The sequence below is a fragment of the Terribacillus saccharophilus genome, from assembly GCF_002272075.1.
GTDB lineage: Bacteria > Bacillota > Bacilli > Bacillales > Amphibacillaceae > Terribacillus > Terribacillus saccharophilus_A.
This window is the reverse complement of the sequence record NZ_NPBJ01000032.1, coordinates 1-57,671: the sequence shown is the minus strand read 5'-3', so window position 1 is coordinate 57,671 and position 57,671 is coordinate 1. Positions and strand designations below refer to the sequence as shown.

The following is a 57,671-nucleotide window of genomic DNA, read 5'->3' as shown; positions in this document are numbered from 1 at the left end:
GAAGTATTATTTGATATGCGGAAATTGCAAAGACAAGCGACGTACCTGACAATTGGATTGATGTTTGTAGCGAGTTTTATTTATTTGATTATTCATGGGTTTGAAATCTCCATAAGCTTATCTGCCCTTGCAATATTCTTTCTGCTCACCATTATTGGCATTATTTCGCATGAGCTTCTTCATGGAATCGGCTTTATCATATTTGGGAAAGTAAAGTCCAGCCAGATTAAGTATGGCTTTTCATGGAAGGACGGCGCCGCCTATGCGCATTGCATGGTCCCCATTAAAGTAAGTGCATATCGTGTTGCTTTGCTTTTACCTGTTTTCCTTACAGGACTGCTTCCGCTGCTGATTTCGTACATCATCGGAAATGGTGTGCTACTTACCGTTTCTGTGATTCTTACAGCTGGAGGAATTGGGGATTGGCTTATCTTCCGTAGTCTGATGAAGTATGAAGCGAGCCAGTTCGTGAAGGATCATCCGACAAAGGTTGGCTACTTCATTTATACAGATAGCGCTAAAGAGAGCGAGAAAACAACATGACTGCATCTTTACGTATTTATAAGGTTTCTGAGCCTGATGGCGTGTTGAATCACGTTTATCAGTATCGTTGGAATACACATGTGGATTAGAGAAAGATGAAGAGTAAATGGTAAAAATTGAGATGCTACTTAGGCATAAATTCTTTTGATTCGGGGTATTGAGTAGTATGGATAAAGAAGCTTTGCTTAGGAGGCACTTAATATGACGATACAACCAATTGACACAAATAATATTGCAAAAGGCATCGGGCCGAATGTTTCACCTGAAGCTTTTACTAATGATAAACGTAAGGTATTCCTATTCGGTTCGCCGAGCTATACAAATATCGGTGATCAGGCAATAGCCTATAGCATCGAAAAATTCATCCAAAGCCGTTTCCCTTATTACGAGTATATAGAAATTATGGATTATGCAACAGATGAGGGAATTGAGTTTGTAAAAGGTATCATCGGTGAAGATGATATTGTTATGTTCACTGGTGGCGGAAATCTAGGCAGCCTGTACTTGGATATTGAAGAAGATCGCCGGAAGGTCTTCGCTGCTTTCAAGGATTATAAATCTATTTCCATGCCGCAGTCTGTGTTCTTCGAAGATAATGAACATGGCGAGCAGGAAAAAATGAAAACCCAGGAAGCATACCATCAGAACAAAAATCTAGTCATTGCTGCCAGAGAATCGCAAACATTGGATGTTGTAAGGAATACATTTGATTCTGAGGTAATGTACACACCAGATATGGTAATGTCTCTTGATGTTGTTCCTCGTGAGCAGGAGCGGGAAGGGGTTATGTTCTTCCTGAGAGCCGATAAAGAAAAAGTAATGGAGGAGAACTTCGTTTCTGAACTGATGGAATGGACGAAGAAATTTGGATCTGTTGACCGTACAGATACGGTTTTAGACGAAAACATCGTCCCTAACATTGATTATGCAGATCGCGAAAAGCATTTCATTGAAATGCTTGATCTAATCAGTTCTAAAAAATTGATCATCACGGACCGCTTGCATGCTATGATTTTCTCTATTATTACGAAAACACCATGTCTTGTGTTCGGCAACAGCTACGGTAAAGCGAAGCACTCCTACCGCGATTGGCTCGACTCCATCAATTTCGTTGAATATACCGATACCAAAGATGTAGAGCTGCTGGAACAAATGGTAGAGAAGCTGATGAAGGCAGAACCAAATGAAATCGATCTTCGTAAGGACTTCAAGCCGCTAGTAGACTTCTTCCGCAGCTAAAAAAGGAAAGCTAGAATCTTAGGATTCTAGCTTTTTTCATTATTTTTGTATATTCAATCTATAAAATTTATTAATATACGGTTGTATTATTATATAAATAGTTGTATATTTATTACATAATATACAACGAAGGATCTTCCTTGAAGGAGTACAACTAGATGAACAGCTTACAAGATTCGCAGCAGCAAGCTGCTAACAAAAAGAAACCAAAACATTTTAACGTTTACGTGATGATTTTTGCATTCATTATCGTGGCAGCAATTTTAACATATATTATTCCAGGTGGAGCATATGACCGCGTGGATCAGGATGGCCGCAGTGTAATCCTGCCAGAAACATTCCACTATATCGATGGAGAGAATGTCGGCTTGCTTGGCATATTCAATAGTATTCATACCGGTATGGTGAATGGTGCGAATATCATTTTCTTCGTCTTGATTGTTGGTGGAGCATTTGGGATTTTCACTGCCACTGGAGCACTGGATGCCTTTATTTATACGCTGTCCAGAAAGATGGCTAATAAAGAGAAGCTGCTTATCCCTGTATTGATGCTGTTCTTTGCAGCAGCAGGTGCTTTAATGGGAATGTCAGATGAAACAATCGTGTATGTCGCGATTTTGGCGCCAATGGCTATAGCACTTGGATTTGATGCATTAACCGGTTTTGCAATTGTTGTACTCGGCGCAGGAGTTGGATTTACGGCGGCAGTCATGAACCCGTTCACAGTAGGTATTGCGCAAGGCATTTCCGAACTGCCAACCTTCTCCGGAATCGGTTTCCGGATTATTCTTTTCGTTATCCTTTATCTTGCAGCTGTCTTCTATGTGATGCGGTATGCGAGTAAAGTGAAGAAGAACCCTGAACTCGGGGAATACGGAAAATTCGGCAGAAAAGCTGATACTTCCGCTCTTAATAAGACACAGAAAATGACTTCTCGTCACAAGCTTGTCCTATCAGCTTTCTTGATCAATTACATCATCTTGATTATTGGTGTATTGAAATACGGCTGGTACATTACGGAGATTGCTGGATTATTCCTGCTGTTCGGTGTGGTGATGGGTATCCTAGGAGGAATTTCTTTCTCTGGGATTGCCGATAACTTCATCCTCGGAGCAAAAGACCTTCTTGGCGGAGCATTGATCATCGGATTTGCTCAAGCCATCTTAGTAATCTTCAATACTTCAGGAATGATGGACACGCTGCTGTATCATGCTTCCAATGCACTTGGAATGATTCCTGCTGCACTATCTGCAGTTGGTATGCTATTCCTGCAGATGGGCATCAATTTCTTCGTTCCGTCCGGAAGCGGACAAGCTGCTTTGACAATGCCGCTTATGGCGCCATTGTCTGATATGATAGGTGTAACAAGACAGACTGCTGTACTTGCCTATCAGTTTGGAGACGGTATCTCCAACACGATCTTGCCTACAGGCAATATCATCGCATTGCTTGCAATCGCAGGAATCGGTTATGGGAAATGGGTGAAGTGGTTCCTGCCATTCTTCCTTATCCAAATCGGCATTGCCATTATCGCTCTTATCATAGCTCAATTGATTCAATACGGACCGTTTTAATAGAAGGAGTAATGTAACATGGAATTAGAGAGATTAGTAGAACAGGCGATTAAAGATCGTCGGCATATTCACCAATACCCGGAGCTATCGGGGGAAGAATACGAAACAGGTAAATACGTACGTAATAGACTGGAAAAGCTAGGCATTGAGATTCTTGATTTTCAGCCGCCTAGTGTTGTCGGTTATGTGAAAGGCACCAAAGGGGATAAGACAATTGCACTTCGGGCGGATATGGATGCACTGCCGATGGTAGAAGAAGGGGATAAACCTTACATCTCCAAGCATCATGGGGTAGCTCATACGTGCGGACATGATGGCCATACAGCTATCCTGCTTGCGGTAGCAGAGTGGATCACATTGCATAAAGAGGAAGTGGAGCCGAATATCGTGCTATTATTCCAATCCTCTGAAGAAGCTTCTCCGAGCGGTGCAGATAAGCTGATCAAAGAAGGTGCATTAGAAGGCGTCAACAGCATCTACGGCATCCATGTCGATGCTGGTCTGGAAAAGGGCCAATTCGGTACTCGTCCTGGCGCCATGATGGCATCTGTCGATGATTTCAAAATTAAGATTCAAGGCTCTGGCGGCCATGCATCTACACCGCATCTGACTGTAGATCCGATCTATATCGCAACACATGTCATTCAAGCGCTGCAAAGCATTGTCAGCCGTAAACTGAATCCAATGGACGCTAGTGTCATTTCCGTTGGGAAGATTGAAGCAGGCAACACATACAATGTCATTCCAGATTCAGCTAAAATCATCGGGACGATGCGCTCCTTCTCTACAGAAGCAGTACAGACGATCCAAGAACAGATTGCGAAGCTGACAAAAGGCATTTGTGAATCATTTGGTGCTACAGCGGAAGTTGACTTCATCATTGGCACACCACCGCTTATCAATGATGAAAAAGAAGCGGCTTTTGCAGAAGAGCTGCTGCAAAAAACATTCGGTGCAGAACGCTATGAAGAATTGGAGCCAGTTATGGGCTCTGAAGATTTCTCCTATTACTTGCAGGAAATCCCGGGGGTATTCGTCAAGGTCGGTATGCAAGGAGAGAAAAGCCAATATCCACACCACCATCCGAAGTTTGATATTGATGAAGATGTGTTTGGGGATGCAATCAAGGTGTTCCAGCAGTTTATTTTAAATCAATAAGTAAGAGGAGCATATGGGATAGCCCATATGCTCCTTTTTTATGCGAGTATTTCAGCCTGTTTCCAGGATGTCGCTGTTTGTTTTAATACTTCATTTAACGCTTCTACATTTTTTCTGCCTTCTAGTTGCAACCACTGTTTTCCTGCATCTTCTCCGTCACGGCCGAAGATGGCTACGCTATCTTTCCAGGTTGCCCGGCCACATAATACACCGTTAAAGCTGGAACCTGCTTCTTTTGCAAAACGTAGCGTCTCTTGGAAAAGGGAAGCACTAACACCTGCGCTCAAGAAGATGAATGGCAAATCAGTTGCCTCGCTTTGCTCTTTGAAATAGCGCTGTGCTTCCTCAGTTGAGTACACAGGCGTTTCTTCAGAGAAACCTTCTACATAGGAGATGTTTACTGGAACTTCAACTTTTAACACATCTACCTTGTATTGAGATTTTGAGAATTCCTTCATCATATCATTTACTTTATGTGGTTTTACTTTAGCGTACTCGCGACCTTTTACATCATCATTGTGTGCGTCATAAGAGACGAGTTCCAAGAAGAAAAGAATATCCTCTGCCTGACATTCAGATCCGAGACGTTCCACGAAAATATGCTTCTTTTCGTTAATGCTTGTATCTTCATCCACATCATAATACAAAAGGAATTTCACTGCATCTGCACCCTGTGCCTTGATTCGTTGAACAGACCAGTCATCGAGAATATCTGGCATGCGTCCTGGCTGAGTCGCATCGTAGCCAGTTTTTTCATAAGCAAGTAGCAAACCGGCACTTTTATCACGTTTCTGTGCAGCTGGCAAACCATACTCAGGATCCAGCAAGATGGAAGTCGCATATGGTGTGAGTTCCTCAGAAATCAGTTCTTTAAAAGATACAATTGTATCGTCTCCCTGGTTGTTTGTGTTTTCCTGCTGCAGCATCTTTTTCAAGGAGCCTCGCTGGTCAATGGCGAGGGCTCCGATAATTCCATTTTCGTCCGAAAGTCTCTCAAGTGCTTCTCGTTTTGCGGGTGTTAAATTTAACATGTTAGCAGCTCCTTTAAGCAGATAGTTTAGTAGAAAAAAGGGCAAGAATATCTTCTGAGTTAGTCGCATGATGCAACTGATCGATCGTTTCCTGATGTACGAGCATTTTAGAAACCTCTGATAAGTAATACAGATGATTGGAGGCAGTTCCTGCTGGGATGAGCATGCTAATCACGATTCGGATTGGCTGCCCATCTAATGCTTTCCATTCGACTCCGTCAGCCAGCTTAAAGATGATGATTGCTGGTTTCAGAACTTCACTGCGCTCGGTATGGGGGATAGCGATACCTTGTTCCATGCCGGTTGTACTTGCTTTTTCTCTCTGGAGAAAGCCATCTACAATAGCGCCTGGATCTGTGATGATACCGTGCTGCTTCGCTGTTTCAGCGATTTGCTGAAATACTTCTATTTGAGTAGCTGCTTTCACATCTACCTTGATTGTGTCGAGAGACATAATCTGACTGATATCTTGTACTGGTAAAGCTGTTTTTTCTGTAACAGCTGCTGTCTCAGCAATAGTTGTTTCCTTCACTTTGTTTTTAGCGGCTGTACGCTTTTGATCCATTCCAATCAAGAAGCCGCTTACAACTGCACCAGCGAGGATGGCCAGTATCCAAAGGAAAGGATGTGTAACGATTGGGAGCACGATAAATCCGCCGTGTGGAGCTGGTACCTGTACTTTAAATACGTAAGTCAAAATTGCTGCGATAGAGGAACCGATCATTAGAAACGGAATGACCTTTAGCGGCTTTTTCGCTGCAAATGGAATGGCTCCTTCTGTGATATGAGTAGAGCCCAGCAGGAAGTTGACCAGTCCTGCACTGCGCTCACTTGTGCTGTAAGCTTTACCGGCAAATAGCGTTGCGAAGCCAGTAGCGATCGGCGGAACGATACAAGCAGCTGATACACCTGCCATGAAGAAGTAGTTTCCATCAGACAGCAGTGCAGTTCCTGTTACGTAAGCTGCTTTATTAACTGGACCACCCATATCGAATGCGCACATAATTCCTACAATAAGTCCTAATACAATTGGATTGGAGTTTTGGAAGCTTGCTAGAAAATCCATCATTGCTTGGTTGATCCAACCCATCGGAGCTGAAATGAACCACATGGCAAAGCCGGCAATGAAAATACCGAAGACTGGGAATAGGAAAATCGATTTCAAGCCATCAAGCTGTTTTGGCAGAGCTTTGAACAAGTAACCTAGTCCGAGAATGATATAACCGGTCATAAAACCGCCGATAATACCGCCCAAGAAACCAGTACCATTCGTGAAAGCTATCATCCCGACGATGAAACCGATAATCAGACCAGGCCGTTTGGCTATCGATTCAGCAATATATGCACATAGCACCGGTACCATCAGGTTCATGGCAATGCCGCCAATTGTGTTCATATAATAAGCGAACTCGTTGTACTGCGAGCTTTCTGGGTCAGCAGAGTGGATACCGAACATGAGAGAGATGGCAATCATGACACCGCCTGCTACGACAATCGGAAGCATATGAGAGACACCGTTCATGAGGGATACGTAGATACTGCGTATAACAGATTCTTTTTGCTGCGGTTCGGAGCTGCCTGCAGAAGCAGCACGCTGGCCATCTTTATAGATAGGTGCTGTTTGGTTGATGATCGCATCAAGCAGCTTATCTGGCTCTTTGATTCCTTTGCTGACTGCCACATTGACAACCCGCTTACCGATAAAACGATCGCGATTGACATCTTTGTCAGCAGCGATGATGACGCCATCGGCTGCATCAATTTCAGCCTGTGTCAGTGTATCTTGGACACCATCCTGTCCGTGTGTTTCTACCTTTATTGAGATGCCGCGTTTTCGTGCTGCTTCTTCCAAGGCTTCTTTTGCCATAAAGGTATGGGCAATACCGGTAGGACATCCGGTTGCAGCAATAATTCTATACGTCATTCTTTACACCCCATTTTCTCTTTATTTGGATTTGACCTGCCAAGTAAGGAATATCACTAAGGTCAGATAAACCTGATGTGAAAGCTGTAGAAGAGCCAGCAGCTGTTGCATAAACCAAGGCTTCTTCTTCGGAATCCCCGAGCATTAATCTGCCAGCAAATGCAGCGAGCATCGTGTCACCAGCACAGGCAGTGTTCACTATCTTGCCTGAAGGAGCGTTTACAGCTAACTCCTGTGTGCTGTCACAGTACAAGGCACCTTGGGCGCCGCATGATAAGAGGACACGCTGAGCGCCACGCTCCAGCAACTGTTCTGCAGCTTTTTGCAGTTCTGCACGATCTGTATGATCCGGGATATTGAACCAATTGGCTATTTCTTCATCATTCGGCTTAATGAGATAAGGCTCGTAAGCGAGACAATCCAGTAAAACGGGAGAACTGATATCAAGCACCAGTTTAACTCCTAGCTGATGAGCAATCTTAGCAATCTCGATATGGATTTGGTCATCAATGCCTTGGGGAAGACTGCCTGAGACAAAGAGCCAATCACCACTTTTAAGGTTCCTTATTTGTTCGATCAGCAGCTCTTGTGCCTGCTGCGAGATGACTGGTCCTCTGTTTACCGCCTTGTATTCCATGCTGTTCTCGCGGATGAAAGTGTTAATACGCGTTATGCCATCCACTTTTATGAATGCGGTTTCAATTCCGGAGGCTTCAAGCTCTTGTTCAATGAAATCTCCGGTAAAACCGCCTAGGAATCCGGTTGCCATATTGGAAATGCCAAGCTTCTTCAACATAAATGATATATTGATAGCTTTTCCATTCGGCTGATACTCTTCAAATATGCTTCTGTTTACGACGAAAGGATCAAAAGAGGTAAACTCTGAGAAAAGATCGATCGCTGGATTCATCGTGCATGTATAAATCATCCGCATCACTGCCTATCTGTGTTTTTCTTACAAATTAATTATGGCATGCCTTTCGATGTAAATGTTTTCAACATTCACTGATTTCGCTACAATATTAGTAAACGTTTACACGGGGGAATCGTCATGAATGAGACCTTTTTGACGCGGGTCAGCCAGCATACAGAGAAGATGAGTGAGGCGGAGCTATATTTAATCCGTTATATAAGGGAAAATCTCAATACAATTCCTAAGATATCCATCGTACGGTTAAGTGAAGATGCAAATGTTTCCACGGCTACCATTGTCCGTACAATGAAAAAACTTGGTTATAACGGGTTTACCGATTTTAAGATTCGGCTGAAGGATGAGAATGATCAGAATCCAAACTTTTCAATCATTGAACAAGTGGATGAAGAAATAAAAGATGCCATCTTAAAGAATGAACAAGAGGTGATGCGAACAATCGAAATGCTGAATAGCGGTTTAATAGAAGATACCGTACAAAAAATCCGTCATAGCAAGCGAGTCATATTATTTGCACGAGGTTTTTCGGAGCTGATCGCAAAGGAAATGGAAGTGAAACTGCAGCTGCTGAATAAATATGCGGAACTGCATGATGATCCAAATATCATCCGCACGAAAAGTAAGAGGCTGGAAGAAGGAGATCTAGTCATTTTTGTTTCTCTAAATGGGTATACCGAAGAACTAGTGGATGCGGCAAAAAGCTGCCAGCAAAATGATACAAGTATGATTGCTTTGACTTGTAACAAAAACAGTCCACTCGCGTCGTTAGCTGAATTAACGCTAACTGGCTACAAGTCAGAAACATCTTATTTCCCGGATTATGAGGTTAGGTCGAGACTTCCGCTTCAGGTGATTTCCAGAATACTGTTAGATGCTTATGCCATTCGCGCAGGAAAGTCCTAATATACGGAAGGGAAGATAAGTATGCCAACTTACAACAAGCTTGTGCGTGATCATATTCCAGCCATTATTCAGCAAGCAGGGAAAGTACCTAAGACTAAAGTTCTTGATAAAGATAGATATGTAGAAGAATTGAGGCTTAAACTGTTAGAGGAAGCTAACGAAATTTTGAAAGCAGAGGAACATAATGAAGTTGTAGAAGAAGCGGCTGATTTATTGGAGGTGCTGCACGCTCTCCTTGATGCAAAGGATATATCATTAGAAGATATCGAATACGCGCGTAAGCAAAAGAAAGAAGAGCGCGGCGAATTTGAAGAGAAAATCTTTTTGATAGAAGTTAGTAAATAGTCCTTTCACAGCAACCAAGTAAGTAAAAGCCCTCGAACTGGAGGGCTTAAGATTATTGAAATGCTTCCATGGTTAAATCACTATTTACGCCGGCAGCTGCTCGGCTTCCGTGTGCTGCTGCAATAATTAGTTGAGATGGACCGTTGTTAGATGCTTCTCCAGCTGCATACACGCCTTCAACAGTAGTCCTGCCAAAATCGTCGACAAGGATGCCGCCATTTTGCGTGCTATCGCAACCAAGAGAAGAGATGAAGGAGTGGGATTGTTCCAGTTCAGTTGTAACGATTCCACCTGATCGTTCTATTTTGGTTCCATCTGCAAAAGTAACTTGTTCCAATTGGCCATCATTACCATGCAACTGTTTGATCCTTTCTTCTATGATGCGTATTCCATGCTTTTTAAGCAGCTGTGCTTCTGCTTCTTCGATTACAGAATGTCCATTGGTGCAGACAATCAAATCCTTGCTCCACTGAGAAAGTGTTTTCGCCATATGGACGGCGTATTTATTTTCGGAAAGCACAATTAAAGGCTTGTCTCTTAATTCCCAGCCATCGCAATAAGGGCAGCTGAAGAGACTTTTGCCGTAATAGCCATGGATATCGGGGACATCTGGTAAGGTTTCCTTCAGACCTGTTGCGAGGATGACTTTTTTAGTCGTATGAATATCGCCATTCCTAGCCATTAATTGAAAGGTAGTATCGCTTAGTCTTTTGATTTCCGCGATTTCTGCATCCTCTATTGCAATGGATGGATACTTTTTCAAATCTTCGTGCGCAAATTCTCGAAACTTAGAAGGAGATATCCCATCTCTCGTAATAAAACCATGCGATTCCTGTGTTACTGCATTTCTTGGTTTTCCATTGTCAAAGAGTACGATATTTCTCCGGGCTCTTCCTAATACAAGTGCTGCATTCAAGCCAGCAGGTCCACCGCCGATAATAGCGCAATCCAACATAATTAATTCCTCCTTTTTATTTTAAAGATATTAAAGACTATTTATATCTACAATTGGTGTAAAAAAAATCAACCTGCTTCAGATTTAAGATAATCCGAAACGCGTTGGTCGATTTTTTTAAGTACTTGTGCAATCGTTTGGGAATGCAAGTGGTCTTCCATCTTTTTCTCAGCTTCGTTCATGGTTTGCTGAATGAAGCAATTTTCATTGTCGTGTACATGGTTATCCAAGCTGCAGTGGAATAACGGATTCAATCCTTCCACTGCTTGCACAACATCCAGAAAAGTAATGTCCTCAACGCCCTTTATCAATCTATAGCCGCCTTTTACACCGGGGGCAGAAACAATCAGCCCAGCTTTGACGAGAGTCGTTAAAACTTTTGAAAGGTAGGTAGGAGACACCTTCTGTATTTCGGCCAAAGGTTTAACACCGATTGCTTTTCCCGAAGGCAGTAAACCTAGATATGCAATTGTATGGAGGGCATAGTTAGTTGCTTTGGAATATTTCAATGTCTCACCCTCTTTATTGTAGATTCGATGAGTCTATAATATCTTTAAATGAACAGGTAGTCAACAATAAGACAGCTATTTCGTTTGTGCTGCTTGGTTTTTTAATGCTTTTTTAATAGAAATAATTGCCTGTAGATGCATCCCTTCATGGAATATCGTCCTGATTAGAACCTGCTCGATTGTCTGCATTCCCATATCGATTGCGGGATATTCTTCATCAAGACGGTCGCGATACATCTCACTAATCTGATCGGGCTGTGCTTCCAGGAAGGTTATTAGATCAGTATATGCGGGAGTCTTCTCAGTAAAATCAGCAGGGGTAGTACCAAATCCAAACCATTCCTTAAATCCATCTGGAATTGGTGGTTCTTCTTTAGATAATGCTTGGATCCATAAATATTGATCCAGAAAAACATGCCCCAAATTCCATCTGACATTATTCCGAAAACCATGCGGAATAATGTCTGTCTCTTCTTGGGTGAAGCTTTTAGCTACTTGCAAAAGTTCTGTACGATAAGTTTTCAGTTGTCCGAGCAATATCTCCTGACGTTTCTTCACAGTCAGTCATCCCTCCTTTTTTCTACAGTTCTGCGTTAATCTCCTAAAAACCTCTTCCTTATGTTTCGCTGCTTCGGAGAGCTGCTGTTTTGCGCAATTCTTCTTCTAAGACTGTAAAGTAATCAGACAAGAAATCCTGGAATTTCTCTGCTATTGGGCTAAGATATCTTCTGGTGGACCAAGCCAAGCCGATTGTACGTTCACTGATAGGATCCTGCAGTCGAATAACAGGTAAGTGGGCGGTTTTATTTCCAATTAATGAAACGGACGGGATGAAAGCTATACCTAGGCCCTTGTTTACCAGTTCTCCAATGACACCGGGTTCGTCTCCTTCAAAGGCAATATGAGGCTGGAAACCGGCTAGCTTACAATAATTGTCCGTTAAATTTCGGATGCCATAGCCTTCATTCATGCTGACAAAGGCTTCATCACGAAGCTCATGTAGGGAGATATAGCTTTTTGTTTCAAGCCAGTGACCGGGAGGAGCAATCAACAGTATCTCTTCAGTCATGAGCGGCTGCCACTTGATATCCTCAGCTTGAATCGGAACGGAGGAGATGCAGAAATCGAGCTCACCGCTGCGCAGCTTCTCTGTCATTAAAGGCACGGACTGTACGTATTGCTTGAAGTGGACCTGAGACTCTTCCTTTAGGAACCCGCTGATTAGATCAGGTAATACACGTGGGATCGTAACGGAAAGCCGAATTGTATGATCAGCTTTCTGATTTGTTTCATTCAGTTCCCGTCGTGCTTCTTGCAGCTCATGAAGGGCAGCATCAACGCGTCGGAGAAATATCTTGCCGTTCTCATTCAATTTAATTTGTCGGTTGTATCGCTCGAATAGCTTTACTCCTAAGTCTTCCTCCAAGCGGCTGATTGCTTTACTGAGTGAGGGCTGTGCGATGTTCAATGCTTCTGCAGCATGTGTCATGTGCTCTAGTTCGGCAACTTTTATAAAATAGTGCAGCTGTAGTAATTCCACGTTCATCCTTCTTTCGGATAGTCTAAAAGCTATTATTTATAATGATATATATATTATACATTATGCATCAGAGCCGTTATGCTATTTAGATGCTCAATATTTCACAAAGTAAAGGTGAGGGAAATTATGAAAGGATTAAAATTAGGCTTTTTTGATATAAAGCGGATGTTTCAGCATAAGCATGGGCGAATCGCACTTATTTTCTTGTTGATTATTCCAGTCATTTACGCTTCGCTGTTCCTCGGCGGTTACTGGGATCCATATGGTCATATCGAAGATTTACCAGTGGCAGTGGTTAACCAGGATGATGGAGCCAGCATGGATGGGGAAGAGATGCATGCAGGTGATGATTTTATTAAAGAATTGAAGAAAAGCAAGGCGCTGGACTTCGATTTCGTTTCAGACCAGAAGGCAGAAGATGGACTGGATGATGGCAAGTATTATATGAAAGTGACCATCCCGAAAGACTTTTCTAAAAAAGTGACAACCTTGATGGATGACAAACCCGAACAAGCGGAGCTTACGTATGAAGTCAACCCAGGGAAAAACTTTGTAGCTGCACAGATCAGTTCTTCTGCGATGGAAGAAATGAAAACAAAATTGGCTAGCAGCATTACGAAATCGTATGCTGACAGTGTGTTCACAAGCTTCCATGAAGTAGCAGACGGATTACAGGATGCCGGTGATGGAGCAGGTGATCTCAATAAAGGGATTACAGATGAGCAGAGCGGTATGAAAGATCTGCAAAATGGTATCGGTGATGTGAAAACTGGTGCGTCCGACTTAGCAGACGGCGCTGACCAGTTGGCAGGTGCTGAAGGCAAACTTTCTGATGGCATCGGCAGTCTGCATACAGGTGCATCTGATTTGGCGAGCGGTTTAGGTCAATTGGATGAAGGAGCATCCTCCTTACAGACGAATACAGATAAGGTAGCAGATGGCTTGGCTGATTGGAAAGCTCAAAGTGATAAACTTTCGGATAGCCAGGACTCGTTCACGTCTGGATCTGAAGACTTGAGCAAACTGGTTGCATCATATATGAAAGAACATCCAGAGCTTAAAGACGATAAGACATTCCAGCAAATAGCAGCTGCATCTGATCAGCTGGCGGACGCATCTGCTAAATTAGCAGACGGTCAGCAGCAGCTCGGTGAAGGTGCGGATAAGCTGGCTGGAAGCGAGCAGAAGTTAGCAGATGGTATGGACACTTTCAACGAGAAACTAGGTTCAGCTGTCAGCGGAGCAGATAAATTAGCCAGCGGCGCAACAGATTTGAATAATGGCTTTAATGATTATACGGAAGGCTTCGGATCCTTGCAGAGTGGTGCAACGCAGCTGGCTTCTGGTACAAATGAACTGTCAGATGGAGCAGCACAGCTTGACGACGGTATGAGTAAGCTGTCCGATGGCTCAAGTGAGCTTGCGACCAGCCTGCAGGATGCGGCTGACAAAACAAGTAACATTCAGTCTAGTGATGCACTGACTACTATGTTCGCTGATCCGGTTAAGCTGACTGAAAAACAACTGTCAGATGTACCGAACTATGGCGTCGGCATTGCGCCGTACTTCTTGTCACTTGCTTTGTTTGTTGGTGGTTTGATGGCAGCCAACATCCTACCGCTTGGCAGAAGACAGGATATGCAAGTATCCGGTACGGTACAGTTCTTCAGTAAATTAACATTGGTATACGTTGTGGCAATTGTGCAAGCAGTTATACTCGATCTAATCTTCTTGTTCGGATTCCAAGTTGATGTGAAGAGTATTCCATTGTTCTTCTTGTCCAGTATCATCGTGTCTATGACGGTCATGACGATCATTCTTACGCTCGTGACGTTATTCGGAAACCTAGGGAAACTGCTGGCCATTGTGCTGTTAGTCGTTCAGCTGGCAACCTGTGGCGGAACCTTCCCGAGTGAGTTGTCTGTGTCTGCATTGGCATCTGTTGGGCAATACTTGCCGATGGCACATTCCTTGCATAGCTTGCAGGAAGCGATCACGCTCGGTAATTGGTCGGTGCTAGGTAATCAGCTTGTGGATCTGTTGATTTATCTAGTTGTTGTCGGTGTTATCGGATGGATTGTATCTAATCTGCAGCACAGACCGAAAAAAGAGAATGAGCTGGAAGCAGCTTGATGGAGAGCTCGCCTTTAAGGCGGGCTCTTTTCTATTGACACCGTATGATAGACTGTAAACAGCAAATGGAAAGAATCCAAAGTAAAGGATAGAGATCATGCAGATTGATAAACCGAAATTAGCGATGGAATTGCCTGAGAAAAGGATGCACGATATCTTCTTTGAGGAAGAACCTGAATTGGAAATGTGTCAGGTACAGCAAGCGGATTTTGCGAATGAGTCAGTCGACCGTCTGCGATTGTCGAAAGTAATAATTCGCAATAGTCGTTTCAATAACACAGACTTCACCGGAATGGATTTGCTGGATGTACGGTTCGAGAATTGTGATTTTTCGAATGTGAAGATGAGCAAGTCTTCGATTCATCGAGTGGAATTCCAAGGCTGTAAGATGCTTGGAGCTGATATGACCGAGTCTAGTCTTGGTAATGTCTCATTCCGTGATTCATTAGTGAATCTTGTATCATTCGGCCAATCAAAGATGGAGAAAGTAATATTTTCCTCCTGTGGACTGCAAGGGGCGGACTTCTATGCTAATCGGATGAAAAAAGTAGAATTCACTGATTGTGATTTGAATGAAGCGAACTTTGAACAGACAGCTCTCAAAGGAATCGATCTGAGTACAAGTAGTTTTCAGCAGTTGACTGTATCTATTGAAAATCTGAAAGGCTGCATCGTTTCTCCTAATCAGGCAATCCAATTAGCGTCATTGATAGGACTTGTAGTTAAGTGAAAAGCTTCCCGGCTGGGAAGCTTTTTTAATTTGCGGGCTGCAGCGCACTTTTAGCGGTGATCAAACGCAGTATATAAAGCATTACGATGACTGCGTACAGGAAAAGCCAGATGTTCAGAATGCCATGGATAAGAGCCATACCAAGGAATCCAGCTGCCAGTACGTAATAAGACATCGGCAATAATGCTTTTCTGATGAGTGAACCTTCTTTACCTACCAATCCTACAGTTGCGGAAGCGGCAACGATGTTATGAACACAAATCATATTACCAGCCGCTCCGCCGACTGCCTGCAAGGCTACAACAGTTCCAGCCTGATGTACATCGAGACCAATATTTCCGGCAGCTCCAAATTGGAACAGGGAAAACATCATATTGCTGAATGTGTTACTGCCTGCTATAAAGGCTCCTAATGCTCCAACTGTAGGTGCAACGATCGGCCACAAACTTCCAGTGACCATAGCCACAGACTCAGCAAGGATGAGCGGCATATTTTGCCCGGTAAGAGCTTCTGTAGCAGCATTCACCTTGTCGGCGGCTAGTGAGGTGTTAAGGAAAATTTTGATCATCGGTACAGCAAACAGCAGAGCAATACCAGCGCTGACAGCTGTTTTAAAAGAATCCTTCCAGGCATTTTTATATTCATCTAACTTCATGCGATGTAAGAAGAAGGTGATCGCGGAGACAACGATGAATAGGAACCCAGGCAAATAAAGCGGAGTTGAGGTAGTAGTTATCCCTGAGCCGAAAGTGTCTGTAAATACAATCTTCCACGATTCAAGTAGCTGCTTGAACGGATCATAGGAACGGGATAATACAAGTATTCCCGCGACCAAAATATAAGGAAGCCATGACATCCACATCGGAATGGTGCGTACAGGTTTCTCCTCTGTTGCTATTTGATTGAGTTTACCTATCCATTCTTCTTCCCATTGATTTTGTTCTGGGAAATCGAAGACTTTATCTTTTGGCATAAACCATTTTTGGCGTGCAGCCGGTATAACAATCAGCAAAGCTATGAGCGCGCCAAGTAAAGAAGGGAATTCAGGTCCGAGCAGAATCCCGATCAAGTAATACGGGATGGTGAAGGCAAATCCGGCAAATAAAGCGAACTTCCATGCTCGCAAACCTTCCAAAAAGGATTTGTTAGGACCGAAGAAACGTGTAAGCGTGGCAGAGACGAAAAGTGGGATGATGGATCCGACTATAGCGTGGACGAGTACCACATCCGATGTTATATAAAGCAAGTATTCAAAATAGCTCATATCAGTTTGTTGTAAACTGGATAGTACAGATTGCTGGTCAGTCAGTCCTGTATTGACCCCGATAAGAATCGGCGTTCCAACAGCACCGAAGGAAACTGGAGTACTTTGGATAATCAAGGATACAAGAACAGCTGCCATAGCAGGGAATCCAACAGCAACAAGAAGTGGGGCAGCAATGGCAGCAGCTGTACCGTACCCAGCGGCACCTTCAATAAAGCATCCAAACAACCATGCAATTAGAATTGCTTGGATGCGCCTGTCAGGTGAAATAGTCATAAAGCCGCGACGAATGGTGTGGATTGCACCGGACTTCTTCACCGTGTTTAGTAGCAGAACAGCCCCAAATACAATGAATATAACTTCAAGCGCTGTAATTAAGCCGTTAAAAGCAGCGCCTGCCACCACATTTGTTCTCGTCCCCCAAACGAAAACAGCAATCAATGCTGTTACGACAAGTGCAATCGGCATCGCCCTGCTGGCTGGCCAGTTTAAGATAACTAGAAATAATAAAATCGTCATGATTGGCACTAAAGCGATTAAAGATAATACAAGTAAACTCATCGTCCTTTCATCCCCTCTTTAGGTAAGCGTTTTCAATTTGAAAGCAAAAATAAGGTCATCTGATGACCTGTTTACATTATAAAGTGGGCTTTTTTGAAAATGCAATGAAATTTTGGAAAATTTCCGTTTATAATGAGGGGGAGGTGAGAACCCAATGAAATACAAACAAATCAAACCCAAGAAGATATATGAACAAGTGGCAGATGAGCTGCTTTCGATGATACGGGAAGGTAAGCTGAAGCCGGGAGAAAAACTGTCCAGCGTCACACAGTTGGCTGAGAACTTTCAAGTCGGGCGTTCCGCAATAAGGGAAGCACTGGCAACCCTGCGGGCAATGGGCTTGGTGGAAATGAAACAGGGCGAAGGTACCTACGTGAAAGCGTTTGAACCAGAAGAAATCGTTTACCCCCTTCAGCATGCCTTGCTTATGAGCGAAGAGGATCGGACTGAATTAATGGAAGTTCGTCACATACTGGAAACAGGTATTGCAGCTTCTGCTGCATTGAATCGCTCAGATGAAGATCTAGTGCAGATGGAACAAGCGCTAGCGGAGATGAAAGAATTCGCAGGTGATCCCGAAAAGGGAGAAAAAGCAGATCTTGCTTTTCATATGACAATTGCGCATGCAGCCCAAAATAAACTGCTTCTGCGTCTCATGCATCATGTATCGGATTTAACAGGGGAATCCATGCGCGAAACAAGGCAGATCTGCTTATTTGGTGAAAATGCAGCTCCGGAGGAACTGAATAAGCAGCATGAAGCCATTCTGGATGCAATTCGTACGAAACAGCCAGAGCAGGCAAGGCTTGCCATGGTTGCACACTTGGAATATGTAGAAGGAGTACTGCGTAATTATATGGAATAGGACGAGCCGCCGACTAAGGTCGGCTTTTTCTGTATATGCAGGAGTTGGAAAATGTAAGCGGTTGTAGTATGATGAAAGCAGACAATTAAACAGGTCATCTGATGACCTTACCTATGGGGTGACGGGATGAGGGTTACATTATTTGCGACGTGTATTGTGGATATGTTCCAGTCCGATGTGGGGATAGCCACAGTCGAAGTGCTGGAAAGACTCGGCTGTGAGATTGTGTTTCCATCGGGGCAGGTATGCTGCGGACAGCCGGCATATAATTCCGGGTATGTAGAAGATGCCAAGAAGGCAATGAAGAAGATGATTGCGACGTTTGAGGATGCCGAGGTTATCGTCACACCGTCAGGATCCTGTGCCACGATGTTCAAGGATTATCAGCATGTGTTCCAGGATGACCCTGAGTGGCGTCCGCGTGCAGAACGGCTGGCGGATAAGACGTATGAGCTGACGGAGTTTATTGTGGATGTACTAGGAATAGAAGATGTTGGGGCGAAGCTGGAAGGAATTGCGACATATCATCCTTCTTGCCATATGACACGTCTTCTTGGTGTGAAGGATGCACCAATGAAGCTGCTGTCGCATGTAGAAGGCCTCGAAATGCAACCGCTTCCGAACGCGCAGAATTGCTGTGGATTTGGCGGAACCTTTTCCGTGAAGATGGGTAATATCTCAGAACAGATGGTTGATGAAAAAGTAGACTCGGTAACCGAAACAAAAGCTAGCTATCTGATTGGAGCGGACGGTGGCTGTCTGATGAATATCGGGGGGAGAATGCAGCGCCGCGGCAAGCCAGTCAAAGTGATGCATATCGCTGAAGTACTAAACAGTCGGTAAGGGGGAAAAGCAGCATGGCGATGAAGATAGGGAATGAAAAGTTCAAGGATAATGTGAACAAGCAGATGGAAGACACGTTCATGCGCGGTGCAGTTGCCGGAGCTCAGGAACGCCTGCGGACAAGAAGACTGGATGCGGCTGAAGAACTTGGCAACTGGGAAGAATGGCGGTCTCATGGGGAAGAGATTCGTCAGCATACACTGGATCATCTCGATTACTATTTACAGGAGCTTTCTGAAAACCTGCAAAAACGCGGCGGGCATGTATTTTTTGCTGCTACTGCAGAGGAAGCGAATGACTATGTGAAGAGTATAGTGAAGGAAAAACGAGCCAAAAAGATTTTGAAAGCCAAATCAATGGTCACAGAAGAAATTGGCTTAAATAGTGTACTGGAACAAGAAGGCTGTGACGTCATTGAAACCGACCTTGGCGAATACATTCTGCAGCTGGACGACCATGATCCGCCTTCGCATATCGTGACACCTGCGCTTCATAAAAACAAAGAGCAGATCAAGGATGTTTTTACCGAGAAGCTGGACTACAAGCTTACCTCCAAACCGGAAGAACTAGCACTCCATGCTAGGGAGAAACTGCGCCAGGAATTCCTGCAAGCAGATATCGGTATCACAGGATGTAATTTTGCCATTGCGGAATCTGGTTCTGTCGGCCTGGTCACTAATGAAGGAAATGCTGGGATGGTGTCTGATTTACCTGATACGCAGATTTGCGTCATGGGGATGGAGCGAATCGTACCTACATTTGAGGAGTTCGAAGTACTGGTCGGCCTGCTGACGAGAAGTGCAGTCGGTCAAAAACTAACGAGTTATATTACGGCATTGACTGGTCCGCGAACAGCAGAAGAGGTTGATGGTCCATCCGAGTTTCATCTTGTCATCGTAGATAACGGACGTTCGGGTATTCTCGGAACCGAATTCCAATCGGTACTCCAATGCATTCGCTGTGCAGCATGTATCAACGTTTGTCCGGTATACCGCCATATTGGCGGCCATTCCTATAACTCCATTTATCCAGGGCCAATCGGGGCGGTCCTTACACCTCTGTTAGGAGGATACGATGATTTCAAGGAGCTACCATATGCATCCACACTCTGTGCTGCCTGTACGGATGCTTGCCCAGTAAAAATTCCATTGCATCAGCTGCTGCATCGTCATCGACAAGTGATCGTTGAGCGGGAAGGGCGTGCGCCGATTTCTGAGAGGATGGCTATGAAAGCATTCGGAATTGGAGCTTCCTCCAACCCGCTGTACGCAGCTGGATCGAAAATGGCGAGCTCTGTCATGAAGCCTTTTACAAAGGATGAAACCATTTCGAAGGGACCAGGTCCGCTGAAGGCATGGACCGAAATTCGTGATTTTCCTGCTCCGAACAAAGAACGATTTCGTGATTGGTTTAAGCAGCACGAAAAGGAGAATGGCAAGGCATGATACAGAACCGGGAAAGATTCCTTGCAAATGTCGCCAGTCGCCTCAGCCGTACGGAAGTACTATCAGAAAGACCCTCGCGAAACTGGAACTATCGCCCGCAAGATAAGACACTGACTGATAAAACCCAGGATGAGCTTGTAGATATACTCCGGGACCAATGCCGACTTATCCATACGGAGCTGATTGAGACTGATTCGCGTGGTCTACCGGAAGTGCTGGCCGAAACTGTGGATACTTATGGCGGCGGACCGCTAGCCATTTGGCAGGATCCCCGGTACGAAGCATTCGGTTTACGTGAACAGCTTGAGATGTGGCCGAAGCAAGGAGTAGATGTACATGAATGGGATCCTTCCATTGGCCATGACAACATCGGAATTGTGGAAAAGGCCAATATCGGTATAACATTCAGCGATATCACTCTTGCTGAATCAGGGACAGTCGTACTCTTCTCAGGTGAGGGGAAAGGCCGTACTGTCAGCCTGCTGCCACATAAATACATCGCACTAATACCGAAAAGCACCATCGTCCCCCGCATGACCCAGGCAGCTCAGCATATCTCGAACCAAGTACAGAAAGGGAAAGCTATTGCATCCTGTATTAACTTCATTACAGGGCCGAGTAACTCTGCAGATATCGAGATGAACTTGGTTGTAGGGGTCCATGGACCTGTGAAAGCGGCTTATATCGTTATTGAAGATAGATAAAAAAGACACAGTTAAGATAAGCTGTGTCTTTGCTTTATTCTGCTTAATTAGTAACTAACCCCTTAAAAAGTATATATTTTCAAATTGGAAGATGGTAAAATAGGCTTACATACATATTGTATGAAAGAGAAAAAGGGGATAAGAGTACGTGAAGAAGTTATTATTTGGTAGTATGTTGGTCTTATTATTTATTTTAAGTGCTTGTGGCGGGGAAGAAGCTACGAAAGTAAAAGAAGAAAAAAAAGCGAGTGCTGCAGAGACAACAAGCGTATCCGAGCTAGAAGAGATGGATTGGGAAAACATGACAGAAGAAGATTGGGATAAGGTCAATCTGTCAAAAAAAGACTTCAAAAAATTACTGGACGCGATGTCTGAGCCGGATGAAGATGGTGAAATTGCCATCAGTTCTGCTAAACTATCAAACGACGACACTATAGAAGTGGAATTCAACAATTCGGATGGAGACACACTTGAGAACGGGATGACAGCTGCTATCATGGATGCGTTTTTCCGTCAGTTCTATAAGCATTCTGTTTATTACAATGAGAAAGAACCTACAATCGTATTCACTGATTTAACAGGTTTTACAATCATGGAAAATGACAAGCCCATTGAATATGATGAAGAAAATGCATCAAGTGACGGAGAAGATCTAGGCGAATTTAAACTAGATGAAAAGGTAGATGTTGCTGGTACAATCATCACATTAAGCAATCCAGCCTATACAGATGAGCGTAACGAATATGAAGAAGAGCCGGCAGAAGTGCTAAGCTTTGATGTAGCGGTTCAAAATGCAACAGATGAAGATCTGTATTTCGATACGTATGATTTCCAAGTATACGATGCAGATGGAACATTGATGGAAACCTATGCGCTTGATTATTTAACGGCGGATATTAAACCTGGAAAGAATACATCAGGAAAAGGGTTCTACGCTGTTAGCGGAAAAGGACCTTACGAAGTGTATTACACAGACTTTGTAACGGATGCAACTGCTAAATGGACAATTGAAGTGAAATAACTTAGAAGGCTATCCTTAGGGGTAGCTTTTTTTATTCCAAGAATTCAAAACTTTTTTGGTAGCGCTTTCTTTGTTGTGTTTATTTTGTTAAATTTAGATAGAAAGACATTGACTGAAAATCTTTAATAGATAACTAGAAATATTTTAACACTAGTTTTGTAGAATAGAAGCAGTAATAAAAACAGTATATGTTGCCAATTACACTTTAAAGGGGTAGAAAAGCGATGGCTATCAGATTCGATGAAGAACAGCGCACTTTTCATCTGCAGGGAAAATCGACTAGTTATGTTATGCAGCTGGAGCGAGATGGTTATTTGACGCACCAGTATTGGGGGAGGAAGATCAGGCAGTTTCGTAATAGTAATCGGCAGCAGTACATAGATCGTTCTTTCTCACCTAATCCGTACAATCGAGACAGGACATTCTCGTTGGATGCTTTGCCGCAGGAATACCCGCAGTATGGTAATTCGGATTTTCGCAAGCCGGCCTATCAGATTCAAATGGAAAACGGATCGACGGTAACCGATTTGCGTTACAAATCTCATCGTATATTCAGTGGAAAGCCGAAGCTTGCAGGGCTTCCTGCAACGTATGCCGGTCAGGAAGGAGCAGAAACGCTGGAAATAACCATGGAGGACAAATTACTTCATTTGGAAGTGGTCTTGCTCTATACAATTTTCAGTGAGTATGATGTGGTCGCGAGATCTGCACAATTCCGTAATAAGGGCAAACAAAAGCTAAAGCTCTTACAGGCTGCTAGTGTAAGTGTAGACTTCCGTCGATCAGACTATGACATGCTGACTATGCCGGGGGCATGGGGGAAGGAAAGGCATCTCGAAAGGCGTGCTTTGCAAGCAGGTATTCAGTCTACTGAAAGCACACGTGGAGCAAGCAGCCATCAGCAGCATCCGTTTATCGCTTTGATGGAGAAGCACGTAACAGAAGAACAGGGAGAAGTGTTCGGATTTCATCTTGTTTACAGCGGTAATTTCCTTGCTCAGGCAGAAGTCGACCAGTTTGCGACGACTCGAGTGACAATGGGTATCAACCCGTTCGACTTCACATGGTTGCTGGAACCAAACGAAACATTCCAAACACCGGAAGCTGTGCTTGTTTATGCAGCGGACGGTTTAGGGGGAATGTCGCATACACTGCATGAATTTTATCAGCAGCATTTAGTAAGAGGGGAATACAAAGATAAAGAGCGACCAATTCTAATTAATAACTGGGAAGCGACGTATTTCGATTTTGATGCTGATAAGATTGAGGGAATCGCTAAAGCTGGCAGTGAGCTCGGTATCGAGCTTTTTGTATTGGATGATGGCTGGTTCAAAAAACGGAATTCAGATTCTACATCATTGGGAGATTGGTTCGTTGATAAGGCAAAGCTGCCGAACGGACTTGTCGATTTGGCGAAACGTGTGAACGATTTAGGCATGCAATTTGGACTTTGGTTTGAGCCGGAAATGGTGTCTGTGGACAGTGATTTGTACCGGGAGCACCCGGACTGGTGTCTGCATGTCCCACATCGCTATCGTACAGAAAGCCGCGATCAGCTCGTGCTCGATTTTTCAAGACAGGACGTTCGGAAGGAGATTATAAAACGAGTTTCCGACATCCTGGAAAGTGCACCAATTACTTATGTGAAATGGGATATGAACCGGCATTTGTCTGAAGTTGGATCAGCCTTACTTCCTCCTGAGCGTCAGCGGGAAACGGCACACCGACATATTCTTGGCGTCTATGAAGTGATGGATGAGATAACCTCTCGTTTTCCGCAAGTACTGTTTGAGAGCTGTTCAGGCGGCGGCGGCCGTCATGATCCGGGAATTCTGTATTATATGCCACAGGCTTGGACAAGTGATAATACAGATGCTGTTGAGAGGCTTAAGATCCAATATGGTACAAGCCTGCTTTATCCGATTGCCTCGATGGGTTCTCATGTATCGGATGTGCCGAACCATCAAGTGCACCGATTTACATCATTGGAGATGCGGGGAGATGTCGCGATGGCAGGGAATCTTGGATACGAGCTGGATCTTACAAAGCTTACTAGCGAGGAGAAGGAGATTGTCAAACAGCAGATTATTTCTTATAAAGAGATTCGCAGACTCGTTCAGTTTGGGCAATTCTATCGTTTGAAAAGCCCGTTTGAAGGCAATGAAACGGCTTGGATGTTTGTGAATGAAGACAAAACTGAAGCTTTTATCTGTTATTATCGTGTGCTGGCTGAGCCGGCAGCACCACTCGCTTCTTTGCGGATGAAGGGGTTGGACGATGCCAAAGACTACCGGATCATTGGCACAAGTGAAATATATAGCGGTGATGAACTGGAGTACAGCGGTATTCGTATACCGACAGACCTTATTGGGGACTTCGTAAGTTATACCTGGCATCTAAAAGCTGAATAGCAGTAAAAGTCGCATTTTTGATGCGACTTTTTTATTTTGCTGTATAGGAAAACATGCTTGGTTATCGTATACTTTAGCTACTATTTCAATCTATCAAGAGAGAAGGCTGCAGTTGGAGAAGTCAAATAAGAGAAACATCAAAGCATATACAACCTTTGTTTTTTTATTCCTGCTTTTTTCTGCAGTTTATTTATTTCTATTTCGCCAGGAACCCCGGGAACTAGCGCTAGGTGCTGGTCTCTTTGCAATCATCGGTTCCGGTCTGCCGGCATTTTGGGCTTTTCGTGCTTATCATGAAGCTGAGCGGCAAGTGCGGCGGTTTTGGCTGTTTCTGGGCTTTGCGCTGCTGGGCTGCCTATTAGCAACGGTAAGCTCCTATTTTTACAATTTCAATATTGGAATAAATAACATCTTGTTATCAGCAGCAGACGTTCTATGGGTTGTATCGATTATCTTCAGTTTATTGGCGTTCCTGTACTTGATCAAACAAAAAGCGGGTGAGGTGACAATTTACGAAGTTGTCTATGATGCTGTGATCATCATCGTTGCTGCGGCCTGTTTAAGCTGGGAATTTTTGATGAAGCAAACCTGGTTTCAATTAACGCAGGATGGTATTCTCATCCAGCTTTTGGCCATCAGTCACCCAGCTAGCGATTTGCTAGTGTTATTTTTCTTGATTTGTGTATTTAATGCCCTCAGTTATCAGCGTTTGTCAAAGGCACTAGCCTGTATTTGTATCGGCTTTTTGCTCTTTTTGGTTTCTGATACCGTCTTTTTGTATTTGGCATTACAAAATATGTATTACTTTGGACATCCCATTGACTGGCTCGGGACAGCAAGTTTGCTTGTAATTGGCGGTGCAGCTTTCTTTGCGGATGATCTTGATGCACTGAGCCGGCAGGAATCCCGAACTGCAAGCACGCCGCTATTTTCGGCACGACTATGGTTTTCCAATGTCAGCGTTTTGGTTTTACTTGCGCTCATCGTAGCCAGAGGCGGCGGATTTGATTTAATAGCACTTGGCTGTATTGTTTCTACATTACTGATCATCTTTCGACAAATGAATACAATGTTCCAGAATAGAAAGCTCATGCTTGAACTGGAAGGTAAAGTATTGGAGCGAACAGAAGAGCTGTTTCAAAAAAATAAAGAATTGGAAGCTTCCATCGAACGAACGGAATTCCTTGCTGCTCATGATCCGCTGACAGGGCTCCCGAACCGTCGTGAATTTGATCGGATAGCTTCAGAATGGGTAAAGACGAACGAAAGCGGTTTTTCCTTGCTCTTTTTGGATATGGATCATTTCAAATAGGTGAATGACACGATGAATCATGGTGCCGGGGACATGCTGCTGAGAAAGGTGGCAGAACGATTGCAAGGGAATCTCGTGTCAGGAGCAAAGGTGTTCCGCCAAGGTGGAGATGAATTCCTTATTCTGTTGCCTATTACGAAGATTCCTGAGATAGAAAGAACTGTATGTGAATTAATTCAATCACTTGAACAGGTGTTTTATCTCCATGGAAAGGAAGTATTTGTTTCTGCAAGTATCGGAATTAGTCTTTATCCGCAGCATGCCGAAGATGTCGAACTATTGACTATTAAAGCAGATACTGCCATGTATGCAGCAAAGAAAAGTCACGGAAAGCGTTGGCTATTCTATGATGAGACGTACCTCCCTGCAGAACAATCCAAGCTCGAGCTGGAGAAAGAGATGCGGTATGGACTGGAAAGAGGAGAGTTCCAGCTTCACTTTCAGCCGCTATATCGTATAGATACAAATACTGTTTCTGGTGCGGAGGTATTGATGCGCTGGGAGCATCCGGAGCGAGGGCTGCTGTTTCCCAATACATTCATTCCGCTTGCTGAGGAATCACGTTTCATTATACCTCTTGGAAGATGGATGATCCGAGAAGTGTGCAGACAATGGAGCTGCTGGAAAACACAAGAGTATGAACCGATTAGCCTTGCTGTTAATATTTCTGTCAATCAATTCCTTCATCCCGATTTTCTCGCAGAATTAGAGGATGCACTGCGTGAATATGAGATGGACCCGGCTTATCTGGAATTGGAAATCACAGAAAATATCCCATTTAGTGACTCCTATGCTATAGCTGTTCTGGAGCATATCAAGCAGCTTGGTATTCGTATCAGCATCGATGATTTTGGGACAGGTTACAGCTCTCTTCAGTACATCCAGCGCCTGCCTGTTCATACATTGAAAATCGATCGTGCTTTTGTCTGCGATATGATGCACAATCGAAATAATAAAGTGTTGGTTGAAACGATTTTACTTATGGCAAAGCAACTCGATCTGGACGTGGTTGCTGAAGGTGTCGAGGAACAGGAACAGCTTGAATTTCTAAAGGAAAATGGCTGTGCGTTAGTGCAGGGATATTTGATTGGGAAGCCGACGGAGGCCGTGTTATTTCGTTCGAAGTGGCTGTAAATCCTAAGAGTGACTTTTGACAAGCATTATACTATGTTTGAAAGGCTGCGTGTAAGCAGCCTTTTTTTATTCGACAAGGGAAGAAGAAAAAAAGATTTTCAAAAAATGAATTGACATTCTATTGGAAAACCCATAACATGGTAATCAAATCTTACAACTACATACTTGTTTTATTCTTATCCAGAGAGACCGAGGGATCAGGCCCTATGACGTCTCGGCAACGGGTTTACACAAATACCGTGCCAATTCCTGCAAACGCCTATGAGCGTTTGGAAGATGAGAATGAGGAAGTTTCATACGTGGAGCCCTCTTTTTTCTGGATAAGGAAAAAGAGGGCTCTTTTGCGTTGATGGGAGGAAAAGTGATGATTACGTTCAAGGATGTATCTAAGACTTTTACAATCGGAAAACGGGAGGTGCATGCTGTCCGAAATGTGAATCTGACAATCGAGGAAGGAGAAATATTCGGCATTATCGGCTTCAGCGGAGCAGGTAAAAGTACATTGTTACGGCTAGTGAATGTGCTGGAGAACCCGACGGCTGGAGCTGTGGAAGTGCAAGGTGTGGATTTAGCTAGTCTTCGCCCAACTGAGGTCAGGAAAGTACGCCGCAGGATAGGGATGATCTTTCAGAATTTCAATCTGTTAACCTCGCGGACTGTTGCTGGTAATGTTGCTTATCCTTTGAAACTGGCAAAAATGCCGCGAGCAAAAATAAAAGAGAGAGTAGAAGAACTTCTCCGCTTCGTTGGACTGTCGGATAAAGCAAAGGATTATCCGGAACAGCTGTCGGGAGGACAAAAGCAGCGAGTGGGCATTGCTAGGGCGCTAGCTACTTCGCCGGATATTTTGATTTGTGACGAAGCAACCTCAGCGTTGGATCCTGATACAACCGGGGAGATACTCCGACTTCTGAAAAAGGTAAATAAGGAATTCGGCATCACAATTCTACTGATTACCCATGAAATGCATGTGATTCAGTCAATCTGCGACAAGGTTGCTGTTATGGAGGATGGAGAGGTCATAGAATCAGGAGGAGTATTCGATACATTCACAAGTCCTGCCCATCAGACGACGAAGCGTTTCATCCGTTCCGTGCAGCAGGATCTTCCTTCTCCGTCACTATTGGATGAGTGGAGACAAAAAGGCGGGAAGCAACTGTACCGGATCATCTTTAAAGGAGAGGTTGCGAGCGATCCTGTCTTATCCCGGGTAACAAGGAAGCACGATATTGACGTGAACATCGTCTATGGTTCCGTCCAAGAGATTCAGGCTAAATTCTACGGAAACTTACTTGTTAGCTTTGATGGAGACGTTGGGAAAACGGCCAATGCAGTGGAAGAATTGAATGAAATCGTACAAATAGAGGAGGTGGACGTAACATGGGCGTAGATTGGCAGACATTTTGGCCGCGAATCGTCGAAGCAACAGGTCAGACGATCCTGATGGTAGCTGTCACTTTGGTGATTGGTTCAATTTTCGGTATTATTATCGGTCTTTTACTTTTTGTAACACGAAAAGGAAACATCTTGGAAAATGCTTTTCTTTATCAAATTATTAATTTTCTAATCAACATTATCCGTCCGATCCCCTTCATTATCTTTTTAGTTGCGATTAGTCCGCTGACCAGAGAGGTGATTGGCACGACCATCGGAACATGGGCAGCTATTTTTCCGATGAGCATAGCAGCAGCATTCAGCATCGCTCGGGTTGTGGAAAACAACTTCATAAGTATCGATCCTGGTGTCATCGAAGCTGCCAAGGCCATGGGAGCTAGTCCGCTTCAGATCATTTATACGATACTGATTCCGGAAGCACTCGGTCCGCTCGTTCTCGGATTGACGTTCATTACAATCAGTCTGATTGATTTCTCCGCAATGGCAGGAACTGTCGGCGGAGGGGGTCTCGGCCATGTGGCGATGACATATGGATATCAGCGATTTGATACGAGCGTCATGATTGTTACAGTCGTTATTTTAATTGTGCTTGTCCAGCTTGCCCAATGGGTCGGCAATACACTTTCCAGAAAAATCTTAAGGAGATGATTGACGTGAAAAAAGCTCTACTAGGAATTGTTTCGTTAGTCTTTTTGTTTATCCTTGCAGCATGCGGAAGTAGCTCAGCAGATGGCAGTCAAACAGTTAAAATCGGTGTGACAGGGTCTGATGGTGACCAATGGCCGATATTGAAAGAAAAGGCGAAGGAAGAGGGAATCAATATCGAACTTGTAGAATTCTCCGACTATACATTGCCAAACCAAGCATTGGCGAACGGTGAAATCGACATGAACTCATTCCAGCATATCGCCTTCCTAAGTCAATATGCCAAAGAAAATGGTGATACTATCGTGCCAATCGGTTCGACAGTCATTGCCCCAATCGGAGCCTATTCAGAGAAAATAGATAGCCTTGATGAATTGAAGGAAGGCGACAAGATTGCTATCCCGGATGATCCGTCCAACCAAGCTAGATCGCTGCGAGCTTTGGAAGCAGCTGGCGTAATCAAATTAGCGGATGATTTTGGCCAATTCGGAGATCCTTCCAAGATAGTAGAGAATCCGAAGAATATTGAGATTGTACCTGTTGTTGCGCAGCAAACACCACGTGTACTGCCAGATGTAGCAGTATCTTTTATCAATAATGGGATTGCAGGTCAGGCAGGTCTTAATCCGAAAGACGATCCGATTTATCTAGAGAATGCTAATGATGATAGCATCACACCGTTTGTAAATGTTTTCGCGGTAAACAAAGATGATGAAAATAATGAGACGTACCAGAAAATTGTCGAACTATATCAGGATGAAGCAGTGAAGGAAGCAGTAGATAAGGATACGAGTGGTGGCTCTATCGTAGTTGATGTGCCGAAAGAAGAATTGCAAAAGCATCTGAAAAGACTACAGGAGGAATGAGATATGAGTAAATCTGTCACCGAGGTTAGCCGAGTTGCGCTGCATTTAGACGCAAATGGGGAAAAGTATATCCAGACAAGTCAGGCCATCCATGCTAAACCGGAAATCGGCAACCAGGAGTTTTTTGCCAGTGAAACGCTTACTGCATTGCTGGAAGAAGCGGGATTTCAGGTAGATAAAGGAGTAGCAGGGCATGAGACAGCATTTTATGCGTTGAAGGATAGCGGTAAACCAGGTCCCCGTATCGCTTTCCTCGCCGAATATGATGCATTGCCGGGCATCGGGCATGCTTGCGGCCACAATATTATCGGCACCACTAGTACGGCAGCTGGCATCGCATTGGCAGAAATATTGGACCAGACAGGCGGTAGTGTAGCGGTTCTCGGCACACCTGCTGAGGAAGGCGGACCAAACGGCAGTGCCAAAGGAAGCTTTGTAAAACATGGGTTGCTGAAAGGTATTGATGCTGCTTTAATCATTCATCCTTCTGGCAGAACGAGTGTTACTGGTGAATTTCTTGCTGTCGATCCGCTTGATTTTCATTTCTACGGAAAACCAGCTCACGCTTCAGGTTCACCAGATAAAGGAATCAATGCATTGGATGCCGTCATCCAGCTTTTCAATGGAATAAATGCATTACGGCAGCATCTTCCGCAGGACATACGCATACATGGCATCATTCCAAACGGTGGAGACGCACCGAATATCGTACCTGAATATGCCTCAGCAAGATTCTTCATCCGGGCAGAAACGTGGACAAAAGCACAAGCTGTTTCCGAGAAAGTTAGGAATATTGCTCAAGGGGCGGCATTAGCTACTGGAGCTAGCGTCAAGATAGAGAGATTCCAAAATGAAGTGAAGGATTTTGTCCTGAATTCGGTGCTGGACCAGGTGCTCAAGGAAGAATTGGAGAATGTAGGAGAGTATGTTCATTTGAAGAAAGGCAAGGGACGGGGGTCGACTGATACAGGTAATATCAGTTATGAGGTACCGACTGCGCATCCTTATATTCAAATTGGACCGGAAGATTTGATTGGCCATACAGAGGAATTCAGGGAAGCTGCCCGTTCTGAAATTGGTGATGCAGCCGTATTAAAAGGAGCCAAAGCATTAGCACATACAGGTTACCGGTTGCTGACAGACAAGGAACTCCTGAAGCAAGCTAAACTTGCTTTTGAAGAGAGTAAGACTCGAAAACAAGTTAAATGAAGATAGACCCGTCAGGAATTTTCTGACGGGTCTATTATTTCATATACTCTTGATTAAAGCAGGTGCTTGGGAGTGGATGCCGGAAGCCAGCCAACACTCTGCTACATATTGGGATAAACTGTTTGCTCCATAGTTTGTCTGCAGTATACTGTCAGCTAGCCTAGTGCTGAATCGTATATGCTAGTCCGACTAAGTAATCTCTTATAACCTCTGCCTATATGGCAGAGGTTTTTTTATGAAAAGTTCCGCTTCTCCCTCCGAAAAACTCCCCAAGTTGTCTTTGTAGCGGCATAACTGCCAATGGCAGCATAGCCATAAAAATAGCCCATAAAAATACCGGCAATCAAATCATGTGGATGACTGTAAAAAATCGAGAGTGCCAGACCGATTAAGATGGCGGCAGTAGGCACATACTGCTTTGGTAACGGTAAAAATAGTTTAAGAAGTTGTGTGAGGACAAGTGTTGCTGGGATGCCAATAACAGAATCCCAAAAGTTTGTTTGAATGTTAGGGAAGTCCATAATCATGTTCCTTTTATGCTTATTGTCGGGAACAACCGATAAATTATTCGTATTAGGCTTTGATAAAGCGGATCTTATGTTTGAATAAATTTGTTATACATATAATTACAGAAGATTCCTAACAAAAACTCCTTGAATGTTGCACAATTCAGTATTATACTAACCAGTATTGTGTCAGAAAATCTGACAAAATTTTATTAAACTCAATATTTTGTTATTTATCAGACTATTCGAATAGTTAGTGGAGGTTTTTTTTGTGTCAAAGAAAGTACCAGGTTCATTTACCGTCATTCTTGGTTTGATGCTCTTTGCTTTGTTCTTCGGAGCGGGTAATCTGATTTTCCCGCCGTTGCTTGGGCAGCAAGCCGGTGAAAATATATGGATAGCTAATGCAGGCTTTCTTGTAACAGGGGTCGGGTTGCCGCTGATTGGGATCATCGCCTTCGTTTATTCAGGCGAGCGGGATCTTATGTCACTATCGAGCAGGGTGCACCCGGTATTCGGAATTGTTTATACGATCATTCTATATCTTGCAATCGGGCCTTTTTTTGCTATACCGCGTGCAGGGAATGTATCATATGAGATTGGTTTAAAACCATTCTTGCCTGCTGATCCAGGTCCGCTTCCGTTGATTTTGTTTTCGGTCCTTTTCTTTGCAATTACTTGCCTGTTATCGATGAACCCTACTAAGATCATCGATGTAATCGGGAAATTCCTGACACCAATCAAACTGGCTTTTATCAGCTTGCTTGTTATTGTCGCCATTATTTTCCCAATCGGCAAATTCCATGCACCCCAAAGTGAGTATACGGCAAATGCTTTCTTTAAAGGATTCCAGGAAGGCTATTTGACCTTAGATGCGCTAGTTGCTTGTGTGTTCGGAATCATCATCGTAAATGCTTTAAAGGATAAGGGCATCACGAACAAAGGCTCGGTCATGAAGGTTTGCTTGTTAGCAACTGCTCTTGCAGCCGTTGTACTTGCTGTGATTTATACAGCGCTTTCCTTCATGGGTGCGTCCAGTGTCAGTGAGCTTGGTTATTTAAGCAATGGTGCTGAGATTCTTGCTGATGTATCCAATTATTATTTCGGCTCATGGGGCATGATTTTCCTTGGATTGATGATCACGGTTGCCTGTCTAACGACAAGTGTTGGATTGATCACCTCTTGTTCAACGTTTTTCCATGAGTTAATGCCGCGTATTTCTTATAAGACGTTTGCTATTGTGCTATCTGTCTTCAGTGCGGTAGTAGCGAACATCGGTCTTACAGAATTGATATCTATCTCAGTCCCAGTGTTGATGGCTATTTATCCGATTACGATCAGTCTGGTGTTTCTTACATTCCTGCATCCGTTATTCGGCGGAATGCGTGAAGTATATATCGGCAGTCTTATACTGACATTCTGTGTGAGTATCTTTGATGGTTTCAATGAGGCAGGCTTGCAGATAACTGCAGTTAATGACCTTTTCCAAACGGTATTGCCTTTCTATGAAGTAGGTCTTGGCTGGGTGGTACCTTCCATCATCGGGGCTTTGCTTGGATTACTTGTATCAAAGGTTAGAATCTAATAGAAAAAAGTCTTCTCCGAAGCCGGAGAAGACTTTTTTATGCAGATCTTTTTTTCAGCATACCGCCTGCAATGAATAAGAGCACAGGAATGATAACGGTGGCCAGAGATAAAACTCCCGCGCTGAATAGTGTTAATGCGGCACCTTTAGGTCTTTTAGAAATGATGGTATAGCCTATTAGTACAATGATAGCAATGATGGCTATGTATATAGTAGGGATGGCAAAGAATACTTGCAAGGCAGACATGGTTTCAGCAGCCATTTCATCAGGGCTGATAGAAGGAGTTTCCCCGGAATCAAGTGTTCTTTGATACTTTGGGTCGTTTTCAAGATAGCGGGCCACTGTCTGTTCCATGGATTGATTTTGAGGCAAAGTGATCGTGAAGAAAAGACTAGCGATAAAGATTAAAACCAATAAAACTAATGAAATCAGCGTTAACATTTTTGGTGTTTTCATTTGTAATTACCTCCATTTTCCAGTATAAGTTTTGAGAACCATTAAATGAATAGGGCAGAAGGCGTATCTGTCATTTTCTTGTCAAAAATGAAGAAGAGCGTTTACTGAAACTGTGTTATTATAAGCACGATTAATTAGAATCGAGGCGAAAAGATTTGTCGTGGGTATTTATAGTCTTATTGATTGTAGCTAGTTTGATTAAAGTTTTAGCGGCATCTTTACCGAGTGGGGTTGTAGATAAAGTAGGAAAAAGATTTCAGCTGCATCCGAAGCTGTCTTATGATGTAACTGTCAAGCGGGATGGCGAGGTTCTATCAGCTGAAGAGACACAGCTTATTATTGATCAATTCAATGAAGCCAGCTTCTTAGAAAAATACTATTATGCCCCTGCTCCTGAAGGTGTACCGTTAGAGATAGAAACAAAGCAAGGACGTTTTCTGGTATATGCATATACAGACAGAGTAGATGTATTCAAATATCAGAAGAAGAAGGTTTCATCCTACAGCTTGCGCTCCCAAACAATGCAGGGACAGGCTGCAAATTGATTCAGCTTTCTATATAATAGATAAAAACAGGAAGCGGGAGCGTGTGCAGGATGAGAACCAGGAAATTGGCTGGGAATTATGTGCTGATCCAGTCGGCTGCAGCTTTTTACCAAGAGGCGTGGCAAGTGAGCTTTGCCGATATTGCTCCTCGATTTGTCCGTCACAGTAGGTATCCAGGTTATCAGGGCCTAGTGAAGCTGGACGAAAAGAGTCATATGGTCGGTTTGGTGTATGGATACACATCAAGGCCAGGGCAATATTATCATGATCTGCTGAGACCGGCACTGCAGGAGAATGGCAAGTCGGATTGGCTGGATGATTGCTTCGAATTAGTGGAGCTAGTAGTTGCTCCCTCTGTACGAGGATCAGGGATCGGAACCGCTCTGCTTAATCAGCTGCTAACTGCAGCTCCAAACAAAACAGCTGTCCTGACCACACGTGAGAATAATATCAGAGCAATTCAGTTTTATGAACGGAACGGATGGGAATTGCTAAAAGATTCTTTTTATCCGAACGAGAAAGCATATCGAATATATGGGAAAAAACTAATATGAACCGATTCACCAAATGGTGGATCGTTTTCTTTCTGAACGCCTAAACATTTCCATGAAATCTACCGATGATTCAGATATGAATAGAAAGAGGGTGAGCCGATGTACCAGACAGATATGAAAAACGCTGAAATATTTAACAAGCTGCTTGATAAGTTATATGTAAATATTAAAACGGAACAGATCCGTGCTGCAGAGAGTATTCGCAATGAAATAACTGAACAGGAAGATGCAATTCGCGATGAAAGGCTGCTTGCAAAAAGTATGCTGTACGATGCTCGCTTGGAGATGCTGAAAGGTGATTTGGATAAAGGAGAAAAACTGCTCGAGGGTGCTGCTGATGCATTCGCGCTCACCGCCGAAAATCTATACTACTACCATTTCTTCAAGGGTCTGCTGCTGTACCGGCAAACCAAACTTCAGGATGCAATTGTCGAATTTGAACGTGCAGAACCGTTTTTGTCCGTACAAATCGACCATCGGGAAGTGTCTGATTTCTATTATAAACTGGCAATTACGTACTATTATATGAAAATGACTGCTTTTTCAGTCTTGAATGCCAATAAAGCTATCGAATCAGCTCTTCGTTACGATCAGAAATTACAGCTTGGAAAATGCCTCCTGCTCCAAGGATTGAATCATATGCATATGACTGACTTTCGGAAAGCGGAGGAACTGTTTCAAGCTGCTCTAAAGCATGATGTGTCCGAGTCCGAGTTGCAGCTGCCTATGTATATTTATCACAATATTGGTGTGCTGTATTTCAAACAAGATCAGCTTGAGAAGGCAATGGGACATTTTGAAAAATCTATGCATTACAAGCATCCTGAATATTATTTGAAGAGCTTATACTACGTGACAGAATGCTGTTTCCGGCTTGGCTTGAAGGATCGTGCAATGGAGCATTTTACTGAGGGGTTTGCTTTAAGTAAGAAGCGGGATGAAGATGCGTATAAATGGATGTTCGCCATGCTTCATAAACAATTTGTCGATAAGGACAGTTTTGAATTAGTGTGGCGGGAAGGCATTGAATATTTTCAATCCATCGAGGATGACAATAACGTTCGTCACTTTTCCGAACGACTGGCTAAATATTATACAGATAATCATGACTTTGAAAAAGCATCCAGATACTATCTTCTGGCTTTAAAATAGAGTATAGAGTAATGCTAGAAAAGGAGATTGCTTCTTGCAGTCTCCTTTCTATGTATTATGATAGCTTCCAAGCAGGGATCAAACTATGGAATTGGAAGAAGTAGCTCATTGGGATGTGCATCAGGGTGTAGAAAACTAAGGTTGTGGCATAGGTGATTAACCAATTCGTAACAGGCACCTGCAGGAACAGATACAAAAGCAGCATGCCGACTGGGAAAGGAACGAGTACAATCAGCCAAATCGGTGCCCCAAGAGCCTCTGTCATTGCACCAAGTGCGACGACGGAGAAGCCGATGAGTATTGCTTGCCATATTGGTAATCCGTGCCGAAATAATAAGCTGCCAACATAATAAGAGAGTCCGGTAAGTATGATGGCTAAAATGAAATCCACTAAGTATTTCAAATCTTAATCCCCCCTGTACCCTCCAATTATACGATTATATAAGTAAAAGTAATGTGAATATTATGTAAAAAGCCGCCGTATCGGCAGCTCTGCTTTAGCTTGCATATTCTTTGATTCCTTCGGCAATCGAAGTGGCTACTTTATCTTGATAACCTGCATCGTTAAGAAGCACAGCATCAGCAGGGTTAGAGATAAATCCTGTTTCAACGAGTACAGCAGGCATGGATGTGTGGCGCAGTACATAAAAATCAGCACTATGTGTGCCTCTGTTTTCATTATTCGTATTGGATACTAATGCAGTCTGTATACTGGAAGCCAGCTGCTTCCCGCTGCTGCTTGCTCCGTAATAGTAAGATTCCAATCCTTTTGCTGACGAAGAAGTAGCACTATTGGCGTGGACGCTTACAAATAAATCTGCTTTCCAGTTATTCGATAATGTTGCTCGTTCCGGTAATGGAATAAAAACATCCTCACTGCGCGTCATTTTTACATCATATCCATTAGCAAGTAACCTGCGCTGCAGTTTTTCCGAAATAGTCAGGGCTACCCATTTTTCCATCGTATCATTTCCGATTGCACCAGGATCTTTGCCGCCATGACCGGGATCGATAACTATTCTGTGAACAGGCTGCCCGTTTGATGATTCAGCGGGAGTGGCTGGTTCTTTTTGCGCTTCTGTTACATAATCCAAGCTGAGATAACCTGTTTGGCTATCAATGGTTATCTGTCCCCAGCCATCTCCTCTGTCGATATATTGGAACTGGGTGCCTGCTGGGAACTTACCGATAATGGCTGCATCCGTCGAAGGGGAAGCTCTGATATTCAGGTTTGCAGTCGTCTGTCCAATATTAGAATCGCTAGCGTTTGCTTGGGAGGGCATGATCAATAAAAGTGCAATGAGTATAAATAATAGAGGCAGGGCAACTTTGAGGCGGGTGTGCATAGTAATTCTCCTTTGCGATATAATAGAATCAGTATGGTCAGTATTTACGAGATTTATAACAATAGATATATAAAGTAAGAGATTATTAAAAGGGGTGAAGATAATGATGAAGACAGAAAGAGAGAAAATGGTGGCAGGGGAGCTTTATCGTCCTTCCGATAAAGAGCTGACAGACAGACGTATGGAAATAAGGGAATTGATCCGGAAATATAATGATACAACAAGCTATGAACATGCTGAGCGCGCGGATTTATTGCATCAGATACTTGGCTCATCAAAAGGCAAAGCCTACATCGAACCGACTTTTCGCTGTGATTATGGGTACAATATTCATCTTGGAGAAAGCTTCTATGCGAATTTTGATTGTGTGATGCTGGATATTTGTGAAATCCGCATCGGCGATAATTGCATGCTGGCTCCAGGTGTACATATATATACCGCAACGCATCCATTGCATCCGGTAGAACGTAATTCCGGTTATGAATTGGGCAAGCCGGTGACAATTGGAGATAATGTCTGGATCGGCGGGCGTGCTGTTATCAATCCTGGTGTTACAATCGGAGATAACGCGGTTATCGGATCAGGTGCAGTCGTCACAAAAGATGTCCCTGCAAATACAGTAGTCGGAGGAAATCCAGCAAAGGTGATTAAAGAGATAGAGATTTAGAAGATAGTGTGGGAGTCAGTTTTGTTCGAATGATGATATACTGAAATTACTACTGATAGTGGAGCGGTTTATATGCAGCGTGGCACATTTCAATTGATGAAAACAGTGAATAGATCTTTGATCCTCAATAAGATTCGTATAGCAGCGCCAATATCACGCGCAGGTATAGCGAAGGAGACAGGCCTGACGCCTCCGACAGTCAGTATCATCGTCAAGGAACTGATTGAACAAGGTCTAGTGGAGGAAAGCAAGCTCGGCTCCTCGAGCGGCGGCCGCAAGCCTACCATGCTTCATATCCGGACAGATGAGTTGTTCGTCATCGGTGTTGATGCTGGCCCTGGTACAATCGACTGTATTCTGACGAATCTCACAGGAGAGATGTTAGGGGTCGTCTCTTATCCGCTTAGCGTACATACTAATAGCGAGTTTTTGCATCAAGTCATACAAGCTATTCAACAATTACTAGACCGGCATAGTATGCAAACGGAGCAGATCATAGGTATTGGAGTAGCGATGCATGGAGTAGTTGATGCAAAAACTGGTGTATCTCTCGTAGCTCCTCTCTTAGGATTACATAATATTCCTATTAAGCAGGAGCTGGAAAATAGATTCAGCATTCCGGTGAAAGTGGATAATGATGCTCGGGCAATGGCTCTTGGGGAATCATGGTTTGGCGGGTATGATATGCAGGATAGTATGGTAGCTGTCAATATCGGGCGCGGAATTGGTGCGGGAATCATTATCGGAGGAAAGCTTTTTCACGGAGCAGCAGGGCTGGCTGGTGAGCTAGGGCATATGTCTATCGATCCAAACGGAGAAAAATGTGCTTGCGGAAACCGTGGATGCCTTCAGACACTTGCAAGCGGACCGTCTATTGCGCGGAGAGCAAGGACGGCGAGTGGGGAAGCTGTTTATCATGCAGCAAAAGCTGGAGATGAAGAAGCTAAGATCATTCTGGAAAAAACCGGTCAGATATTAGGAATCGGTCTGGTCAATTTAATTCACCTGTTGAATCCTGATCGAATCATTCTTGGTGGTGGTGTGATGGAGAGTGCAGCGTTTCTCCTTCCGCCTTTAAAGGAAGAAATTGCGAGCCGAGCCTTGACGGTTGAAGCTGCGCAGACTGAGATAATGGTAAGTAGACATGGAAATCGTGCGACAGCGTTAGGGGCAGTAGCACTGCAATTGGTTGATCTGTTTGCCCCGGTATAATAAAAGCAGCCAATCTATAGATTGGCTGCTTCTTTATTTATTTTGTTGTAAAAGAGAATACAGTCTCTTTTCGGTACTCTTCACCTGGCTTCAAAATGAGGTCTGGGAAACCATCATGATGCAATCCTGCAGGGAAAGCTTGTGTTTCAAAACAAATTCCCAGGTGCTTTTCCGACTTGCGTTCTTTTAGTTCTAATGAATCATCAAGGCCGTTACCGGTGTATAAAACGAGACCAGGCTGGTTCGATTCGATAGTCATCAGTCTTCCGCTTTGGGGATCATAGAGCCCAGCTTTTGGTTTCTCAGTGCTTGAGAACAAGAAATAGTGATCGATGCCATCTCCGGCAATGCGAAGCTGATCATGCGGCGTGCTGAATACTTCCTGTAACGGTTTAAACGATCGCAAATCGAATGGAGAAGCAGCTGTATCCAGCAGTCTTCCTGTTGAAATCAGCTCTTCATCCAACTCCGTGTACTGATTACTTGCGGCCATTGCCTGCTGCGTTGCAACAGTCCTTTTCAGGTCGCCGCTGAGATTGAAGTACGTATGGTTTGTCAGCGTGACAGGAGTTGCTTTGTCAGTGGTTGCTTCATAAAGAATCACCAGTTTATTGTCCCCTGTAAGGGTATAAGTGACATTCACCGTCAGATTGCCTGGATAGCCGCCTTCTCCATCTTTGCTAGTGTGAGAAAGTCGAAGGCCGTTTGTCTGATTTTCTTCGAAAGGTTCAACTTCCCAAAGTACTTGGTGGAAGCCTTCAGAACCGCCGTGTAAGTGATGTTTTCCTTCATTTGCTTTCAGATGAAATGACTCGCCGCCCAACTCGAATTCCGACTCTTTTATCCGTCCAGCCACCCGACCGATCAAGGCACCGAAGTAGTTCGGATTATCTTTGTAATCCTGGAGGTCGTGATAACCTAGTACAATATTCTCCAAGTTTCCGTCCTTATCAGGAACTTCTAAGGAAGTAATGATGCCCCCGAAGTTCAGCACTTCAAGCCGCATCCCTTTATTATTAGTTACAGTGTGCAATTCCCATCCATCCTGAAGCACAGTCTTTTCGATCATGAAGACACCACTTTCTGATTAAGTTTTGTGATAAAACGTTGAAGGGCTGTTTCATCCTTGAAGACACCAGCATCCTCCAATACACGGACGAATTTCTGGCCAAGTTCTTTTTGTACAACCTCTTTTGCATATTGTTCGTTGTGAAGGAAGCCATGTTTCTTCCGCAATTCCTGAGCCCATTCTTCGTGCGGAGGGTCCACCTCATCTGCTTTTCCGGCGAGGAACTTATAAATTGTTTCAAGCTCCGTTGCCAAGCGTGGCGGCAAAACAGCAAGACCCATTACTTCAATTAAGCCGATATTTTCTTTTTTGATATGATGCACATCTGCATGTGGATGAAAAATACCCAGCGGGTGGGTAGCTGTCGTTCGATTATTGCGAAGTACAAGATCCATTTCATATAATTCATCACGCATTCTAGCAATCGGAGTTATCGTATTATGAGGCGTATCGTCTGTAAAAGACAAAATGGAAGCATCTTCATCATCGTAATCCCGCCAAAACGCTAGAATGCTTTCTGCTGCTTTCGCAAGCTTTTCTTGATCATCCGCCTTGAGCCGGATGACCGTCATCGGCCAATTGAGCACAGCTGCGCTAACATCCGGATGCGCATGAATTGAGAAGGTACAGCGTTCTTCCGCATTGGTCATGGCAAAGGTATAGCGTCCTGCTTGATAATGATCGTGTGAGAGAATGGAACCTCCTACAATCGGCAAATCAGCGTTCGAGCCGATGAAATAATGAGGGAACTTCTCTACAAATTCAAGCAGTCTACGGAATGCATCTGCATTGATTTTCATATCCCGATGTTCTTCTGATAATACGATGCTGTGTTCATCGTAATAAACATAAGGCGAGTATTGGAAAAACCATTTTTCCTCTCCTAGTGACAATTCAATTACGCGGTGATTGGAGCGTGCTGGATAACCGATCCTGCCGACATAGCCTTCATTTTCTTTACAGAGCACACAAAGAGGATAGGAATTATCCTGCTTCGTCATACGCTCACGCTTGATTTGCTCTGGATCTTTTTCTGGTTTGGACAGATTGATAGTAATGTCCATTTCGCCATATTCCGTTTGTGTTTTATACGATATGTTCTTCTTGATACGATTCATTTGGATGTAGTTACTGTTCTTGCTTAGATTATAAAAGTAATCGGTTGCCTGTTCTGGTGATTTTTTGTAATAGCCATCAAATAAAGTTTGAACGGTGGAAGGGCGAGGCATGAAGCAATTCATCAACGATGCAGCAAGCATCTCCTTCTCATCCAGAATGTTATCGATGATATCTTCTTTCACGGCATATTCGATGATGCGATCTACTAAATCCGGTATCGAATCGGAGCTTGTTAAAATCTTATGTGCCGGATATGTTGTCATCTTCAACAAGTGCATCACCTGGTTGCGTACATAGATGGTATCTCGTTCCTGTATCAAATCTTCCTTACAAGTCTGTTCCAATAAACTCTCAATATCTGAATAAATCATATGAACACTTCCTTTATGCTAGTTCCTTTGCACCGTCACCGATTGTTGCGGTATAGAAGGTTGCTTCATATCCAATCTTTTCTTTATAGTGCTGCTGGATACCTGCTTGAACAGCGTCCGCTTTATCTTTTTCTACTAATGCAATAGCGCAGCCGCCGAATCCAGCACCAGTCATTCGAGCACCAAGAACGCCAGCCTGTGCCCAAGCCGCTTCAACAATCGTATCGAGTTCCTGTCCTGTTACTTCATAATCATCACGCAGTGAACGATGCGAATCATTCATCAATTCCCCGAATGCAGCCAAGTCATGCTTTTGAAGTTTCTTTAGTGCCTCAATTGTGCGGTTGTTCTCATACACAGCGTGGCGTGCCCGTTTGACGTGAACGGGATTGCTGATTAATGTGTGATGCTGTTCAAAAGTATTTGGTGTAAGTTCTCCGAGACTATTAATCTTCAATTTTTGCTGCAAATCCTGCAACGCAGCTTCGCATTCTGATCGGCGTTCGTTATATTTTGAGCCAGATAATGTTCGTTGTTTATTCGTATTTGCAATTAAGATAACGTGTTCAGACAAGTCCACAGGTGCATGCTCGTAATCTAAAGTGTTGCAATCAAGCAGAATGGCGTGTCCTTGTTTGCCCATTCCGACTGAAAATTGATCCATGATGCCGCTGTTTACACCGATATACTCGTTCTCCACCCGTTGTCCAAGCTGTACAAGCGGAATTCGTTCCATTTCCAGTCCATATATGCTATCAGCCAATACGCCTGTGACTAGCTCAATGGAAGCTGAAGAGGAAAGACCAGCTCCGTTCGGTATATCACCATAAAAGAGGATATCCAGGCCAGATGTTATTTTCCCTGTAGTTTGCTGCAAATAAAGCAGTACGCCTTTTGGATAATTGGCCCAATCATCTTCAGATCGATAGGCAAGGTCATCTAATGTCCGTTCAATGATACCGTTTTCAGAAAAGTTCATGCTGTAAAATCTGAGTAAGTTGTCACTGCGTTTCACAGCCAAAGCATAGGTACCATAGGAGATTGCTGCTGGAAATACATGTCCGCCATTATAATCAGTGTGCTCGCCAATCAGATTTATTCTGCCGGGAGCAAAGAACTGGCGTGGTGTATCAGCAGTTTGAAAGATCTCTTGAAATGAAGCTGTTAAATTCGGATTAAACGTCATTACGATTCCTCCTAATAAGACTTTATTAATTTAATTAACTAAGTTATGGATAGTGTACTACAGGACGAAAGTGGAAGCAAGAAATACTTCGATACAGATGTCAGTATAAAATTTTAGTAAAAAGTTTACTTGAATTAGTTTATCTGTCATAATTCAAAGCAGAAGAGGTGAGAGAATTTGGCGACAATCAAGGATATTGCGAATGAAGTGGGATATTCTGTTTCCACGGTCTCCAGAGTGCTGAATCACGATGACAGCCTATCTGTGACGGAAGAGACAAAGGATAAGATATTCGCTGTGGCAGAACGTCTGAACTACCGGAAAAAGGAAGTGCATATGCGAATCAAACAAATAGCTCTTCTCTATTGGGTAACAGATACAGAAGAGCTGGAGGATGTTTATTTCAAGACGATGCGTAAAGCGCTGGAACAATGTGCGAAAGAACGGAATGTTGAATTGACCTTGTACAAAAAAGAGGATGGGATAGAAGATGTTCCGGATACAATCCAAGGATTTCTGGCAGTGGGAAGTTTTACAGAAGCAGAGCACAAAAAACTTCAGATTCTAAGTGGAAATGGTGTTTTTATAGATTCAGCACCTGATCCGGATCATTATGATGCTGTACGCCCGGATCTAGAATGGATGACAAGAAAGCAGATAGACCATTTATTGCAGCAAGGACACCGGCAAATCGGCTTCATTGGAGGAACTTTTCAAAACCCGGATACGATGGCTGATGAAATGGATCTCAGGGAGAAGGCCTTCCGAACCTATATGGAGAAAAAGGGTATACTAGATGATCAATCCGTTCTCTGCAGGCGTGGTTTCAGTGTTGAAAATGGCTATGGCTTAATGAAAAAAGCGATTGCTGAACTGGCGGTTTTGCCGAGCGCGTTCGTTGCAGCGGCTGATCCGATTGCGGTTGGTATGCTTCAGGCGTTAAATGAAGAAGGTATCGCTATTCCTGGACAGGTAAGTGTGATCAGTATCAATAATATTAGTGTTGCAAAATACGTTTCGCCACCGTTAACGACCATCCATATCGATTTGAGTGAAGTGTGTAAGACAGCTATTGATTTGCTGCTGGAACAAATTCTAGGTAAGCGGACATTATCTAAAACAGTACTAATTACTGGAGAAATTGTCGAAAGAAAGAGTACATTGACGAAAACGACTGACTAAAAAGGTCGTTTTTTGTTTGCGTAAATTATTTACTGTAAATGAGTAAAATAATTGTTTACTTAGGATTACTATAGTGCTATCTTTAATGTTGTAAACGCTTTCAAATAAAGGAGTGGGGTCGGGTGAAAAGGAAAAAGCTAGTGCTTGGCTTGGTATCTGGATTGATGACGGGAGTATTGCTGGCTGGATGTGGACCGCAAGAGAGCGGGGCAGATGGAAGTGAGTCAGAGAAAAGCGACAAATTAGTTATTTGGGAAGATAAAGAGAAAGCCATCGGTATTGAAGACGCTGTTGCCGAGTTTGAGAAAGAGCATGATGTGACTGTAGAGATAATTGAGAAGAACTATGCGCAGCAATTAGAAGATTTACGCCTGGACGGCCCAGGAGGGTCAGGCCCGGATGTATTCACAATGCCAGGAGATCAAATGGGATCGGCTGTAACAGAGGGCTTGGTGAAAGAAATAGCTGTAGATGAAACACTCCAATCCACTTACACGGAGTCAGCCATGCAGTCACAGATCGTTGATGGCAAAGTGTATGGTCTTCCGAAAGCTGTTGAAACGACGATGCTCTACTATAATAAGGATCTTATAACCGAAGAAGAACTGCCGCAGGATTTGGAGGGGTGGTTCAATTATTCCAAGGAAGTTAGAAAAGGAGAGCAATACGGTTTTCTTGCACAATTTGATCAGACGTATTACGCCAATAGCGTACTGAGTGGTTATGGTGGATATGTCTTTGGTAAGAACAGTGATGGTACATTCAATCCGGAAGATATCGGACTGAATAATGATGGATCTGTAGAAGGAGCGAATGAAATTAAACGCTTCTATGATGAGGAGATTTTCCCAGCTGGTATGGTAGGTGAGCAAGGTATCAATGTAATTGAATCGCTGTTTACAGAAGGTAAAGCTGCCGCTATCATTTCAGGTCCATGGAACCTGGAACCATTTGAAACAGCCGGAGTCGACTATGGCATTGCTTCCTTGCCGAAGCTATCCAATGGGGAGAACATGCGCGCTTTCATTGGAGTTAAAAGCTATAACGTAAGTACTTTTTCAAAGAATGCCGAGTTGGCAGAAGAGCTAGTAAAGTATTTGAGTAATGAAGAAGTTTCGAAGGTTCGTTATGAAAAGACAAAAGAAGTTCCGGCAGTGAAGGCGCTGGCAGAGGATCAGGAAGTGATGGAAAGTGATGCTTCTAAGGCTATAGCGGAACAATCGCAGTTCTCTGACCTCACACCTGGTATACCGGAAATGAATGAAGTATGGAAACCTACGGATGCTGCCCTGCAGACAATTGCGACCGGAAAATCTGAGCCGCAGGAAGCACTTGATCAGGCGGTAAAATCTATTGAAGGTCAAATAGAGGCAAATCACGGCGGAAAATGATAGGGACGCGCCGGCATTGTGCCGGCGCGTATTTCCTATGTACGAGGAGGAATAGTCATGCAGCATCGTAAGTTAGCATTGTTGCTCTCGATCATACCAGGTTTCGGTCAGTTTTATCATCGGCAATGGCTGAAAGGATTATTGTTTCTGCTGATTACCGTTTCTTTCTTTGTTGCATTTAAAGATCTGTTGAATATGGGACTGTGGGGTATCGTCACGCTTGGAACTGAGATTCCGAGGGACAACTCGATTTTCCTACTGGCAGAAGGACTCATAGCGTTGATTGTTATCTTCCTAGGTTTGATTGTCTATTATTTGAATCTGCGGGATGCCTATAAAACAGGTGTTATGCGAGATAACAAACAGACACTGTATACACTTCGGCAGCAGTATCAGCACGTGCTGTTCAAGGGTTATCCGTATTTGATCAGCGGACCGGCATTCCTGCTGCTATTGTTCGCTGTCGTTTTCCCAATCCTTTTCAGCTTCGCGATCGCCTTTACGAATTATGATTTATATAATTCACCACCAGCTAAACTGGTCGAATGGGTCGGGTTCAGTACATTCAAGGAAATCTTCACTGTCGACATCTGGCGCTCAACTTTCTTCGATGTACTTGCATGGACGGTAGTTTGGACAATCGTAGCATCCACGCTGCAAGTGGCATTAGGAATCTTTCTCGCAGTGGTTGTCAATCAAAAAGAAATACGTTTCAAGAAACTGTTTCGTACGATCCTCGTCTTGCCATGGGCGGTTCCTGGTTTCGTCACTATCTTGATTTTCGCAGGCTTATTTAACGACAGCTTCGGAGCAGTCAACAACGATATCCTTGCCGCACTCGGCATCGATGCTATTCCTTGGCTGACAGACCCGAACTGGTCAAGATTCGCACTGATCATGATGCAGGGATGGCTCGGTTTTCCGTACATTTTTCTCGTGACAACAGGTGTGCTGCAATCGATACCTGAGGACCTGTATGAAGCGGCGACAATCGATGGGGCGTCTGCCTTTTCGAAGTTCCGCCACATTACCATGCCAATGATTCTATTATCAATCTCACCCATCATCATAACGCAATTTACATTCAACTTTAATAACTTCAATATTATCTATCTGTTTAATGCGGGAGGTCCGGCGGTTCCGGATTCCACTGCCGGCGGTACAGATATTTTAGTTTCATGGATTTATAAACTGACGATGCAGTCCAGCCAATATGCTTTGGCAGCTGCCCTGACTATCATGTTATCTGTTGTTGTCGTATCAATTGCGCTATGGCAGTTCCGAAAATCAAGTACATTCAAGGAAGGAGCATGAGCATGCGCAATCGATCACGGTTGATTCGCCTTACACTTTCCTATGGTGTGCTGATTGTTATGTCGATTATGATTCTATATCCGCTCGCGTGGACAATTGGCGCAAGTTTCAATCCTGGAAACAGCTTGATCAGTACATCCATCATTCCGAAAAATCCGACATTGGCACATTATAAGGAGCTATTTGAAGGCTCCGCTTCCCTGCCTTATGGACAGTGGTATGTGAATTCGGTAAAAATCAGCTTTTTCACGATGGTTGGTGCCATCATCAGTGTATCGTTTACTGGCTATGCCTTTTCACGCTTCCGTTTTAAAGGCAAGAAAAACACATTGACCGTCTTTCTGCTGCTGCAGATGATTCCGCAATTCTCTGCGCTAATTGCACTTTTCGTGCTGGCGCAGATGCTGGATATGGTCAACAGTCATTGGTTGCTGATTCTGTTGTACATCGGTGGCTTGATTCCGATGAACACTTACTTAATGAAGGGTTATATGGATTCGATTCCGATGGAGCTTGATGAAAGTGCGCGGATAGATGGGGCCAGCTTCACCCGGACATTTTGGCAGATTATCATGCCATTATCGAAGCCGATGCTCGCTGTTGTCGCTATGAATGGGTTCACGGTGCCATTAGGAGATTTTGTCTTATCCTCCGTCATACTGCGAAAGACAGAAGCTTATACGCTTCCGATCGGGCTATTTAACTTAGTAAATGAAGTAATGGGGGCAAGCTACACGACGTTTGCTGCTGGAGCTATTTTGATCAGTATTCCAATCGCCATCGTCTTCTTGCTGCTGCAGCGGAACTTTGTTTCCGGACTGACGACCGGCGGAACAAAAGGATAACCAGAAAAGGGAGAGAAGAAAATGAAACAATCGAAGCGCGAGTTAAAAGCACCTTTTTTGCTGCATGGAGGAGACTATAACCCAGATCAGTGGCTAAAGTATCCCGAAGTTCTGAAAGAAGACATCGAATTGATGCAATCGGCACATACAAATACCTTCTCGGTCGGCATTTTCGCTTGGAGTGCATTAGAACCGGAAGAGGGTGTGTACAATTTCGAGTGGCTGGATAAGATTTTTGATGATATACATTCATTTGGCGGAAAAGTGATTTTGGCTACTCCAAGTGGTGCGCGTCCTGCTTGGATGTCCCAAAAATATCCAGATGTACTGCGGGTGAATGCAGCAAGAGTAAAACAGCTGCATGGCGGCAGGCATAACCACTGCTTCACTTCCCCGACGTATTTGGAGAAAACAGAGAAGATAAACCGGAAGCTTGCACAGCGATATGGAAAGCATCCGGCTCTGCTGTTATGGCATATCTCTAATGAATATAGCGGCGACTGCCATTGCGAAAATTGCCAATCTGCTTTTCGTGAATGGTTGAAAGAGAAATACGATGGAAATCTAGAAGCCTTGAACGATGCTTGGTGGGGGCCGTTCTGGAGTCATACATTTACAGATTGGGAGCAGGTAGAATCCCCTTCGCCAAACGGGGAGGATGGTGTACATGGACTGCGCTTGGATTGGCGGAGGTTCTCGACAGATCAAACTGTCCGTTTTATGGAAAATGAGTTGGTTCCGATACGCGAGATAACACCGGATATTCCTGTTACGACGAACTTCATGGCTGACACACCTGATCTGATTCCATTCCGTGGACTGGATTACAACCGTTTTGCAGATAAAATTGACGTGATCAGCTGGGATGCGTATCCGACTTGGCATAATGACTGGGAAACAACAGCGGAGCTTGCGATGAAGGTAGGATTCATTGATGATTTATACAGAACGATGAAGGACCAGCCGTTTCTGCTGATGGAAAATACACCGAGTGCTGTCAACTGGCATCCGGTGAATAAAGCGAAGCGGCCAGGCATGCACATTCTTGCTTCGATGCAGATGCTAGCTCATGGCTCAGATAGTATCCTCTACTTCCAATGGCGTAAATCCCGAGGCTCAACAGAAAAATTTCATGGAGCAGTCGTCGATCATGACCGTTCACAGGATAATCGTGTATTCCAGGAAGTTGCGGAGCTGGGCAAGAGAATGGAAAAGCTTGCAGCCTTGCAGGGAACACATCGAGCGGCGGAAGTGGCATTCTTGTATGATTGGGAAAACGACTGGGCGTTAGAAGATGCGCAAGGATACGGATTGGATTCCAAGCAGTACATTAAGACGATGCATGCACATTACCGGCCATTTTGGAAACAAGATATTCCAGTGGACGTCATTATGAAAGATCACGATTTCTCCAAATATAAGCTTTTAGTTGTCCCGATGCTTTATATGATGGATAAGCAGACCGCCGAAAAACTCGAGACATTTGTGAAAAATGGTGGAAAGCTTGTTATGACGTACATCAGCGGTGTGGTAAATGAGCATGACCTTGTGCATAAAGGAGCTTGGCAGGATAAGCTTACAGCTATTTTCGGAATACGGCCATTGGAAACGGACACACTGTATCCGCGAGATCGCAATCAAGTACTTTATAGAAGTAAGCGTTATGAAGTAAAGGATTATGCGACAGTGCTTGAACTCACCGGCGCGAAGACTTTAGGTGATTATGAAGAAGATTTCTATAAGGGGACACCTGCTGTTACCGAACACGCCTATGGAGAGGGTGCTGCTTATTATATCGGTGCTAGATTAGAGGGTGCATTCCAGGACGACTTTTATGCGGAACTGCTGAAAACAGAGCAGATCAACTCGCCAGTCGGAATTACGAAGCAAGAAGGGGTATCCATTCAAGTGCGCTATAATGCAGACTCCTTGTTTGTCTTTGTCATGAATTTCAGTGAAGAGACAAGAGATATACAGCTGGATCAACTGTATGAAGATGTGCTGGATGGAGGGAATGTAGAAGGAGATATACAGCTGGATTCCTATGAGGTGAAAGTGCTTCGTGTCAGCAAGTGATAAAAGCAAAGCTCGGTAGTTTTACTTTCGGTTCTACGTTTCATAGCTATGAAGATGTGGAAAGGTATTGTATCAATTAAGATACAAAGGAGACTTTTCTATGGAACCGAAAGATATGATGAATGGCTCAACTAGTACACACCAGCAGGACCGTCAGCCGGGGATTGAAGCAAAGATGGATCCACTGCCGCATCAGCCGCTTGATTACAAAGGAGTCGGCAGATTGGAAGGGAAAGCCGCACTTATTACGGGCGGTGATTCCGGTATCGGCCGTGCTGTTGCCATCCTTTATGCGAAAGAAGGTGCGGATGTCGCGATTTCCTATCTCGATGAAACGGAAGATGCCGAAGAGACGAAACGTCTAGTAGAAGCAGAAGGCAAGCGCTGCTTACTGCTGCCAGGTGACATCAAGGATGAGGAGCATTGCATCAGCTTAGTTGAGAAGACGGTCGAGGAATTCGGTAAAATCAATATTCTTGTCAATAATGCAGCTATTCAGTATGTGCGAGAGGATGTTCTGGAAATCTCTTCTGAACAGTTTGAGGAAGTATTCCGTGTAAACTTCTTCTCCCAGTTCTATCTGACGAAAGCAGCTGTGCGTCATATGAAAGCAGGAGATTCTATCATCAGTACGTCTTCTATCAATGCTTACCGCGGGAACCCTATGTTCATGGACTATTCTGCGACAAAAGGTGCTATCACAGCTTGGACGCGCAGTATCGCCCAAAGTCTTATCAAGAAAGGGATCCGTGCTAACTCTGTTGCACCAGGTCCGGTCTGGACGCCGCTTATCCCGGCTACTATCGGAGAAGATAAGATTGAGCAGTTCGGACAGGATAGCTTGATGGGACGCCCGGGTCAGCCTTCCGAGCATGCTTGGCCATATGTGATGCTTGCATCTGATGAAGCTTCCTATATGACTGGTCAAGCGATCCATATCAATGGAGGATCTTATACATCTTCCTGATATCTAAAAACCCTGTCCGTAGGACGGGGTTTTTTGTTTGTCTTTCTAATGGAAAGGGAAAAGATTCCTACTACTAAATAAGCAGCGATAGGAAGGAGGGTGGCCATGTATATCAAATTCCACGATGAGGATCACGAGATTAAATATCAAAATTTGCGTGCAGGTATCCAAAATGCGGAGGTGCTGCAGAATAAAGGCTGCCTTGCTGTTCTATATTTGATGGCGGGTGACAGCAGACTGTACAAGCTATTTAAACCTTATTTCAAGTTTGAAAGCTGTCAGTTTGATTACCGACAGATGCTTTCTGAATATGAGTTAACAGGGGATTTACAGAAACTTGCTGCGCTTGGTGCCCATCTTTTTGATGGTCAGGTGGAAGTTACACCGATGATGCTGGATGGATTGCAGGAGGATCGAACCTGGTTCCTGGCATGGAATGCAGTCATGATGCGAAAGTTCGGTACAGTAACAGGTTACGAAGTACCTTCCAATAAGTTCTATGGCGGATTCATTCAAGAAGATTTCAGTGTTTAGAAAAGAGCCTTAGAGCTCTTTTTTTTTGCAAAAAAATATCCAATGAACGAATTCATTGGATGCATGTTAAACATTTTGTAAAAGGTTAAGATATGGGGGGTTAATTGTTGTATAACCGATTGGAAGTGAAATGAAACCAAAAATCTGAAGAAATACGGGTAGGGATTAGGTCCCTTTTTTTGTGCTGTATTTTATAGTTTGTCTGCTGATGATTTGTTTAGAGAGTGTTTTTGACTTTAGTATAATTTTCTTCTGCATTTTTCACGTCCTAAAAAGGCATTTGCACTTTTGTTCATTTGTAATACAATTAAACAAACGGATATGATAACGCTTACTTTAGGAGGTACGCTATGGGACATTCAACAGGAATAGCCAAAGGTATTCTAGGGTTTCCGGTGGCACCATTTACCGAAGCTGGAAAACTTGATGAGCACGCATTGTTTGAGAATATTCGCTTTCTTGTAGAAGAAGGTCTGGATGCCATTTATATCGCTTGTGGTTCAGGAGAATTTCAATCACTGGATAAAAAAGAGTATAAAGTGATGCTGGATACAGCGATTGCAGCAGTAGCTGGCAAGGTTCCAATTTATACAGGAGTCGGTGGTAATCTCCGTACTGCTATTGAACTTGCTGCGATATCAGAGGAAAAAGGTGTAGATGGTTATTTGCTGCTTCCTCCTTATTTGATTCAAGGAGAGCAGGAAGGACTTTATCAGTATGCGAAAGAAATATTCGAGAGTGCGCCAGATTTGGATGCGATTATCTACCAGAGAGATAATGCTGTCTACTCTGTCGAGACAGTCAGACGGCTGGCAGCTTTTCCTCAATTAAAGGGGTTTAAGGATGGAATCGGGAATATGGATTTGAATATTTGTCTAACACAGGAATTCAAAGGAAGACTGGACTTCCTGAATGGTATGCCGATGGCGGAGGTTACAATGCCTGCTTATGTACCGCTCGGGATAACGACCTATTCATCTGCGATTTCAAATTATATCCCGCATATATCCCGGATGTATTATGACGCTCTTTTAGCAGGAGACCAGAATACGCTGGATGCACTATATGCAGATGTCATTCTGCCAATCAACAGCATACGAAAGCAGCGAAAAGGCTATGCCGTTTCCTTAATAAAAGCGGGGATGGAAATCATTGGTTTGCAGACAAGAGGGTATGTTCGTCCTCCAGTTGTACCAGTAACCAAAGAGCACTATAACGAAATGGAACAGATCATTACGAAAGCGCTGGACAAATATCCGCGCAAGGAGAAAATAGCAGAGATAAAGGAGAGCTAATACATGGCGACAAATGTAACAACGACTGTATACCGTAACTTTATCAATGGCGAATGGCAGGAATCAGAATCAGCAGAGCAGATCACGGTCATCAATCCAGCAGATACCAGCCTTCCTGTCGGTCAGATCCAGAGTTCCACAACCGCAGATTTGGAAGCCGCTGTGGAAGCAGCGGATGCAGCACGGAAGGAATGGCGGAGTTTATCCGGGGCTGCCAGGGGAGAGTTCCTCTATCGAGCTGCAGCTGTCATGGAGGAACGGACCGAAGAGATTGCCGCAACTGCAACAAAAGAGATGGGGAAAACATTACCGGAAGCTCGCGGCGAAACGCAGCGCGGCATTGCCATCCTAAAGTATTATGCAGCAGAAGGAATGCGAAAGACCGGTGATGTTATTCCATCAACTGATCCTGGAGCTTTCATGTATACGTCACGCGTTCCTTTAGGAGTCGTCGGTGTCATTGCTCCATGGAACTTCCCTGTTGCGATTCCTATCTGGAAAATAGCTCCTGCACTTGTTTACGGAAACACAATCGTATGTAAGCCGGCTTCTGAAACCGCTATTACGGCAATCAAGATTATCGAGTGCTTTGAAGCAGCAGGATTTCCAAAAGGAGTCATCAATCTGGTCACTGGTGCGGGTTCTGTCATCGGGAAAGGATTGGCCGAGCATCCAAAGGTAAATGGTATCACGTTCACCGGCTCCAATAATGTTGGAAAAGGAATTGGCTTAGCGGCATTGGAGAGAGGCGCCAAGTATCAGCTGGAGATGGGCGGAAAGAATCCAGTCATTATAGCTGCTGATGCAGATATTGAACAAGCAGTGGATGCAACAATCAGCGGTGCATTCCGGTCCACAGGCCAGAAATGTACGGCAACAAGCAGGGTCATCGTAGAAGCGCCAATATACGATGCATTCAGAGATAGGCTGATTGAAAAGACGAAAGAGATTACGATTGGCAACAGCCTCGAGAAGGATGTGTGGCTTGGGCCTATTGCAAGCAAAGCTCAACTGGAAAACTGCCTTCATTATATCCAGAAGGGTATGGAAGAAGGAGCTAAGCTTATCCTGGGCGGCGAACAGCTGACAGATGGAGACTATGCTAAGGGCTTTTACGTTCAGCCGACAATCTTTGAGGATGTAACGAACGATATGGTGATTGCTCAGGAGGAGATTTTCGGTCCCGTTATTGCTTTGATCAAAGTGGATTCAGAGGAACAAGCAATAGATGTGGCGAATGATGTAAAATTCGGGTTGAGTGCATCCATTTTCACGAAGAACATAGGACGATTCCTGCAATTCGTAGAAGATATGGAGGCAGGGCTTGTCCGTGTTAATGCAGAAAGTGCCGGGGTAGAGCTGCAGGCTCCGTTCGGCGGGATGAAGCAGTCAAGCTCACATTCAAGAGAGCAGGGAGAAGCTGCGAAAGAGTTCTTCACGAGCATCAAGACTGTATTTGTCAAAGGATAGAGGGCCGCTTTCAGCCCTTTTTCCTTTCTGATTATTGATAACGCTTACAAAAGAGCGGAGGAATGAAGCATATGGATAAAGTCAGAGAAAACCTGCAGAATCCACAGATGAAAAAAACAAAGGTCCGTTGGTTTATCGTCATGATGTTGTTCCTAGTCACATCCGTCAACTATGCTGACCGGGCTACGATCAGTATAGCAGGTGATGCGCTGCAATCAGATCTTGGTTTAAATGCTGTCAGCATGGGCTATGTGTTTTCCGCTTTTGGGTGGGCCTATGTGATCGCGCAAATACCTGGTGGGATATTGCTCGATAAGTTCGGCTCCAAGCTCGTGATCGGTATGAGTATCTTGATCTGGTCGATATTTACTTTGCTGCAAGGAACAATTGGATTTTTTGCTGCGGGAACGGCTATAGTCGTCTTGTTCGCGCTCCGTTTCCTTGTTGGTTTCGCAGAAGCACCGTCGTTCCCAGGAAATAGTCGTGTAGTCGCAGCTTGGTTCCCGAGTAATGAACGTGGAACAGCGTCCGCAATCTTCAACTCAGCTCAGTATTTCGCACTTGTCATTTTCTCGCCGCTCATGGGTTGGCTCACATACAGCTACGGCTGGGAATCTGTCTTTTACGTAATGGGAGCTATTGGAATCGTACTGGCACTCGTTTGGCTGAAAGTCATCCGAAATCCACGTGAGCATCCGAGAGTGAACAAAGCGGAAATCGATTACATCGAAGCTGGCGGCGGAATCGTCGATATGGATCAGAAGAAGGAAGACGCCGGGGCGAAGGAGAAACAATCCCAATGGCCGTTCATCAAACAGCTGTTGAAAAAGCGGATGCTGATCGGTATTTATATCGCGCAGTATTGTATTACGACACTGACCTACTTTTTCCTGACTTGGTTCCCTGTCTATTTGGTTCAAGGGCGCGGTATGTCTATTTTAGAGGCTGGATTCATTGCTTCCCTTCCAGCTATATGCGGTTTCCTAGGGGGAATCCTTGGCGGGATGTTCTCAGACTTCCTGCTCCGGAAAAATCTTTCCTTGACGATTGCGCGTAAGACGCCGATCATCATCGGAATGCTGCTTTCCTGCAGTATGATCATCTGTAACTACGTGGATGCGGAATGGCTTGTGGTTGTCATTATGTCTCTCGCTTTCTTCGGAAAAGGCTTTGGAGCATTAGGCTGGGCAGTCGTTTCGGATACATCACCAAAGCAAACAGCAGGTGTCAGTGGGGGCCTTTTCAATACATTCGGAAACATTGCTTCCATCACAACGCCAATCATCATTGGTTACATCGTCAATGCGACAGGATCCTTTAATGGTGCACTTATATTCGTCGGAGCAAATGCACTTGTTGCCATCTTAAGCTATCTGTTCATCGTTGGAAAAATCGAGCGTGTGGAATTGGAAGCACCAACAAAATAATCGGAAGGGGATAGAAACATGAACCAAGTATCAGAGACTATAAAAGCAGAGAAATCAAATCACGTGCCAGCTGTTACGGAAATGCAAGTGATTCCAGTTGCTGGCCGGGACAGTATGCTGCTTAATTTGAGCGGGGCGCATGGTCCTTATTTCACACGTAATATCGTTATTCTCAAAGATAATACTGGTGCTGTTGGTGTTGGAGAGGTACCTGGAGGGGAGAAGATCAGGCAGACGCTTGAGCAGGCAAAAGCCTTTGTAATCGGAGAGTCAATCGCCTCTTATCAAGCAATCCTCAATCAAGTAAGAAAGCAATTTGCTCATCAAGATGCAGGCGGCCGGGGAGAACAGACCTTCGATTTGCGTACGACTATCCATGCTGTGACAGCGCTGGAGGCTGCACTGCTCGACCTGCTCGGTAAGTTCCTCCAGGTTCCTGCAGCTGCACTTCTAGGTGAAGGACAGCAGCGAAGTGAAGTGGATGTGCTTGGGTATTTGTTCTATGTCGGTGATCGCAGGCAGACAGACCTTGCGTATAAGAGTGAGCAGGATGCGACATCGGATTGGTTCCGTTTGCGGAATGAAGAAGCATTAACACCAGAAGCCATTGTACGTCTGGCAGAGGCAACATACGAAAAGTATGGTTTCCGAGATTTCAAACTAAAGGGCGGCGTTTTGGCTGGTGAAGAGGAAATACAGGCCATTGAGGCATTAGCTAAGCGGTTCCCGGATGCCCGAATCACTCTTGATCCGAATGGAGCGTGGTCATTGGATGAAGCAATCTCTCTCTGCAAAGGAAAGCATGATATCCTCGCGTATGCAGAAGATCCTTGCGGGGCAGAAAATGGGTATTCCTCACGCGAAATGATGGCGGAATTCCGGAGAGCTACCGGGCTGCCCACAGCCACGAATATGATTGCTACTGACTGGCGACAGATGGGGCATGCCATCCAGTCACAGGCGGTAGATATTCCGCTTGCCGATCCGCATTTTTGGACGATGCAGGGCTCTGTCCGCGTGGCACAGATGTGCCATGAATGGGGACTTACTTGGGGCTCGCATTCCAATAATCATTTTGACATATCTTTGGCTATGTTCACACATGTCGCAGCAGCTTCGCCAGGGAATATCACTGCTATCGATACACATTGGATCTGGCAGGATGGACAGCGATTGACGAAGGAGCCGTATGAGATTATCGGAGGAAAGTTGGCGGTGCCGGATAAACCGGGTCTGGGTATCGAAATTGACATGGAACGGATAGAAGAAGCTCATAAGTTGTATAAATCCATGGGACTTGGCGCCCGCGATGATGCTGCTGCTATGCAATATTTGATTCGTGATTGGAAGTTCAATAACAAGAAGCCATGTCTTGTTCGATGATAGATGTGGAGCCGTTCTTCCTTGAGCGGCTCTTTTTATGCGTTTGTAATTTTGTGCCATTCCCAGTATCATAGATTTATCACATATAAAGGTGTTGGACATGATGGAGAGAGACCCATTGCAAATGAACGTGGAGCACGTGAACAGAAAAACATTATCCAAGCAAGTGGTGGAACGGATTTTGCATCTGCTATCGAGCGGCCAGCTGAAGCCAGGGGATAAGCTGCCGACCGAAGCGGAATTCATCACAATCCTTGGGGTTAGCCGTACTGTTTTGCGCGAAGCCTTGAGTGCATTGGAGACCCTCGGCATCATTACACGCAAAACACGGGAGGGCACATACTTCAATTTGAAGGTTGGCTCCGCACCTTTTTCCGATATGCTTAATTTGGCAAGCGATAATATCCAAGCGATTATCGAGGCAAGGATCGTTTTGGAGCTCGGGCTTATCACTATCGCAACGGAGAAGATTACCGACGAACAGCTGGAAGAACTTTATGAAACGATTCTGGAAATCGAGGAATCTAAGGATAACAACTACGGTCAGGCAGATAAACGATTTCACCGGATCATTGCCTTGAGTGCGAATAACTTGATTCTCGATGGTATGATTCACTCGCTTCTTTTATATCATGCGAAAATCAATAACCATATCATTGTTAGAGAAAAGGAAAAGACAGTAGCACACCATAAACGTATATATGAAGCTTTGAAGGAAAGAGATGCATACAAAGCACACACAGCAATGTATGATCACCTGCGCTTTGTACAGAAGAAGATCCTTGAAGGGCAGCAGGAGAAAAAAGGGGAATAAAAAAGAAGCAGTGG

General features: G+C 44.1%; 52 protein-coding genes, 1 pseudogene and 1 riboswitch (1 of these 54 running past the window's edge). Of the genes and pseudogenes, 38 read left to right on the top strand and 15 right to left on the bottom strand.

What is annotated here, in order from left to right; genetic code table 11:
* From CHH48_RS16250 to CHH48_RS16235, 4 genes are all read left to right on the top strand, one after another.
* Window positions 1-543, top strand: the 3' portion of a protein-coding gene (locus CHH48_RS16250) for a DUF3267 domain-containing protein (RefSeq protein WP_095220364.1). Its footprint begins 12 nt before the window's first position; the window shows 543 of its 555 coding nt (coding positions 13-555); the start codon falls outside the window, past its left edge; the stop codon is at window positions 541-543.
* Between the two features lie 201 nt (window positions 544-744).
* On the top strand, window positions 745-1,782 hold the full coding sequence (locus tag CHH48_RS16245; protein ID WP_095220363.1) for a polysaccharide pyruvyl transferase family protein: 1,038 nt from the start codon (window positions 745-747) through the stop codon (window positions 1,780-1,782).
* Between the two features lie 158 nt (window positions 1,783-1,940).
* The gene (locus CHH48_RS16240) at window positions 1,941-3,356 is read left to right on the top strand and encodes a YfcC family protein (protein ID WP_095220362.1); all 1,416 of its coding nucleotides are present in this window, start codon (window positions 1,941-1,943) and stop codon (window positions 3,354-3,356) included.
* An 18-nt stretch (window positions 3,357-3,374) separates the two neighbouring features.
* Complete coding sequence (locus CHH48_RS16235) at window positions 3,375-4,514, top strand: M20 metallopeptidase family protein (protein WP_095220361.1); 1,140 nt, start codon at window positions 3,375-3,377, stop codon at window positions 4,512-4,514.
* 38 nt (window positions 4,515-4,552) lie between these two features.
* Here CHH48_RS16235 and lacD read toward each other — a convergent pair whose 3' ends face one another.
* From lacD to pfkB, 3 genes are read right to left on the bottom strand one after another with little or no spacing between them, the layout of a single operon-like run.
* Window positions 4,553-5,545, bottom strand: coding sequence for a tagatose-bisphosphate aldolase (gene lacD / locus CHH48_RS16230; RefSeq protein ID WP_095220360.1), 993 nt, complete (start codon window positions 5,543-5,545; stop codon window positions 4,553-4,555).
* Window positions 5,546-5,558: 13 nt separating this feature from the next.
* The gene (locus tag CHH48_RS16225) at window positions 5,559-7,469 is read right to left on the bottom strand and encodes a fructose-specific PTS transporter subunit EIIC (protein WP_095220359.1); all 1,911 of its coding nucleotides are present in this window, start codon (window positions 7,467-7,469) and stop codon (window positions 5,559-5,561) included.
* Window positions 7,459-8,397 (bottom strand): 1-phosphofructokinase, encoded by a 939-nt coding sequence (pfkB, locus tag CHH48_RS16220; protein ID WP_095220358.1) that lies wholly within the window; start codon window positions 8,395-8,397, stop codon window positions 7,459-7,461. The genes CHH48_RS16225 and pfkB overlap by 11 nt, the downstream gene beginning before the upstream one ends.
* Before the next feature lie 123 nt (window positions 8,398-8,520).
* Between pfkB and CHH48_RS16215 the strand changes: the two genes are divergently transcribed.
* Complete coding sequence (locus CHH48_RS16215; protein WP_095220357.1) at window positions 8,521-9,303, top strand: MurR/RpiR family transcriptional regulator; 783 nt, start codon at window positions 8,521-8,523, stop codon at window positions 9,301-9,303.
* Window positions 9,304-9,324: 21 nt separating this feature from the next.
* Window positions 9,325-9,648 (top strand): nucleoside triphosphate pyrophosphohydrolase, encoded by a 324-nt coding sequence (locus CHH48_RS16210; RefSeq protein WP_095220356.1) that lies wholly within the window; start codon window positions 9,325-9,327, stop codon window positions 9,646-9,648.
* Between the two features lie 52 nt (window positions 9,649-9,700).
* Here the strand turns inward: CHH48_RS16210 and CHH48_RS16205 are convergent, their stop codons facing one another.
* The 4 genes from CHH48_RS16205 to CHH48_RS16190 form a co-directional block, all read right to left on the bottom strand.
* Window positions 9,701-10,603, bottom strand: a complete 903-nt coding sequence (locus tag CHH48_RS16205) for an NAD(P)/FAD-dependent oxidoreductase (protein ID WP_342747560.1) — start codon at window positions 10,601-10,603, stop codon at window positions 9,701-9,703.
* A gap of 68 nt (window positions 10,604-10,671) precedes the next feature.
* Window positions 10,672-11,112, bottom strand: coding sequence for an Rrf2 family transcriptional regulator (locus CHH48_RS16200; RefSeq protein WP_095220354.1), 441 nt, complete (start codon window positions 11,110-11,112; stop codon window positions 10,672-10,674).
* Between the two features lie 75 nt (window positions 11,113-11,187).
* Entirely contained in the window at window positions 11,188-11,670 is a 483-nt protein-coding gene (locus tag CHH48_RS16195) for a DinB family protein (RefSeq protein ID WP_095220353.1), read from the bottom strand.
* Window positions 11,671-11,728: 58 nt separating this feature from the next.
* On the bottom strand, window positions 11,729-12,652 hold the full coding sequence (locus CHH48_RS16190; protein WP_095220352.1) for a LysR family transcriptional regulator: 924 nt from the start codon (window positions 12,650-12,652) through the stop codon (window positions 11,729-11,731).
* A gap of 126 nt (window positions 12,653-12,778) precedes the next feature.
* Here CHH48_RS16190 and CHH48_RS16185 point away from each other — a divergent pair, with 126 nt between their 5' ends.
* Together CHH48_RS16185 and CHH48_RS16180 are read left to right on the top strand one after the other, a co-directional pair.
* Window positions 12,779-14,785 carry a YhgE/Pip domain-containing protein gene (locus CHH48_RS16185; protein ID WP_095220351.1) on the top strand — a complete coding sequence of 669 codons (2,007 nt, stop codon included), beginning with the start codon at window positions 12,779-12,781 and terminating at the stop codon, window positions 14,783-14,785.
* Window positions 14,786-14,882: 97 nt separating this feature from the next.
* The gene (locus CHH48_RS16180) at window positions 14,883-15,515 is read left to right on the top strand and encodes a pentapeptide repeat-containing protein (protein WP_095220350.1); all 633 of its coding nucleotides are present in this window, start codon (window positions 14,883-14,885) and stop codon (window positions 15,513-15,515) included.
* 25 nt (window positions 15,516-15,540) lie between these two features.
* Here CHH48_RS16180 and CHH48_RS16175 read toward each other — a convergent pair whose 3' ends face one another.
* Window positions 15,541-17,340, bottom strand: coding sequence for an L-lactate permease (locus tag CHH48_RS16175; RefSeq protein ID WP_095220349.1), 1,800 nt, complete (start codon window positions 17,338-17,340; stop codon window positions 15,541-15,543).
* Between the two features lie 154 nt (window positions 17,341-17,494).
* Between CHH48_RS16175 and CHH48_RS16170 the strand changes: the two genes are divergently transcribed.
* The 12 genes and pseudogenes from CHH48_RS16170 to CHH48_RS16115 all read left to right on the top strand — a co-directional run bounded on the left by CHH48_RS16170 (window position 17,495) and on the right by CHH48_RS16115 (window position 31,190).
* Window positions 17,495-18,205 (top strand): FadR/GntR family transcriptional regulator, encoded by a 711-nt coding sequence (locus CHH48_RS16170; RefSeq protein WP_095220348.1) that lies wholly within the window; start codon window positions 17,495-17,497, stop codon window positions 18,203-18,205.
* Window positions 18,206-18,331: 126 nt separating this feature from the next.
* Entirely contained in the window at window positions 18,332-19,048 is a 717-nt protein-coding gene (locus CHH48_RS16165) for a (Fe-S)-binding protein (protein ID WP_095220347.1), read from the top strand.
* Between the two features lie 14 nt (window positions 19,049-19,062).
* Complete coding sequence (locus tag CHH48_RS16160) at window positions 19,063-20,493, top strand: LutB/LldF family L-lactate oxidation iron-sulfur protein (protein WP_095220346.1); 1,431 nt, start codon at window positions 19,063-19,065, stop codon at window positions 20,491-20,493.
* Window positions 20,490-21,197 (top strand): LutC/YkgG family protein, encoded by a 708-nt coding sequence (locus tag CHH48_RS16155; protein WP_095220345.1) that lies wholly within the window; start codon window positions 20,490-20,492, stop codon window positions 21,195-21,197. The genes CHH48_RS16160 and CHH48_RS16155 overlap by 4 nt, the downstream gene beginning before the upstream one ends.
* 148 nt (window positions 21,198-21,345) lie before the next feature.
* Window positions 21,346-22,218: a DUF4352 domain-containing protein gene (locus tag CHH48_RS16150; RefSeq protein ID WP_095220344.1), complete on the top strand. Its 873-nt coding sequence runs from the start codon at window positions 21,346-21,348 to the stop codon at window positions 22,216-22,218.
* Between the two features lie 224 nt (window positions 22,219-22,442).
* Window positions 22,443-24,629, top strand: a complete 2,187-nt coding sequence (locus CHH48_RS16145) for an alpha-galactosidase (protein ID WP_095220343.1) — start codon at window positions 22,443-22,445, stop codon at window positions 24,627-24,629.
* Between the two features lie 577 nt (window positions 24,630-25,206).
* Window positions 25,207-26,262: pseudogene (locus CHH48_RS19965) on the top strand (diguanylate cyclase domain-containing protein); the annotation flags it as partial.
* Window positions 26,245-27,075: a putative bifunctional diguanylate cyclase/phosphodiesterase gene (locus tag CHH48_RS16135; protein ID WP_342747561.1), complete on the top strand. Its 831-nt coding sequence runs from the start codon at window positions 26,245-26,247 to the stop codon at window positions 27,073-27,075. The pseudogene CHH48_RS19965 and the gene CHH48_RS16135, both read left to right, overlap by 18 nt.
* Before the next feature lie 173 nt (window positions 27,076-27,248).
* Window positions 27,249-27,358: riboswitch (SAM riboswitch) on the top strand.
* An 81-nt stretch (window positions 27,359-27,439) separates the two neighbouring features.
* Entirely contained in the window at window positions 27,440-28,465 is a 1,026-nt protein-coding gene (locus CHH48_RS16130; RefSeq protein WP_095220340.1) for a methionine ABC transporter ATP-binding protein, read from the top strand.
* The gene (locus CHH48_RS16125) at window positions 28,456-29,118 is read left to right on the top strand and encodes a methionine ABC transporter permease (protein ID WP_095220339.1); all 663 of its coding nucleotides are present in this window, start codon (window positions 28,456-28,458) and stop codon (window positions 29,116-29,118) included. Before CHH48_RS16130 ends, CHH48_RS16125 begins: the two co-directional genes overlap by 10 nt.
* Before the next feature lie 5 nt (window positions 29,119-29,123).
* Window positions 29,124-29,981, top strand: a complete 858-nt coding sequence (locus CHH48_RS16120; protein ID WP_176466475.1) for a MetQ/NlpA family ABC transporter substrate-binding protein — start codon at window positions 29,124-29,126, stop codon at window positions 29,979-29,981.
* A gap of 3 nt (window positions 29,982-29,984) precedes the next feature.
* Complete coding sequence (locus CHH48_RS16115) at window positions 29,985-31,190, top strand: M20 family metallopeptidase (RefSeq protein ID WP_095220337.1); 1,206 nt, start codon at window positions 29,985-29,987, stop codon at window positions 31,188-31,190.
* Between the two features lie 233 nt (window positions 31,191-31,423).
* Here CHH48_RS16115 and CHH48_RS16110 read toward each other — a convergent pair whose 3' ends face one another.
* Window positions 31,424-31,711 (bottom strand): hypothetical protein, encoded by a 288-nt coding sequence (locus CHH48_RS16110; protein ID WP_095220336.1) that lies wholly within the window; start codon window positions 31,709-31,711, stop codon window positions 31,424-31,426.
* A gap of 256 nt (window positions 31,712-31,967) precedes the next feature.
* On the opposite strand from CHH48_RS16110, the gene brnQ reads away from it, so the two are divergent.
* Window positions 31,968-33,281 carry a branched-chain amino acid transport system II carrier protein gene (gene brnQ, locus CHH48_RS16105; protein ID WP_095220335.1) on the top strand — a complete coding sequence of 438 codons (1,314 nt, stop codon included), beginning with the start codon at window positions 31,968-31,970 and terminating at the stop codon, window positions 33,279-33,281.
* 37 nt (window positions 33,282-33,318) lie between these two features.
* Here brnQ and CHH48_RS16100 read toward each other — a convergent pair whose 3' ends face one another.
* Window positions 33,319-33,738 (bottom strand): DUF4064 domain-containing protein, encoded by a 420-nt coding sequence (locus CHH48_RS16100; RefSeq protein WP_095220334.1) that lies wholly within the window; start codon window positions 33,736-33,738, stop codon window positions 33,319-33,321.
* 155 nt (window positions 33,739-33,893) lie between these two features.
* Between CHH48_RS16100 and CHH48_RS16095 the strand changes: the two genes are divergently transcribed.
* The 3 genes from CHH48_RS16095 to CHH48_RS16085 all read left to right on the top strand — a co-directional run bounded on the left by CHH48_RS16095 (window position 33,894) and on the right by CHH48_RS16085 (window position 35,989).
* The gene (locus CHH48_RS16095) at window positions 33,894-34,283 is read left to right on the top strand and encodes a YfmQ family protein (protein WP_095220333.1); all 390 of its coding nucleotides are present in this window, start codon (window positions 33,894-33,896) and stop codon (window positions 34,281-34,283) included.
* A 50-nt stretch (window positions 34,284-34,333) separates the two neighbouring features.
* Complete coding sequence (locus tag CHH48_RS16090; protein WP_095220332.1) at window positions 34,334-34,837, top strand: GNAT family N-acetyltransferase; 504 nt, start codon at window positions 34,334-34,336, stop codon at window positions 34,835-34,837.
* A gap of 99 nt (window positions 34,838-34,936) precedes the next feature.
* Window positions 34,937-35,989, top strand: coding sequence for a tetratricopeptide repeat protein (locus tag CHH48_RS16085; protein WP_095220331.1), 1,053 nt, complete (start codon window positions 34,937-34,939; stop codon window positions 35,987-35,989).
* Between the two features lie 55 nt (window positions 35,990-36,044).
* Here the strand turns inward: CHH48_RS16085 and CHH48_RS16080 are convergent, their stop codons facing one another.
* Together CHH48_RS16080 and CHH48_RS16075 are read right to left on the bottom strand one after the other, a co-directional pair.
* Window positions 36,045-36,392 carry a hypothetical protein gene (locus tag CHH48_RS16080; protein ID WP_095220330.1) on the bottom strand — a complete coding sequence of 116 codons (348 nt, stop codon included), beginning with the start codon at window positions 36,390-36,392 and terminating at the stop codon, window positions 36,045-36,047.
* 94 nt (window positions 36,393-36,486) lie between these two features.
* Window positions 36,487-37,335, bottom strand: a complete 849-nt coding sequence (locus CHH48_RS16075) for an N-acetylmuramoyl-L-alanine amidase (RefSeq protein WP_095220329.1) — start codon at window positions 37,333-37,335, stop codon at window positions 36,487-36,489.
* A 106-nt stretch (window positions 37,336-37,441) separates the two neighbouring features.
* On the opposite strand from CHH48_RS16075, the gene maa reads away from it, so the two are divergent.
* Together maa and CHH48_RS16065 are read left to right on the top strand one after the other, a co-directional pair.
* Window positions 37,442-38,002, top strand: a complete 561-nt coding sequence (gene maa, locus CHH48_RS16070; protein ID WP_095220388.1) for a maltose O-acetyltransferase — start codon at window positions 37,442-37,444, stop codon at window positions 38,000-38,002.
* Window positions 38,003-38,074: 72 nt separating this feature from the next.
* On the top strand, window positions 38,075-39,214 hold the full coding sequence (locus CHH48_RS16065; RefSeq protein WP_095220328.1) for an ROK family transcriptional regulator: 1,140 nt from the start codon (window positions 38,075-38,077) through the stop codon (window positions 39,212-39,214).
* A 37-nt stretch (window positions 39,215-39,251) separates the two neighbouring features.
* Here the strand turns inward: CHH48_RS16065 and CHH48_RS16060 are convergent, their stop codons facing one another.
* From CHH48_RS16060 to CHH48_RS16050, 3 genes are read right to left on the bottom strand one after another with little or no spacing between them, the layout of a single operon-like run.
* Window positions 39,252-40,283, bottom strand: coding sequence for an aldose epimerase family protein (locus CHH48_RS16060; protein WP_095220327.1), 1,032 nt, complete (start codon window positions 40,281-40,283; stop codon window positions 39,252-39,254).
* Window positions 40,280-41,773, bottom strand: a complete 1,494-nt coding sequence (gene galT / locus CHH48_RS16055; protein ID WP_095220326.1) for a UDP-glucose--hexose-1-phosphate uridylyltransferase — start codon at window positions 41,771-41,773, stop codon at window positions 40,280-40,282. The genes CHH48_RS16060 and galT overlap by 4 nt, the downstream gene beginning before the upstream one ends.
* Window positions 41,774-41,786: 13 nt before the next feature.
* Window positions 41,787-42,959, bottom strand: a complete 1,173-nt coding sequence (locus CHH48_RS16050) for a galactokinase (RefSeq protein WP_095220325.1) — start codon at window positions 42,957-42,959, stop codon at window positions 41,787-41,789.
* Between the two features lie 177 nt (window positions 42,960-43,136).
* On the opposite strand from CHH48_RS16050, the gene CHH48_RS16045 reads away from it, so the two are divergent.
* From CHH48_RS16045 to CHH48_RS15990, 12 genes are all read left to right on the top strand, one after another.
* Window positions 43,137-44,141 carry a LacI family DNA-binding transcriptional regulator gene (locus tag CHH48_RS16045; protein ID WP_095220324.1) on the top strand — a complete coding sequence of 335 codons (1,005 nt, stop codon included), beginning with the start codon at window positions 43,137-43,139 and terminating at the stop codon, window positions 44,139-44,141.
* 164 nt (window positions 44,142-44,305) lie between these two features.
* Window positions 44,306-45,532, top strand: a complete 1,227-nt coding sequence (locus tag CHH48_RS16040; protein ID WP_095220387.1) for an extracellular solute-binding protein — start codon at window positions 44,306-44,308, stop codon at window positions 45,530-45,532.
* A gap of 57 nt (window positions 45,533-45,589) precedes the next feature.
* Window positions 45,590-46,846, top strand: coding sequence for a carbohydrate ABC transporter permease (locus CHH48_RS16035; RefSeq protein WP_095220323.1), 1,257 nt, complete (start codon window positions 45,590-45,592; stop codon window positions 46,844-46,846).
* Window positions 46,843-47,691 carry a sugar ABC transporter permease gene (locus tag CHH48_RS16030; protein ID WP_170937565.1) on the top strand — a complete coding sequence of 283 codons (849 nt, stop codon included), beginning with the start codon at window positions 46,843-46,845 and terminating at the stop codon, window positions 47,689-47,691. Before CHH48_RS16035 ends, CHH48_RS16030 begins: the two co-directional genes overlap by 4 nt.
* Window positions 47,692-47,712: 21 nt before the next feature.
* Window positions 47,713-49,767, top strand: a complete 2,055-nt coding sequence (locus CHH48_RS16025) for a beta-galactosidase (protein ID WP_095220321.1) — start codon at window positions 47,713-47,715, stop codon at window positions 49,765-49,767.
* Window positions 49,768-49,867: 100 nt separating this feature from the next.
* Window positions 49,868-50,734 carry an SDR family oxidoreductase gene (locus CHH48_RS16020; protein ID WP_093880730.1) on the top strand — a complete coding sequence of 289 codons (867 nt, stop codon included), beginning with the start codon at window positions 49,868-49,870 and terminating at the stop codon, window positions 50,732-50,734.
* 105 nt (window positions 50,735-50,839) lie between these two features.
* Entirely contained in the window at window positions 50,840-51,268 is a 429-nt protein-coding gene (locus CHH48_RS16015; RefSeq protein ID WP_095220320.1) for a hypothetical protein, read from the top strand.
* A 350-nt stretch (window positions 51,269-51,618) separates the two neighbouring features.
* Complete coding sequence (kdgD, locus tag CHH48_RS16010) at window positions 51,619-52,563, top strand: 5-dehydro-4-deoxyglucarate dehydratase (RefSeq protein ID WP_095220319.1); 945 nt, start codon at window positions 51,619-51,621, stop codon at window positions 52,561-52,563.
* Between the two features lie 3 nt (window positions 52,564-52,566).
* Entirely contained in the window at window positions 52,567-54,033 is a 1,467-nt protein-coding gene (gucD, locus tag CHH48_RS16005; RefSeq protein WP_095220318.1) for an alpha-ketoglutaric semialdehyde dehydrogenase GucD, read from the top strand.
* Between the two features lie 71 nt (window positions 54,034-54,104).
* Window positions 54,105-55,460: an MFS transporter gene (locus CHH48_RS16000; RefSeq protein ID WP_095220317.1), complete on the top strand. Its 1,356-nt coding sequence runs from the start codon at window positions 54,105-54,107 to the stop codon at window positions 55,458-55,460.
* An 18-nt stretch (window positions 55,461-55,478) separates the two neighbouring features.
* On the top strand, window positions 55,479-56,843 hold the full coding sequence (gene gudD / locus CHH48_RS15995) for a glucarate dehydratase (RefSeq protein ID WP_095220316.1): 1,365 nt from the start codon (window positions 55,479-55,481) through the stop codon (window positions 56,841-56,843).
* Between the two features lie 103 nt (window positions 56,844-56,946).
* The gene (locus CHH48_RS15990) at window positions 56,947-57,657 is read left to right on the top strand and encodes a FadR/GntR family transcriptional regulator (RefSeq protein ID WP_245840406.1); all 711 of its coding nucleotides are present in this window, start codon (window positions 56,947-56,949) and stop codon (window positions 57,655-57,657) included.
* Window positions 57,658-57,671: the final 14 nt, after the last annotated feature.

What these genes read in the sequence shown, in the direction of transcription:
- CHH48_RS16245 (WP_095220363.1), top strand. Translation starts at nt 745, where the DNA reads ATGACGATACAACCAATTGACACAAATAATATTGCAAAAGGCATCGGG.
- CHH48_RS16240 (WP_095220362.1), top strand. Translation starts at nt 1,941, where the DNA reads ATGAACAGCTTACAAGATTCGCAGCAGCAAGCTGCTAACAAAAAGAAA.
- CHH48_RS16235 (WP_095220361.1), top strand. Translation starts at nt 3,375, where the DNA reads ATGGAATTAGAGAGATTAGTAGAACAGGCGATTAAAGATCGTCGGCAT.
- lacD (WP_095220360.1), bottom strand. Translation starts at nt 5,545, where the DNA reads ATGTTAAATTTAACACCCGCAAAACGAGAAGCACTTGAGAGACTTTCG.
- CHH48_RS16225 (WP_095220359.1), bottom strand. Translation starts at nt 7,469, where the DNA reads ATGACGTATAGAATTATTGCTGCAACCGGATGTCCTACCGGTATTGCC.
- pfkB (WP_095220358.1), bottom strand. Translation starts at nt 8,397, where the DNA reads ATGATTTATACATGCACGATGAATCCAGCGATCGATCTTTTCTCAGAG.
- CHH48_RS16215 (WP_095220357.1), top strand. Translation starts at nt 8,521, where the DNA reads ATGAATGAGACCTTTTTGACGCGGGTCAGCCAGCATACAGAGAAGATG.
- CHH48_RS16210 (WP_095220356.1), top strand. Translation starts at nt 9,325, where the DNA reads ATGCCAACTTACAACAAGCTTGTGCGTGATCATATTCCAGCCATTATT.
- CHH48_RS16205 (WP_342747560.1), bottom strand. Translation starts at nt 10,603, where the DNA reads ATGTTGGATTGCGCTATTATCGGCGGTGGACCTGCTGGCTTGAATGCA.
- CHH48_RS16185 (WP_095220351.1), top strand. Translation starts at nt 12,779, where the DNA reads ATGAAAGGATTAAAATTAGGCTTTTTTGATATAAAGCGGATGTTTCAG.
- CHH48_RS16180 (WP_095220350.1), top strand. Translation starts at nt 14,883, where the DNA reads ATGCAGATTGATAAACCGAAATTAGCGATGGAATTGCCTGAGAAAAGG.
- CHH48_RS16175 (WP_095220349.1), bottom strand. Translation starts at nt 17,340, where the DNA reads ATGAGTTTACTTGTATTATCTTTAATCGCTTTAGTGCCAATCATGACG.
- CHH48_RS16170 (WP_095220348.1), top strand. Translation starts at nt 17,495, where the DNA reads ATGAAATACAAACAAATCAAACCCAAGAAGATATATGAACAAGTGGCA.
- CHH48_RS16165 (WP_095220347.1), top strand. Translation starts at nt 18,332, where the DNA reads ATGAGGGTTACATTATTTGCGACGTGTATTGTGGATATGTTCCAGTCC.
- CHH48_RS16160 (WP_095220346.1), top strand. Translation starts at nt 19,063, where the DNA reads ATGGCGATGAAGATAGGGAATGAAAAGTTCAAGGATAATGTGAACAAG.
- CHH48_RS16155 (WP_095220345.1), top strand. Translation starts at nt 20,490, where the DNA reads ATGATACAGAACCGGGAAAGATTCCTTGCAAATGTCGCCAGTCGCCTC.
- CHH48_RS16145 (WP_095220343.1), top strand. Translation starts at nt 22,443, where the DNA reads ATGGCTATCAGATTCGATGAAGAACAGCGCACTTTTCATCTGCAGGGA.
- CHH48_RS16135 (WP_342747561.1), top strand. Translation starts at nt 26,245, where the DNA reads ATGTATGCAGCAAAGAAAAGTCACGGAAAGCGTTGGCTATTCTATGAT.
- CHH48_RS16130 (WP_095220340.1), top strand. Translation starts at nt 27,440, where the DNA reads ATGATTACGTTCAAGGATGTATCTAAGACTTTTACAATCGGAAAACGG.
- CHH48_RS16125 (WP_095220339.1), top strand. Translation starts at nt 28,456, where the DNA reads ATGGGCGTAGATTGGCAGACATTTTGGCCGCGAATCGTCGAAGCAACA.
- CHH48_RS16115 (WP_095220337.1), top strand. Translation starts at nt 29,985, where the DNA reads ATGAGTAAATCTGTCACCGAGGTTAGCCGAGTTGCGCTGCATTTAGAC.
- CHH48_RS16110 (WP_095220336.1), bottom strand. Translation starts at nt 31,711, where the DNA reads ATGGACTTCCCTAACATTCAAACAAACTTTTGGGATTCTGTTATTGGC.
- CHH48_RS16100 (WP_095220334.1), bottom strand. Translation starts at nt 33,738, where the DNA reads ATGAAAACACCAAAAATGTTAACGCTGATTTCATTAGTTTTATTGGTT.
- CHH48_RS16090 (WP_095220332.1), top strand. Translation starts at nt 34,334, where the DNA reads ATGAGAACCAGGAAATTGGCTGGGAATTATGTGCTGATCCAGTCGGCT.
- CHH48_RS16085 (WP_095220331.1), top strand. Translation starts at nt 34,937, where the DNA reads ATGTACCAGACAGATATGAAAAACGCTGAAATATTTAACAAGCTGCTT.
- CHH48_RS16075 (WP_095220329.1), bottom strand. Translation starts at nt 37,335, where the DNA reads ATGCACACCCGCCTCAAAGTTGCCCTGCCTCTATTATTTATACTCATT.
- maa (WP_095220388.1), top strand. Translation starts at nt 37,442, where the DNA reads ATGAAGACAGAAAGAGAGAAAATGGTGGCAGGGGAGCTTTATCGTCCT.
- CHH48_RS16065 (WP_095220328.1), top strand. Translation starts at nt 38,075, where the DNA reads ATGCAGCGTGGCACATTTCAATTGATGAAAACAGTGAATAGATCTTTG.
- CHH48_RS16060 (WP_095220327.1), bottom strand. Translation starts at nt 40,283, where the DNA reads ATGATCGAAAAGACTGTGCTTCAGGATGGATGGGAATTGCACACTGTA.
- galT (WP_095220326.1), bottom strand. Translation starts at nt 41,773, where the DNA reads ATGATTTATTCAGATATTGAGAGTTTATTGGAACAGACTTGTAAGGAA.
- CHH48_RS16050 (WP_095220325.1), bottom strand. Translation starts at nt 42,959, where the DNA reads ATGACGTTTAATCCGAATTTAACAGCTTCATTTCAAGAGATCTTTCAA.
- CHH48_RS16040 (WP_095220387.1), top strand. Translation starts at nt 44,306, where the DNA reads ATGACGGGAGTATTGCTGGCTGGATGTGGACCGCAAGAGAGCGGGGCA.
- CHH48_RS16035 (WP_095220323.1), top strand. Translation starts at nt 45,590, where the DNA reads ATGCAGCATCGTAAGTTAGCATTGTTGCTCTCGATCATACCAGGTTTC.
- CHH48_RS16030 (WP_170937565.1), top strand. Translation starts at nt 46,843, where the DNA reads ATGAGCATGCGCAATCGATCACGGTTGATTCGCCTTACACTTTCCTAT.
- CHH48_RS16025 (WP_095220321.1), top strand. Translation starts at nt 47,713, where the DNA reads ATGAAACAATCGAAGCGCGAGTTAAAAGCACCTTTTTTGCTGCATGGA.
- CHH48_RS16020 (WP_093880730.1), top strand. Translation starts at nt 49,868, where the DNA reads ATGGAACCGAAAGATATGATGAATGGCTCAACTAGTACACACCAGCAG.
- CHH48_RS16015 (WP_095220320.1), top strand. Translation starts at nt 50,840, where the DNA reads ATGTATATCAAATTCCACGATGAGGATCACGAGATTAAATATCAAAAT.
- kdgD (WP_095220319.1), top strand. Translation starts at nt 51,619, where the DNA reads ATGGGACATTCAACAGGAATAGCCAAAGGTATTCTAGGGTTTCCGGTG.
- gucD (WP_095220318.1), top strand. Translation starts at nt 52,567, where the DNA reads ATGGCGACAAATGTAACAACGACTGTATACCGTAACTTTATCAATGGC.
- CHH48_RS16000 (WP_095220317.1), top strand. Translation starts at nt 54,105, where the DNA reads ATGGATAAAGTCAGAGAAAACCTGCAGAATCCACAGATGAAAAAAACA.
- gudD (WP_095220316.1), top strand. Translation starts at nt 55,479, where the DNA reads ATGAACCAAGTATCAGAGACTATAAAAGCAGAGAAATCAAATCACGTG.
- CHH48_RS15990 (WP_245840406.1), top strand. Translation starts at nt 56,947, where the DNA reads ATGGAGAGAGACCCATTGCAAATGAACGTGGAGCACGTGAACAGAAAA.